The organism is Rhodanobacter sp. K2T2 (genome assembly GCF_013408815.1).
In the GTDB taxonomy this organism is placed as follows: domain Bacteria; phylum Pseudomonadota; class Gammaproteobacteria; order Xanthomonadales; family Rhodanobacteraceae; genus Rhodanobacter.
This window is the reverse complement of sequence record NZ_JACCCA010000011.1, coordinates 1-57,671: the sequence shown is the minus strand read 5'-3', so window position 1 is coordinate 57,671 and position 57,671 is coordinate 1. Positions and strand designations below refer to the sequence as shown.

Sequence of the window (57,671 nt, the reverse complement as noted above, 5' to 3'; positions counted from 1 at the left end):
TTCGGCGCCAGCTCGCGGTGTTCGCCGATCACCAGCTGGAAGCTGCCGTTGGCCAGTTCGTCCAGGCTGGAGACGGCCAGCTTGTGACGCAGCAGCGATTTGGGCGTCATCACGATCAGCGGCTTGCGCACCGGGCGCAGCATCTGGCGGCGGATCATGTGGAAATCCTGCGCCGGCGTGGTCGGCACGCAGACCTGCATGTTTTCCATCGCGCACAGCTGCAGGAAACGCTCCAGACGCGCGGAGGAATGCTCCGGGCCCTGGCCTTCATAGCCGTGCGGCAGCAGCAGCACTAGCCCGCTCAGACGATTCCACTTCGCTTCGCCGGAGCTGATGAACTGGTCGATGACGACCTGCGCGCCGTTGGCGAAATCGCCGAACTGCGCTTCCCAGATATTCAGCGTATCCGGATCGGTGGTCGAGTGGCCGTATTCAAAGGCCATGACGGCTTCTTCGCTGAGCAGCGAGTCGATCACTTCGACGTCGGCGTCTTCGCGCACGGTGGCCAGCGGCAGATAGGTATGGCCGTCTTTCTGGTCATGCAGCACGGCATGGCGATGGAAGAACGTGCCGCGGCCGGAATCCTGGCCGACCATGCGCAGGTCATGGCCGCCGTCGATCAGCGTGGCGTAGGCCAGGTTTTCGGCAAAGCCCCAGTCGGCCGCCTGCTCGCCGGCAGCCATCTTGCGGCGGTCGTCGTAGATCTTGGCGACGCGCGCCTGCAGCGTGAGATCGGCGGGCAGGGTGAGGATCTGATTGGCCAGCTCCTGCAGCTTTTTCTTCGGCACCGTGGTGTCGGCCGGCGTTGACAGTTTGCCACCGACGAAGCGTGCCCAGTCGACCGGGCGATCGCGGTTGGGTGACGGATCGAGGTCTGCCATAGGCGCGCCGGCTTCGAGACGATCGCGGTAGGCCTCGAACTGCTTCTGCGGCTCGCCTTCGGCCAGCACGCCTTCCTTCACCAGCTTCTGCGCATACAGATCGCGGGTGGTCGGACGCTTGCGGATGATCTGATACATCACCGGCTGCGTTGCCGACGGCTCATCGGCTTCGTTATGACCGTGGCGGCGGTAGCAGACCAGGTCGATGACGACGTCCTTGCGGAACGTCTTGCGGAATTCGTAGGCCAGGCGGGTGACTTCGATCACCGCTTCCGGGTCGTCGCCGTTCACGTGAAACACCGGCGCGTTGACCATCTTGGCCAGGTCGGTGCAGTACAGGGTCGAGCGGGCGTCCTGCGGATTCGAGGTGGTAAAGCCCACCTGATTGTTGATCACGATGTGAAGGCTGCCGCCGATCTTGAAGCCGCGGGCCTGCGACATGTTGAACAGCTCCATGTTCACGCCCTGGCCGGCCATGGCCGCATCGCCGTGGATGATCACGGCCATCGACTTCTCGTGCATCGTGTCGCGGCGGCGGGTCTGGCGCGAATGCACCGAGCCGGAAACCACCGGATTGACAATTTCCAGATGCGAGGGGTTGAACGCCAGCGCCACGTGCACGCCGCCCTTGGGCGTCTTGATGTCGGCCGAAAAGCCCATGTGGTACTTCACGTCGCCCGAGTGTGCCGGATCGTCCGGGTGCTCGAAGCGGCCTTCGAATTCGTCGAACAGCGTCTTCGGCGCCTTGCCCAGAATGTTGACCAGCACGTTGAGGCGGCCGCGATGGGCCATGCCGATCACGAGCTCCTTGATACCGTTGTCGCCAGCAGCGCGCACCACGTCGTCGAGCATCGGAATCAGGCTGTCGCCGCCTTCCAGTGAAAAGCGCTTCTGGCCGACGTACTTGGTGTGCAGATAGCGTTCCAGACCTTCGGCGCCGTTGAGGCAATCGAGTACGCGCTGCTTGCCGGACTTGTCCAGGCCGCTCTTGCCCGCGCGCTGCTCAAGCCGCGTATAGATCCAGTTGCGCTGCTCGTGATTGCTGATGTACATGAACTCGGCGCCGATCGTGCTGGCGTAGGTTTTCTGCAGTCGTGTCAGCAACTCGCCCAGCTTCAGGCGCTTGCCGTCGCCGGCATAGTTGCCGGTGTCGAATTCGGTATTGAGGTCGGCATCGGACAGGCCGTGAAACGCCAGGCCGAGATCGGGCGCCGGCATTTTCTCGGTCAAGCCCAGCGGATCCAGTTCGGCAGCGAGGTGGCCGCGCGAGCGGTAAGCGGTCAACAGGCGCAGTACACCGGCTTGCTTGCGCGCATGCTCGTCGTCAGCCGCCGACACTACGGTGCCGCCGTTGTGGCGCAGCTTCTGGGCGGCCTCGATGCGCGCGATGGCCGGCACGTGCGAGACGTCGCCCGATTCGCGGCCTTTGAACGTTTCGAAGTAGCGACCCCAATCGGAGGATACCGACGCGGCGTCGGCGAGCCAGGAATCGTATAGGGATTCGACGTAATCGGCGTTGCCGCCAGCGAGTTGCGAAGAGTCGAAAAACTCGCGGATCAGATTAGTACTCACGTCACCACCGGCAGGGAAGGGATGCTTGCAACCATCCGTGTGACTGTGAAGTCGCGGTTGTTCGCCGCTAATGCAAGCCTGGCGAAGCGCCCCCACGGATGGCTGGGGATAAAGCCGGGGAATTATACCCTTTGCCTGCTGCGACGCGGCAACCCAAAACGCCAGAAAGTGTCAAGTTCGTGCGCGCTGATGCGGGCCAGCCGCGGACGTTCATCGGGAAGCCGGCATTTTTCAGCGGTTTACCCCGGCTTGAACGACACGCATGTGAAAACTGCGGGCCAGCTTGTATTCAGCGGAACATCGCCACGTGGCCCCATACGGGCCGGATAGGCGAGCTAGATATTCAGCGTCTGCAGCACGCTGGCGCGTTCCGAGCGTTCCCACAGTTCGTCGAAGTGCTTCTGTAGCGGTGCGTTGGACGCGCGGTCGTGCCGTGCGGCGCGGCCGCGAGGACGATCCGCCTCGGGCAGGAAGAGATAGCCGCCGACGTCGTTGAGCAGGTAAGCCGAGATGTCGCCCAAGTCGGCTTCCTCGATCGGCACGCGAACCTGCACGGCACTGGGCAGGCGCTGCACCAGCGGGATCAAACGATGGCTGTTGCGCAGGGCTGCGGCCGGATCGTGCAGCAGCACGCGGACTTGCGCGCCCCGACCGGAAATGGCCACGCGCCGGAATTCGGCCAACTCGTCGGGGCTGGCGAACGTATCGTTATCCAGCGCGGGCCAGTGAATGCAAAGACGGTGACGCGCGTCGCCTAGCACCTGCAGGCGCGCTATCGCGGCGTCGGCCCGGCTGGCGACGGGCAGCTCGCCGATATCGCGCGGCGGTGCGGTATCGCCATCGGCTTCATCCGAAAACGTCAGCGACATCGCGCGGTGTGGCAGGCCGGCGTCGTCGAATACATTGCCGTGCGCGATGAAACCTTCGCGCTCATAGAAGCCGATCGCACTGACCTGGGCGGCAAGCGCGACCTCGCTCCAGCCCAGCGTGCGGGCACGCTGAATCAGTGTGCGCAGCAGCGCCACGCCGACGCCCTGACCGCGCCATTCGCGCAGCACCGCCATGCGACCGATCTTGTGGTCCGGCGACAGGCGCGCGCAGCCGATCGGCTGGCCGGCCTCGTCGCGCGCCAGCACGTGCCAGCATTCGGGGTCGACGCCATCGCGTTCGCGCGCTTCCGGCACGCCTTGTTCCATCACGAAAACCTGCTGGCGAATGCCGATCAGCGCCGCGCGGTCGCGTTCCTTCGACCAATCGGTGATGCCGACATGGAAGTTCTGCAGTTTCACCGGCGGCGCGACTTTTGTATCAGTAGGTGACCATCGTTGACGAGCGCGAGCAGCAGGGCTTTTTCGGCGGCGCTCAGTTTGCCGGCAAGTGCGATCTCACGCTGTTCGCACAGCTGCTGCGCGAGCGCCGGCGTGGCCGGATACGCGTGACCGCTGACGAACAGCGTGCAGCCGGATTTTGCGCGTGTCCACGCCATGCGCGACCACGGATGACGAAGCAGGGTGGGTTGAGCATCGAGTTGCTTGTCGAAGGCCGCCTCGCTCACCGGCTTGTCCAGCGCGGCGGGCACCTGTGCGTTGCGATAGCGGGTGATAAAGCGGCCGAACCAGTCGCGCAGCATGGCGTCGTCCAGCGCAGCGGCAAATGGCAGCGCGACTTTTAGGCGTTCGATCGCGGCGCGATCGATCTCGCCGGTAGCCTTGGCGGGCGTCAGGTCGGGATCGGCGTAGCGCAGCTCCTCGGGCAGTCGCTCGGCGATATGGTCGGCCAGATCGCCGGTCAGTTCGGCCTGCGAGGGGGCGCGCATGCCGATCGACAGCGTCATGCAGGGGCCGCCAAACGCGACGCCGTCGTGCGGCACGCCGGGCGGTAGATAAAGCATGTCGCCGGGATCGAGCATCCACTCGTTCGTCGATTCGAAGTGCGCCAGCTGCTTCAGCTCGACGTCGTGGCGAAAGTCCTTCGGCGCAGCCGGGTCGGTGCTGATGGCCCAATGGCGCTGACCGATGCCCTGCAGCAGGAACACGTCGTACTGATCGACATGCGCGCCGACGCCGCCGCCTTCCTCGGCGTACGAAATCATGATGTCGTCGACGCGCCAGCTCGGCAGAAAGCGGAAGTGTTCCAGAAGCGCGGCGACATCGGCGTCCCACTTGTCGACGTCCTGCACCAGCAGGGTCCAGTGATCCTTCGGCGTTTTGGCGAAATCGTCTTCGCTCAAAGGGCCGGGATGGACGTGCCAGCGATCGCGCTTTTCATCGTGCACGATAAGCCGCGCCAACACGCCGGTCTCGCAAGCCAGGCCGGCCAGATCGTCCGGCTGCAGCGGCGGCTCGAAATCGGCGAACGCGTTGCGGATCAGCAGCGGGCGCTTTTGCCAGTAATCGCGCAGGAACTGGGCGGGCGTCATGCCCAACGGATGTCTGGCGCTGCCGCGGACTTCAATCGGAAAGGGGGCTGGCTTGGTCATTGCCGCATTGTAGCGGTGCGCCGGCGGTCGGGCCGATACAAATTTTACCGTGGCCGGCGCATGATCCGGTTGCCCGGATTCCCCCGCCGCTTTTTGGAGACGCCCGTGATTTACGACAGCATTCTGGACACTATCGGCCGTACGCCTATCGTCAAATTGCACTGCCTCGCGCCCAAGCACGTGGAGATGTACGTCAAGGTGGAGGCTTTCAATCCCGGCGGCTCGGTGAAGGATCGCCTGGCCCTGGCGATCATCCTCGACGCCGAGCAGCGCGGCGCGCTCAAGCCGGGGCAGACCGTGATCGAGGCGACCTCCGGCAATACCGGCGTGGCACTGGCGATGGTCTGCGCGGCGCGCGGCTATCCGTTTGTCGCCGTGATGAGCGAGACGTTCTCGGTCGAGCGGCGCAAGCTGATTCGCGCCTATGGCGGCAAGGTCTTGCTGACGCCGGCCGCTGCGCGCGGCAGCGGCATGGTGCAAAAGGCCAACGAGTTGGCGCACAAGCACGGTTGGTTCCTCGCCAGTCAGTTCGACAACCCGGCCAATCCGGCCTACCACCGGCAGACTACCGGACCGGAAATCCTGCGCGATTTCGCCGGCCGTCGGCTGGACTACTTCGTCAGCGGCTGGGGCACCGGCGGCACACTCACCGGCGTGGGCGAAGTGCTGAAAGTGGCGCGGCCCGAGGTAAAGATCATCGCCACCGAGCCCGCCGGTGCGGCGCTGCTCTCCGGTGGCGAGTGGCAGCCGCACAAGATTCAGGGCTGGACGCCGGACTTTTTACCCAGCGTGCTCAACCGCGGGATTGCCGACGAGATCGTGCTGGTCGACGACGTGCTGGCCCGCGACACCTCACGCGCACTGGCCCAACATGAGGGGCTGTTCGTCGGCCTGTCCTGCGGTGCGACGGTGGCGGCCGCCTTGAAGGTGGCCGCCAAGGCGCCGGAGGGTTCGGTGCTGCTGGCGATGCTGCCGGATACCGGCGAACGCTATTTGTCGACTTTCCTGTTCGAGGGCGTCAACGAAGGTTCCGACGACGTCGAATGAGGTCGCTTATCCAGGCGGCACGCCGATCGACGAGCCGCCTGGACGACCTCAGATAGTTTTCGCCAGCGTTTCGGCCAGGCCGATGTAGCTGCCGGGCGTCAGCGCCAGCAAACGCTGCTTGGCGTCGGCTGGCAGATCGAGGCCGCCGATGAACGTATGCATCGATTCGCGCGTGATGCCCTGGCCGCGGGTCAGCGCCTTGAGCTGCTCGTACGGCTCGGGCAGGCCGTAGCGGCGCATCACGGTCTGCACGGCCTCAGCCAGCACTTCCCAGCTGGCGTCCAGGTCGGCGGCGAGGCGATCGGCATTGACGGTGAGCTTGCCCAGGCCTTTCTTCAAGGACTCCAGCGCGATCAGCGTATGGCCGAAGGCGGTGCCCAGCGCGCGCAGCACGGTGGAGTCGGTGAGGTCGCGCTGCCAGCGGCTGATCGGCAGCTTTTCGGCAAAGTGGCCGAGCAGGGCGTTGGCCAGACCGAAGTTGCCCTCGGCGTTTTCGAAGTCGATCGGGTTGACCTTGTGCGGCATGGTCGACGAGCCGACTTCGCCGGCCTTCAGCGTCTGCTTGAAATAGCCCAGCGAGATATAGCCCCAGATATCGCGCGCCAGATCGATCAGGATGATGTTGGCGCGGCGCACGGCGTCGCAGTATTCGGCCACGCCGTCGTGCGGCTCGATCTGGGTGGTGTAGGCGTTCACCTCGAGTCCCAGGCTTTCGATAAAGCGGCGCGAGAACGCCTGCCAGTCGATTTCGGGATAGGTGATGGCGTGTGCGTTGTAGTTGCCCACGGCACCGTTGATCTTGCCGGAGATTTCCACCGCCGCGAGCTGCTTGCGCTGACGCTGCAGGCGCGCCACCACGTTGGCGATTTCCTTGCCCAGCGTGCTGGGCGAGGCGGTCTGTCCGTGCGTGCGCGAGAGTATCGGCATAGCGGCATTGGCGTGCGAAAGATCGCGCAGTTGGCCGATCACGCCGTCGAACATCGGCAACAGCACCTGTTCGCGCGCGTCGCGCAGCATCAGCGCATAGGAAAGATTGTTGATGTCTTCGCTGGTGCAGGCGAAGTGCACGAATTCCAGTGCTTGTTTCAAGCTGACATCGGCGCTCAGCTTTTCCTTGATGAAGTATTCCACCGCTTTCACGTCGTGATTGGTGGTCGCTTCAATGGCCTTGATGCGTGCGCCATCGTCTACGCTGAAATCGGCGGCAATCGCCTTCAGCGTCTTGATCTGCTCTGGCGTAAACGCCGGCAATTCGACGATTTGCGTATCGGCCGCCAGCGCCAGCAGCCACTCGATTTCCACATGTACGCGCCGATGCATCAGGCCGAATTCGCTGAAGATCGGACGCAGCGGTTCGACCTTGCTGGCGTAGCGGCCGTCCAGCGGTGAGAGGGCGGTCAGGGCATGGGATGACATCGACGGATCCGTTGAGCGGTAAAACGCGCATTCTACAACGGGCCGCCGCGGCCTCGTTTCTCGTCTGCCAAACGCGCGCCCTTGAATTGTCGTGGATCAGGCCTATCGTGAAAGGCGGCTCCCCTTTCGAGATACAGGACGGCAAGCATGAGCAAGTTCCGGATCGAGCACGACAGCATGGGCGAACTGCAGGTGCCCGCCGAGGCCCTGTACGGCGCGCAGACGCAGCGTGCCATCGACAATTTCCCCATCTCCGGCCTGCACCTGCCGCGCGAGTTCATTCGCGCGCTCGGTCTGATCAAGGCGGCCGCGGCCGACGTCAATCTTTCCATGGGCTATCTGAAGAGGCCTCAGGCCAGCGCGATCAGCAAGGCCGCGCTAGCGGTGGCGAACGGCGAATACGACGCGCAGTTTCCCATCGACATCTTCCAGACCGGTTCCGGCACCAGCACCAATATGAATGCGAACGAGGTTATTGCGCATCTGGCGACAAAGGCTGGCACCGCGGTGCACGCCAACGATCACGTCAACTACGGTCAGAGTTCCAACGACGTAATTCCCACCGCGATCCACGTCAGCGCGACGCTTGCCACCGGCGAAAAGCTGCTGCCGGCGCTGAAACATCTGCAGCGTGTGCTCGATCGGCGCGCGCGCCAGCTCAAGCGGGTCGCCAAGACCGGCCGCACGCATCTGATGGACGCGATGCCGATCACCTTCGGTCAGGAGTTGTCCGGCTGGTCGGCGCAAATCGCCTCGGCGATCGAACGCATCGACGACAGTCTCAAACGCCTGCGCCGCCTGCCGCAGGGCGGTACCGCCGTGGGCACAGGCATCAATGCCGACCCGAAGTTCGGCCCGGCGATGGCAGCGCAGCTGAAAAAGCTCACCGGAGCGAAGTTCGTATCGGCCGACAATTACTTCGAGGGCATGGCATCGCAGGACGCTGCCGTGGAGCTGTCCGGCCAGCTGAAGACGCTGGCCGTAGCCTTGATGAAGATTGCCAACGATCTACGCTGGATGAATTCCGGTCCCTTGGCTGGCTTGGGCGAGATCGAGCTGCCCGCGCTGCAGCCGGGCTCGTCGATCATGCCGGGCAAGGTCAATCCGGTGATTCCCGAAGCCACCGCGATGGTGGCCGCGCAGGTGATCGGTAACGATGCGGCCATCACCATTGCGGGCCAGTCGGGCAATTTCCAGCTCAACGTGATGCTGCCGCTGATCGCGTACAACCTGCTGCAGTCGATCGGCCTGCTGGCCAATGTTTCGCGTCTGCTGGCAGACAAGGCGATTGCCGGTTTCACCGTCAATACCGACCGGGTCGATCAGGCGCTGGCGATGAATCCGATTCTGGTGACCGCGCTCAATCCGGTGATCGGTTACGAGAAGGGCGCTGCCACCGCCAAGCAGGCGTACAAGGAGCATCGTGCGATCATCGACGTTGCGCTGGAAACCACTGGTTTGTCGAAAGACGAGCTAAAGAAGTTGCTCGATCCGCTGACGCTGACTAAGGGCGGTATACACGAAGGCAGTTGATGCCAGCGCAGCTGGTCCGCAGGTTTATGGGTGCGGGTTGGTGATGTTGGTGTAGTCGCTGTCGGGTATCGTCACCATCTGCTTGGAACCGCTGCGGCGCAGTTGGATTTTCACGTCGGCGGGTTTGCTCGCTTGTAGTTGCTTGAACAACTCATCCACGTGCTTGACAGCATGATCATCAACCGATAGGAGAACGTCGCCTTTTTGTAATCCCCACAGATTGGCGGGACTCACTTTAGTGACTTCAACGCCTGCGCCGTTATCAGAATGTAACTCAAGGGTACGGCCATCGGAGTTGTGCCAGACAAGGCTATCGTGAGTGTTGTGAAAGCTGGTGTACCAGCCGGCGTAAACCGGCATTGCGGTGAAGGCGGCTGCTAAAAGGGTACCGCACAAGATAAGGTTCAAACGTCGCATCAGGTTTCTCCTCGTGAAAAGTTTTTTACGCATCCGACGTGATTGTTCGTAACGGCAAGTTGCTTTGATTGTCGGCAGACGAAGCTGGTTGAGGTTTCTTCCCTTCAGGAGAAAGGCAATTATTCCGCAGTGGGCGTCTGCCGTTGGCATGCGTATCAGCCTCGTTATCGGTGCAGCTGACGGTCGCCCGATCAATCGGAAAGAACCGCGAAACCTTTCTTGCCGTCCTTGTCCTTTTTATCCTTACCGCAGTCGTCGACGTCCTTCTGCTGCATGGTCGCGTAGGGGCGGAACTCGGGCATTGCGGCGGCCAGTTTCTGCTGCGTGGACAAAAGGTCGGGCATGCGCAGGCAGAGCTTGGCGGCAGAGGCTTCGATCTTGTCGGTTTGCGGCTTGATCGATGCTTCGATGTCCTTGTCGCTTTTACCGGATAGCGCGCCCCACATGGCTTGCTTGGCCGCGTTGATACCCAGATCGGCGCCCTGCGTGCCGATGTCCATGCCGGTTTCGGCGATGCCGACGATCTGCTGGCGATACTCCAGCAGCAAGGTGTGCTGCGCCGGTGTGGCAGCCACCTTGTTGCCGGCGATCAGCAGGTCGCCCTGCGGGGTGATCTCGGCTTTGGGACGCGTATCGTCGTTGCCGCGTCGTTCTCCATTGACGTGTACGCTATTGATGTCGATGTTCTTGGTGGCCAGCTCCTGCTTGGCTTCCTGCATGCCTTTCTTTACCTCCGCACCGATGAACGACGAGGTGGGCTCGCCGGCATCGCTTGTTGCGGATGCCGTGTGGTCGGTATTGCCCGACGGCGAGTCTGCTTGGCCGCAGGCGGCCAGTGGCAGCAGCAGAACAAGGGCCAGCGAGCTGAAATTGACCGGTTTCACAAGTGTTCTCCTTGAATAGTCTCGAATGCGATCGAAAGTCGGCAGAGGTCAGCTATCGTCGCGCCAGCGGCGGAGCCAGATCGCGGCGCTGATCAACACGCTGCCGGCAATCGCACCTATCCACAGGTCGGGTGAGGCGAGGGTGGCGTAGTTGTGGGCCAGGCCGATGTGATCGAGGATGACGGACGGATCGGTGGGCTCGTTGTCGATCTGGGCCGCGTCGCGCAGCCAGCCGCCGGGAACCAGGCTCAACAGCATGCGGCTGACGATGTTTTTCCAGAACCAGCCCGAGCCGAGGTTGAACAGGCCCATCAAGCCGAACCAGCTTACGATCACACCCGCGGCCAGCGGTGCCAGCAAGGCCCACAGGAACGGTTTGCTGCGTGCCCATGCCGAGCAGAACATCAGCCAACCGATGGTAGGCAGCGCCCAGATCGCATACAGCGGAATCAGCGAGATCATGTTGATGGCCACCAGTAGCGGGTGCGAATTCATCAACAGCGCCCACATGTTCAGTCCGTGCAGCGACGCCGTGAACGCGGCGATCAGGAGCAGAAGCAAGCCAGCGGCCGTACCGAACACGCAGGCAATCACTGGCGCAACGATTGATGCGCTGACGACTTTCGACAGCACGGTGTCGCGGTTCGAAATAGGCAACGACTTCCAGAAAAGAATGCTGCGGTCGCGGCGGTCGTCGTATAGCGAGCCGAGACAGTAGAAGAACACGATGATCGCCATGATCATCAGCACGATGCCGGCGACCACGTACATGGCGATATCCAGCCCGGTGCCGATCTTGCTGAGCATGTCGGCATCCATATGGCCGCTGAGGTTGAGTCCTCCGGCAATATTGAAGTGCGTGTTGCTGCGGTTGCCGAGTACCTCACCGGTAATCAGCGCCATGATGTTCAGCACCAGGAACACGCTGCCGCTGATCAACGGCGCCCAGAAAAAGCCGCCGCGATGTTCCCAGAATTCGCGTTTCACAAGCCAGTAGAAGGTTTTCATGCGTAGGTTCCCTTCATGGTGGCAACGAACAGGTCACTGACCGAGGGACGACGGACTTCGCCCATCGCCTCCAGGGTTGACCGTTCGACGCCGTCGAACAGAAAAATGCTTTTGCCGAACACCTGCCGCTCGTCGAGCGGTTTCATGGCGCGGGCTGCTTCGGCGCGATCGCCGTTGACCATCACTTCGATAAAGCGCTCGCCGATCGCGTCCATGTCGGCATCCAGCACGATCTTGCCGTCGCGGATGAACATCAGGTCGGTGAGGATGTGCTCGACTTCTTCCACCTGGTGGGTGGTGACGATGATGGTCTTGTTCTCGTCGAAGTAGTCTTCCAGCAGATTCTGGTAGAACTGCTTGCGATACAGAATGTCCAGGCCCAGCGTGGGTTCGTCGAGAATCAGCAGGCGCGCGTCGATGGCCATCACCAGGGCCAGATGCAGCTGCACGATCATGCCCTTCGACATCTGCCTCACGCGCATGCCTGGGGTGAGCTTGGTGCGGGCGAGAAAGGCCTCGCATTTGGCACGATCGAATCGCGGATGCACGTTGCCGACAAAGTCGACCGCTTCGCTGACCTTCAGCCAGCGCGGCAGTACGGCGACGTCGGCGATAAAGCAGACCTGTTCCATCAGTTTGTCGCGCTGCTTGCGCGGATCCAGGCCGAGCACGTTGAGCTGTCCGGAGAAGTCGGTCAGGCCGAGAATGGCTTTCAGTGCGGTCGTTTTGCCGGCGCCGTTGGGGCCGATGAGGCCGACGATGCGCCCGGCAGGAATCTGGAAACTCAGGTTGTCCAACGCCAGCGAGTTTTTGTAGTGCTTGCTCAGGCCGGTAGCCGTAATGACCGCGCTCATGATGTTTCCTTATCGTTGGCTGGGGCGTCGCCATGGGTATCGGCTTCGCGCAGCAGGGTCTTCAGATCCAGGCCAAGCCGCTGCAGACGTGCAAACAGCATCGGCCATTCCTCGCGCAAAAAGCGCTCGCGTTCCGATTTCAGCAGCGCGTCGCGTGCGCCTTCTATAACGAACATGCCCAAGCCCCTCCGTTTTTCGACCAGTTGTTCGTCGACCAGCTCCTGGTACGCCTTCGAAACGGTCAACGGATTGATTTGATAATCCGCGGCCACCTGGCGTACCGACGGCAGCGGGTCACCTTCGTTCAAGGCGCCGTCCAGGATCATCGCCACGACACGTTGGTGCAGTTGGCGGTAGATCGGGACGCTGTCGTTCCAGGTAATGGTCATTCACTTATTCCTTGCTGATACGGCCGAACTTGTTGCCAAACGAATAGTAGGGCATGGCCAGCTGCGACCCGAGCAGGGCGAGCTGCGCGGTTTCGTTGCCCGGGCCCAACCGCCCGAGTGCCGGCAGCGTCACCAGGGCGGCAGTGCCCATATCGGTAAGAAGGCTGGCCGAACGCAGCTCCTTGGCGCTGGGGCGGACGCTGACCGGCGCCAGGTTGGTGATCTTGATGCCGTCGATTTCGGTGGCGTTGATTTGCTCGGCGCTGGCAGCCTGCGGCGCCATGCTCAGGAGAGCCGTCGTCGCCAGGCTGGCGGAAGTCATCATTACGGCGGCGGCAGCGGCGATCAGTTTCTGATTCAGTGTTTTCATGACGAGTCTCCTTAGTGAGCTTGTTGACCGGTGTTGTAGTTAACTATAACACCAAAACAATAGCCGTCAAGAATTCAAGCGCGACTTTGCAACATGACTGATGGCCTATATGTTCATCTCATTGTTTTGTTTGAATATTTTCAGCTTGAAACGAAAAACGGCCCCGCAGGGCCGTTGGTTTTAGGGGTGATTCCGCCGACTCAGGCGGCTTTGGCGAGCTTTGCCACTAGCGAAGGAATCGCGTTTTGCGCGGATTTGACCGACTGTTCCTTGTTCTCGGGGCTGATCGCGACGCCTTCAGCGCGTACGAAGGTCAGATCGGTGACGCCGAGGAAACCCAATAGGGCAGTCAAGTAGGTCTCCTGGTGGTCAAACGCTGCGAATGGGCCGTCGACGTACATGCCGCCGCGGCTCGAAGCGATGATGACCTGCTTGCCCTTGGCCAGGCCTTCGACGCCTTGCTCGGTGTAGCGAAACGTCTTGCCGGCCACCGCGATCCGGTCTATCCAGGACTTCAGCTGGCTGGAAATACCGAAGTTGTACATCGGTGCACCGATCACCACCACATCCGAGGCCAGAAACTCCTCGACCAACGTGTTGCCTTCCCGACCTTCGGCGGTGCCGGCATCGGCAACAGCGGGCGTCCAGTGTAGCAGCGGCTGCGCGGCAAGGTCGCGATAGCTGATCTGTATGTCCGAAGCCTGTTGCTTCAGCTCGGCGACGATGTCGGCGCTGAGCTGGCGCGAAACCGAATAGTCACCCAGAGCGCTGGAATCGATATGTAGGAGTTTCATCAGGTTTGCCTCTGTGCGCCGGTACTCCGGCAATGCAATCACCATACGTTGCGGACAATCTGGCGATAAGATGGCAATAATCGGACAACTCGTCCTTTCAAGGAAACGATCATGACAGTATTGGCGGGCGCCCTGCAGGATCTCAATGATCTGTATTTTTTCGCGGCGGTCGTTGATCACGGCGGTTTTTCGGCCGCGGGCAGGGCACTTGGCGTGCCCAAGTCGCGATTGAGCAAACGTGTGGCCCAGCTGGAAGAGCGCTTGGGTGTGCGGCTGTTGCAGCGAACCACGCGCCGTTTCGTCGTGACGGAAGTGGGCGAGCGCTTTTACGGTCACTGCCGTGCCGTGTTGGAAGAAGCCCAGGCGGCTCAGGACGCCGTCGACGAGCTGCGCGCCGAGCCGCGCGGCGTAGTGCGTTTGAGTTGCCCCGTGTCGCTGGTGCAGACGGTGCTGGCGCACTTGCTACCCGACTTTCTGGCGCTGTATCCAAAAATGCAGGTTCGGGTGACCTCGAGCGATCGCCGCGTGGATGTGATCGGCGAGGGCTTCGATCTGGCCATTCGCGTTCGCACGAAGCTCGATACCGATGCCAACCTGGTGGTTCGAAGCTTTGGCCAGGGCCGCACCCTGTTGGTCGCCAGTCCATTGCTTCTTGATCGTGCGGGTCGCCCGACTCAGCCCTCGGAGCTGGCGCAACTGCCGGCGCTGTCCATGCGTGAGCACGAGGGTGCCCAGGTGTGGGAGCTGATCGGCGCCGACGGAAAGCAGGTCAGCGTGGAAATGCAGGGGCGACTGATCACCGGCGATTTCGCGCTGCTGCTGGAGGCCGCAAGACGAGGCATGGGTATCGCGCTGCTGCCGGAATTCGTCTGCGCTCCGGCGATCACTCGCGGTGAACTGGAGGTCGTGCTGCCCGAATGGAGCGTGCCGCAGGGCATCATGCACTTTGTCTACCCGAGCCGCCGCGGCATGCTGCCCGGCGTGCGGGCGCTGGTGGATTTTCTGGCCGAGCGGCTTCCGGAGACCACCTTGCTCAAACATCAGCAATGTAAGGAGCGTCCGCTGGAGGATCTTGCTGCGACATCAGCACCCGCTCCCTGACTTGCACATGGCGATCCATGCGTTAGGCTCAACCACTTACTCCCGCTATAGACATCCAGACGGCTGAATGATGATTATCGAAACCAAGCTCCCCAAGGTTGGCACCACCATTTTTACGGTCATGAGCCAGCTGGCGGTGCAACACAAGGCGGTCAATCTCGGCCAGGGTTTTCCCGACTTCGAACCGCCGCAGCCGCTGCGCGACAGTTTGAACCAGGCCATGAACGAAGGCCGCAACCAGTACGCACCGATGCACGGCATCGCTCCACTGCGCGAGCAGATCGCCTTGAAGACCGAGCAACTGTACGGGCGTAAGGTCAACGTCGATACCGACATCACGGTGACGTCCGGTGCCACTGAGGCTTTATTCTCGGCAATTGCCGCCGTGGTACGGGCCGGCGATGAAGTCATCATGTTCGATCCCGCCTACGACAGTTACGAGCCGGCGATCGAACTGCAGGGCGCGCGCGCCGTGCATATTCCGCTGACCGTGCCGACGTTTGAGATCGACTGGCAGCGCGTGCGCGACGCGATGACGCCAAAAACACGCATGATTCTGATCAATAGCCCGCACAACCCCAGCGGCGCGGTGCTGTCGTCGGCCGATCTGGAAGAGCTGGCCGCGATTGTTCGCGACACCGACATCGTGGTGCTATCGGACGAGGTCTACGAGCACATCGTTTACGACGGCGCCCAGCATGAGAGCGTGCTGCGTCATCCCGAGCTGGCCGAGCGCAGTTTCGTGATCTCCTCCTTCGGCAAAACCTACCACTGCACCGGCTGGAAGCTAGGCTACGCGATCGCGCCTGCCGCGCTCTCGGCAGAGTTTCGTAAGGTGCATCAGTACCTCACGTTCTGCACCTTCCATCCCGCACAGGTGGCGTTTGCCGAGTTCATGGCAAGCCATCCCGAACACTATGTGGAGCTGCCGGCGTTCTATCAGGCCAAGCGCGATCGTTTCCGTGCTCTGCTCAAGCCGTCGCGTTTCAAGCTGCTCGACGTGCCGGGAGGATATTTCCAGCTGGTGGACTATTCCGCGATTCGCGACGAAGACGATCTCGCCTTTAGCAAGTGGTTGCTGCTGGAGGGCGGAGTGGCGGCGATTCCGCTGACGCCGTTCTACGAAAGCGCACCGGGCACACGTTTGCTGCGCCTGTGTTTCGCCAAAAGTGACGCCACGATGGATGCCGCTGCGGAGCGCCTATGTCAGCTGTGAGTTCGCCCATACCCGGGATGCAAAGCCTGAAGGTGTCGCTGGTGCAGGGCGCCACGCGCTGGCACGACGCCCCCGCCAATCGCGACTACTACGGCGCTCTGGTGCGGCAGGCCGCGGGCAGCGATGTGATCGTTCTGCCGGAGACCTTTCTATCGGGCTTCAGCAACGACACGCGTGCGAGCGCCGAAACCATGGACGGCGAAAGCGTGGTTTGGCTGCGCGCGTTGGCGATCGAGGTCGGTGCCGTGATCTGCGGCAGCCTGGCGATTCGGGAAAACGAGACGGTCTATAACCGCCTCTTGTGGGTGACGCCCGACGGCGCCTTCGTTCAATACGATAAACGTCATCTGTTTCGCATGGCCGGCGAACACACGCGCTATGGCGGCGGCAATCAGCGTCTTATCGTCGAGTTGAAAGGGTGGCGAGTTCTGCCGCAAGTTTGTTACGACCTGCGCTTTCCCGTATGGCTGCGCAATCGACGCCTGGCGTCGGCGAACGGCGGCATGGACTACGACTTGTCGATCTTCGTCGCCAACTGGCCCGCGCCACGCCGTCAGCCGTGGCGCACACTTCTGCGCGCGCGCGCCATCGAGAATCTGAGCTACGTGATCGGCCTCAACCGGGTGGGTGTGGACGGCAACGAGCTGCCTTACGCCGGCGACAGTGCGGTGATCGATCCTGTCGGCGAGCCGCTGGTCGAACTCGGTGCCCAGGAGCAGGTTGTCACCGTTACTCTCGATCCGGCGCCTTTGCTCGCGCATCGCGAACGCTTTCCGGCTTGGATGGATGCGGATGCCTTCTCGATCGATCTGTCGTAAGCGCCAACCCGACCGCATGCACTCGATAGGGAATGCTTAAAAACAAAGGCTGCCATCGGGCAGCCTTTGTTTTTGCATTTTGGACCATGCAATTTAATCAGCGATTGCCGCCGCGGTTGCCACCGCGACCGGGTGGGCGCCCTCCGCTCGGACCGCCTTGGCCCTGCGGCCGGCCAGTGCCTTGCGGGCGATTGCCACCCTGGCCTGGCGGTCGTCCAGCACCCTGCGGACGGTTGCCGCCCTGACCTTGTGGACGGCCCGATCCCTGCGGACGCGCAGCGCCACCTTGGCTGTTCGGACGTCCATACGCCTGATTGCCATTGGCCTGGTTGCCATTGCCCTGGCCTAGCGGACGAGCGCCTTGGGCAGGACGGCCGGCGAAACTGCGGTTGCCGCTGTTGCCGCGCGGCTCGCCGCCGAATCCACTGTACGGGCTGCTGCTGTTGCCGCGATTGTCGCCACTGCCGCCGCTTGAGCGAGCGCCGAAAGGCTTGCCGCCGGCGGGACGACGATTTCCCGCTGCTGCACCGCCGGGGCCATTGCCTCGCGGACCCTGACCGCCGGGCCGACCGCCGGCACCGTCACGACTTTCGCCGGCAAACCAGGTGCGCACCGACGGCAGCTCCTGGCCTGGCGCCACGCGGCGGCCCTTGCCGCCGCGCGCGCCGCCAGCGCCACGTTCCGGACGGACGACGTTGCCGTTGACTTCCTTGCCGCTGCGATTGGGCGGCTTGCGCCCGCGCGTCGGCTCCTCGCGGATCCGGTCGTAGGCGCGCAGTTCGCGACCCTCGTCCTGGCTGGCGGTCCACGCGCTGCTGCTGCCGCGCTCGGGACGATATTCCGTCACGCTACGGTTGGCGCGGCGTTGGTGCAGCACGGGGCTGAGCGTCAGCACCGGCTGCGGCATGCTCGTGCCGGTGGTCTGGCGCAGCTGCTTTACTGCCGCCTCGTCGAGGTTTTCGCAGTCGCCGCGGCGCAGGCCGCGCGGCAATTCGATGCTGCCGTAGCGGATGCGCTTGAGGCGGCTGACCAGGAAACCCTGCGAATCCCACAACCGGCGCACTTCGCGATTGCGGCCTTCGCGGATGACCACGCGGAACCAGCTGTGGCTGCCGCCGCGGCTGATCACGGCGATATCGTCGAAACGCGCGGGGCCGTCGTCCAGCTCCACGCCGGCTTTGAGTTTTTCGATGATCTCGTCCGGCACTTCGCCGTGGACGCGGCAAAGATACTCGCGCTCCAGGCCACTCTTGGGGTGCATCAGCGCATTAGCCAATTCGCCGTCGGTGGTGAGCAGCAGCAGGCCGGTGGTATTGATATCGAGGCGACCGACGGCGACCCAGCGCGCGCCCTTCAGACGCGGCAGCTGTTCGAATACCGTCGGACGACCTTCGGGATCGTCGCGCGTGGTGAGCACGCCTTCGGGCTTGTGATAGACCAGTACTTCGGTCTCGTCGCGATTGTCGGTGGCAACGACGAACTGCTTGCCGTCGATGACGACGCGGTCGCCGGCGTGCACGCTGGTGCCAATCTCGGCCGGCTTGCCGTTCAACTCGACTTCGCCGGACTGGATGCGCAATTCGAGCATGCGACGCGAGCCAAGGCCGGCGTTGGCCAACACTTTATGCAGGCGCTCTTCCAGCGCGGCTTCAGCTTCGTTGCGCGGCTCGCGCTTCAGGGATAACACGGTTTTTTGCGGCGCAGTCATGCGCGGTACTCCTCGGTATCTTGGTCGGCGTCGTCGGATTCGACGTCCGCAGGGGTCGCTGCCTCATCGGCAGTGGAAGGGTTGCTCTTGTCGAGCGCGCTCGTTTCGGAGCGGTGTTCGTTTGATTCGGTAGAAGCATCCGACGGATCGGCGTCGGGTTGATTTGTTTCGTGGTGATCGGCTGTATCGGCGGCCGGCTCGGCGACCTCGTCGCTTTCTGTATTGTCGGATTCGGATGCCGCTGCGGATTCGGCCTGGTCGTCGCCGTCGGGATCGATCGGCAGATCGCGGGCAATGCGCACGGGTAGCGGCTCCTGCTCGAAGCGCAGCTGCGGATCTTCCATGTCGCGGATTTCCGACAGCGGCGGCAGCTGGTCCAGCGATTTCAGATTGAAGTAGTCGAGAAAGGCGCGAGTGGTGCCGAACAGCGCCGGTTTGCCGGGCACGTCGCGGTAACCGACGACGCGGATCCACTCGCGCTCTTCCATGGTCTTGATGATGTTGGACGACACCACCACGCCACGGATCTGCTCGATTTCAGGACGCGTGATCGGCTGTCGATACGCGATCAGAGCCAGCGTTTCCAACAGCGCGCGCGAGTAGCGGCTGGGCTTTTCGGTCCACATCCGCGAGATCCAGGCGTGTACATCCTGGCGCACCTGATAGCGAAAGCCTGACGCCACTTCCTTCAGTTCGACGCCGCGGCCTTCGCAGTCACCGGCCAGCGCTTCGAGCGCACGGGCAATAAGCTCGGGACTGACGTCGTCGGCTTCGTTGAACAGGTCACCGAGCTGATGAACCGTCATCGGCTGACTGGAGGCCAGCAGGGCGGCCTCGATAATGGGTTTGAGTTGCTCGATCTGCATGTGCCTTAGGTCGGATGCCGATTCAATGGTTGTTGCCTGGTCAATGACCGTGTCGTTTGGATCATGAATATTCGTAGTCGGGCGGGTCGGGAACGGTTTATTCGGAGCCCGATTCGAAGACCGACGGCTCAACCGAGGCCGAATCCCGCCGCGCATCGTCGTCTGTCTCCAACGAGACATTTCCCTCGAAGTGGCTCGCCTTGGCCTTGACGTAGATCGGCTTGAGCGGCTCCTCCTGCACGATGTCGACCAATAGTTCCTTGGCCAGTTCCAGCATGGCAAGGAAGGTCACCACGATGCCCAGTCGGCCTTCGCTGATGTCGAACAGGCTCTCGAAGCGATGAAAGCTGCAGTCGTCGAGCCGGCTCAACAACTCGCCCATGCGCTGGCGCACGCTGAGCGCTTCCCGCTTGATCGCGTGATGGCCGAACAGCTCGGCACGGTGCATCACGTCCTTCAGCGCCAGCAGCAGCTCGGTCAATTCGAGCGGCGGCGGCAGCTTGATCACGTTGCGCTCGCCGACTTCGGCATGCGCCACCGAGGTGTCGCGTTCCAGCCGGGGCAGGGCTTCGATATCCTCGGCGGCCCGCTTGAAGCGCTCGTATTCCTGCAGGCGACGAACCAGCTCCGCCCGTGGGTCCAGCTCCAGTCCTTCCTCGGCCGGCGGCCTTGGCAGGAGCAGTCGCGATTTGATCTCGGCCAGTATCGCGGCCATCAACAGATATTCGGCTGCCAGCTCCAGTCGCATCACATCGCGCATCAGCTCGATATAGGCCATGTATTGGCGGGTGATCTCGGCGACCGGAATGTCGAGAATGTCCAGGTTCTGGCGGCGTATCAGATACAGCAAAAGGTCGAGCGGCCCTTCGAAAGCTTCCAGGATCACTTCCAGAGCGTCGGGCGGGATGTACAGGTCTTGCGGCATCTGCAGCATCGGCTGGCCACGAACGATGGCCAGCGGCATCTCCTGCTGCTGCGGTATCGACGCAAAAGCGTCCGTGGGTCCGGCTACCGGGCTCTGGGGCTCGACTTGCTCAGTGGTCATCAATACATGTCGTTGGGCCGCCTACAGCGGCTGGCAGTACGTTCATCAGGGCGGAATCATTCCGGGATGGCTAAAAATCCGGGGAAGTATCCGTGCTCGATACGAGACGATAGAGGTGCGTCCCCGATTGCAGTGTTTCAAAAAAGCAGTCAACCACTTACGCGTTACGCGTCATCGTCACGACAGGCAAGATGAATACACGCAATCGTGATTCGGTCAGGCGGGCCGTGGGCGATCGTTGTGCGCCAGATCCGGGCGTAAGCCGCAGCAGGCGCGCGAGCGAGGGTGGCAACATCGACACCGCAGGCCGTTCAATCGATCGATTCAAGAGCATCGGCGGTTGCCATCGGCCATCGAATGTTATCGATGGGCCATATCCATGGAACCACGCGCAAAACGAAGAGTAGCCGCTGCTCCACGACAAGTCCAGCAATGCATGGTTGGCGTTCAGCGTGGATGATCGATGGCACCAGCGCCACCGAACCCGTCAGTGCTGGTTTTGGCCAGGCCACACCGGCATTCCATCGAAAGCCGGCGAATGGACCGGAAGTGACCTAAAACGTCTGATCGCGTTAGTTGCCACTTGTCTGCTTGAGGGACTCGTGCCGTAAACGAGGCGGGCAAAAAAATGAGGCTGCATAACGGCATGCCTGCGGCAGTCACGAGAGATCGCAAGGCCTTGGCCGTCGAATCGACATGCTTAAACACAGGGTTTTAAGGAATGGCACGCCGATTGCATTGCCTTGGGCGGCTACCGCAAACGGCTGTCTCGGTTGCGGTGACTCCGGGTGGCAGCGTCTCACTTTGGTGGCGGCGACAGATGCGAAGATCGGGAGTGAATGCGCTTGAATAAGCGTATGCCGCTTTCTGGAAGTAAAGGTTGAGCGTAGCCGAGTCAGGTATACGCGAGCGCTAAAAGGACGGTGAACGATGACGATCGATGGTAAAGACGGGAAGCAGTCGGAGCAACTGCGTCCTGCGCGTATGCAAATTGAGACCACGGTGCTGATGAGCCGCCACGATGAGTCGCATCCGACCGAACTGGTGGATATTTCGGCCACGGGCGCCTTGTTGCGCCGACCACTCGGCTGGACAGGAGAGCTCGGGCAGAGCTGGGTACTGGACATGATCTTCGGTCACAACCTGCATATTCATCTTGAAGCATCGGTGGCGCGCATCTCCGATCACCATATCGGGTTTTCCTATAGTCACATTCCCGAAGACAAGCAGGTGCCGCTTTGGAACTTGCTCGGTGGCTATGCCGACATCCTCGAATACTGGAAGGACAGATAAAAGAAAGCGCCTTGTTTTGCAGACAAGGCGCTTTCGGATCTGTCGCGGTTGATCTCAGGCCGCGGTTTTTTTCTCGTCGCGCAACTCGCGGCGGAGAATCTTGCCGACGTTGCTTTTCGGCAGCTCGTCGCGGAATTCGATCAGCTTGGGCCGCTTGTAACCGGTGAGATTTTCGCGGCAGAACTCCTTCAGCGCCTCGATCGTGAGAGTGGGATCCTTGCGAACCACGAACAGCTTCACGACTTCGCCAGAGTGCTCGTCGGGCACGCCGACGGCGGCCACTTCGGCGACGCCGGGGTTCTGCATCACCGTATCCTCGATCTCGTTCGGATACACGTTGAAGCCGGATACCAGGATCATGTCCTTCTTGCGATCCACGATGTAGACCAGGCCTTTTTCGTCGATGCGGCCCAGGTCACCCGTGCGCAGCCAGCCGTCGTTGCTGAGGACCTTGCTGGTCTCGCCAGGGTTCTGCCAATAGCCTTTCATGACCTGCGGCCCGCGGATGCAGATTTCGCCGACCTCGCCCATGGCCAGCGGCTTGCCGTCGTCGTCCTGTATGCCGATTTCGGTCGAGGGAATCGGCAGGCCGATCGAGCCGCTGAAACGCGCGCCTTCGACCAGCGGATTGATGGTGGCGACGGGCGCGCTTTCGGTCATGCCGTAGCCCTCGATCAGGGCGCAGCCCGTAATCTTTTCCCACTTTTCGGCCACCGTGCGCTGCACGGCCATACCGCCACCGAAGCTCATGCGCAGATGCGAGAAATCGATCTGGTCGAAGCCTGGCGTGTTGAGCAGGCCGTTGAACAAGGTGTTCACGCCGGTGATCGAGGTGAACTTGATACTGCCGAGTGTTTTGACGAAGGCCGGCATGTCGCGCGGGTTGGTGATCAGAATGCTCTGACCGCCGAATCGCAGAAAGATGAAGCAATTACAGGTCAGCGCAAAGATGTGATAAAGCGGCAGCGCGGTGATGATGATCTCTTCGCCCGGCTTGATCTTCGCGGCAAACCACGCGCCCGCCTGCAGCATGTTAGCCACCATGTTGCCATGGGTCAGCATGGCGCCCTTGGCGACACCGGTGGTGCCGCCGGTGTACTGCAAAAAAGCGATATCGTCGTGATTGAGCTGTACCGGCTTCAGCGGATACGCCTTGCCCTGCGTCAGCGCATCGTGGAAACGCACGGCGTGCGGAATATGGAACGCCGGAACCATCTTCTTGATGTGCTTGAGCGCAAAGTTGATCAACACACCCTTGACGCCGAGCAGATCGCCCAGCCCGGTGGTGACGACGTGCTGCACGTGAGTCTGCGCGACCACTTCCTGCAGCGTCGCGGCAAAGTTGTCCAGCACCACAATGGCCTTGGCGCCGGAATCTTCCAGCTGATGTTTCAGCTCGCGCGCGGTGTACATCGGGTTGGTGTTGACCACCACCAGACCGGCGCGCAGCGCGCCGAAAAGCGCAATCGGATACTGCAACACGTTGGGCAGCATGATGGCGATGCGATCGCCTTTACCGAGCTTGAGCACACCGGTCAGATAACCGGAAAACTGCCGGCTCGCCTCGTCGATTTCGCGATAGCTGAGCGTCTTGCCGAAATTGGTGAAGGCAGGACGATCGGCAAACTTGGCGAAAGCCTCGTCGATCACCGACGCTATCGAGGCGTAATCGTCGATATGGATCTGCTCTGGCACGCCGGCGGGGTAGTGATCCAGCCATGGACGTTCATTGCTCATGCTTGGTTTCTCAATGCTTGATCGGTGACAACTGGATCGATGATGTTCGGCATCGATAGCGACGCTAGCTCTGCCGATGGATCGACGGTAATGGGTTGCAGACTTCCATACGCTGCCGCATTGGAGCATAGCCCCCGCAGAGCGGCAAGCCGCGCTGCAGCGAGATTTTCAGATGATCCGACGGCCTCGAACGTACGCTTTTGACCGGTTTTTCGCCATCTCGATGCTCGCGTTCGCGGGCTGTCGACATGTGCCGGATGAGCAGCAGGTTCATCAGGCGATTGCCGTCCCGCTGGGCGTCTATCGAATCGAGTCGGCGTGGCGCAACGACGGCGGCCAGTGGCGATGCTGCCCGGCGAACTGGAAGCAGCCGATGCCGTAGCTTGTCTACGCTATGGCAACGACCATGGCAAAGAAGCAGCCCCGGCATGCCGGGGCTGTTTTCATGGCTGGTGGTCAACTCAACCACGGCCGACTCAGGCGGCCTTCTTACCCGCCAGCTGACGCAGCACGTACTGCAGGATGCCGCCGTGGCGGAAGAACTCGCGCTCCTTCGGCGTCAGCAGCATGACTTGCACGGTGAACTCCTTCTTGCTGCCGTCCTCGCGCGTTGCTACCACCTTGGCTTCCTTCGACTTGCCGTCGTCCAGACCGGTGATGTCGAAGGTTTCCTTGCCGGTCAGGCCGAGCGACTGCGCGTTCTCGCCGTTCTTGAAGGTGCACGGCAGCACGCCCATGCCGACCAGATTGGAGCGGTGGATGCGCTCGAAGCTTTCGGTGATCACGGCCTTGACGCCCAGCAGCAGGGTGCCCTTGGCGGCCCAGTCGCGCGAGGAGCCGGTGCCGTATTCCTTACCGGCCAGCACGATCAGCGGGGTCTTGTCGGCCTTGTACTTCATCGCCGCGTCGTAGATCGCCAGCTGTTCGCCGCTCGGTACGTACTGGGTGTAGCCGCCTTCGACGCCGTCGAGCATCAGGTTCTTGATGCGGATATTGGCGAAGGTGCCGCGCACCATCACGTCATCGTTGCCGCGACGGGAACCGTAGGAGTTGAAGTCATGTGGCTCGACGCCTTTCTCGATCAGAAAACGGCCTGCGGGACTATCTTTCTTGATCGAGCCGGCCGGCGAAATGTGATCGGTGGTGATCGAGTCGCCGAACAGGCCCAGCACGCGCGCGCCGTGAATGTCATCGATGGTCCCCACTTCCATCTTCATGCCGTCGAAGTAAGGCGGGTTCTTGATATAGGTGGAATCGTCCCAGGCGTAAGTAGCGCCATCGGGCGATTCGATCTGGTTCCAGCGGCTGTCGCCCTTGAACACGTCGGCGTAGTTCTTCTCGAACATGGCCGGGTTGATCGAGCTGGCGATGGCGTCGGAGATTTCCTGATTGGACGGCCAGATGTCCTTCAGGTACACCGGCTTGCCGTCGCTGCCTTCGCCGATCGGGTCCTTGGTCAGATCCACATGCAGCGAGCCGGCCAGCGCGTAGGCCACCACCAGCGGCGGCGAGGCCAGGTAGTTCATCTTCACTTCCGGATGCACGCGGCCTTCGAAGTTGCGGTTACCCGACAGCACGGACGCCACGGCGAGGTCGCCCTTGCTGATGCCCTTGCTGATTTCTTCCGGGAGTGGGCCGGAGTTGCCGATGCAGGTGGTGCAGCCGTAGCCGACGATGTAGAAACCGATCTTCTCCAGCTCCTCGAGCAGGCCGGTCTTCTTCAGGTAATCGGTGACCACCAGCGAGCCCGGTCCAATCGAGGTCTTCACCCACGGCTTGGCCTTGAGGCCCCGCGCGGCGGCTTTCTTCGCCAGCAGGCCGGCGCCCAGCATCACCGCCGGGTTGGAGGTGTTGGTGCACGAGGTGATGGCGGCAATCACCACCGAACCGTCGTACAGGCTGAAGGACTCGCCGTCTTTCTCCACGCGCACGCCGCCGTGGCTGACGGTGTTGGCGATATTGCCAACGGCCGTCGCGCCGCCTTCATTGGCGAAATCGGCTGTTTCTTCGGTGGACTGCTTGCGGTTGGCGGTCAGGCCGCCGACGGCGTCGAGATAGCTCTGCTTGACGTCTTCCAGCAGCACGCGGTCCTGCGGGCGCTTCGGACCGGCCAGCGAGGGGCGCACGTCGGCGAGGTTGAGCTCCATCGTTGTGGTGAACTCGGCATGCGGCGTGTTCTCGTCGTGCCACAGGCCCTGCGCCTTGGCGTACGCCTCGACCAGCTTGATCTGCGCTTCGCCACGGCCGGAGAGGTGTAGATAATTCAGCGCTTCTTGATCGATCGGAAAGATACCGCAGGTCGCACCGTATTCCGGCGCCATGTTGGCGATGGTGGCGCGGTCGGCCAGCGGCAGATTCTTGAGGCCGTCGCCGAAAAACTCGACGAACTTGCCGACCACGCCGAGCTTGCGCAGCATCTGCGTCACTGTGAGCACCAGATCGGTGGCGGTGACGCCTTCGGGCAGCTTGCCGGTCAGCTTGAAGCCGACGACCTGCGGAATCAGCATGGACGAAGGCTGACCGAGCATGGCGGCTTCCGCCTCAATGCCGCCCACGCCCCAGCCGAGCACACCGATGCCGTTGATCATGGTGGTGTGCGAGTCGGTGCCGAACACGGTATCCGGATAGGCCCAGCTCTCGCCGTCCTTGTCCGCGGTAAACACCACGCGGGCGAGGTGCTCCAGGTTCACCTGATGCACGATACCGGTGCGCGGCGGCACGACCTTGAAGTTGTTGAACGCTTTCTGGCCCCAGCGCAGGAACGAGTAACGCTCCTGATTGCGCTCGAACTCGATTTCGACGTTCTTCTCCAGCGCGGACGACGAACCGTAGGCATCCACCTGCACGGAGTGATCGATCACCAGCTCGGCCGGCGCCAGTGGGTTGATCTGGTTGGCGTCGCCGCCCAGCTTGACCACCGCATCGCGCATGGCGGCCAGATCGACCACGCACGGCACGCCGGTGAAATCCTGCAGCACGACGCGGGCGGGCATGAAGGCGATTTCGATGTCGGGCTCGGCCTTGGCATCCCACTTCGCGATCGCCTCGATCTCTTTCGAGGTGACGTTGAGGCCGTCTTCGTGACGCAGCAGGTTTTCCAGCAGGATCTTCATCGAGTACGGCAGTCGCTTCAGGTCGAAACGCTCTCCCAGCTTGGTCAGGCTGGCGAAGACATGCTTCTGGCCATTGACGTCGAGAGTGTCGCGTACGGAAAAGGTGTCTTTCATGGGTAGATTCCTGGCTGATCCTGCGGCTGGGATGACTTCAAGCGTGGCGAAGCGCGCTCGCCGGCTCGGTAAAAACGCAATTATCGCGCAAACGTCGGATCGTCGCGAACGTATTCGCGGCTGAAACCGTTCGACGTGCCAGAAAACCGGTGCGACGAGTAGACTCTGCCAACGCTTGTGGATGAACTTCACCGCCCAGCATGAACTCCACGATTCCCGTGCACAAACGCCTTTGATGACATGCAGCGTTCGATGATTTCGATGACTCTCTCGGCCGTGTCGCTGCGTGACCTTGCGCTGGTCAAGGCCGTGCACCAACACGGCAGTTTCAACAGTGCTGCGCGAGCAATGCATATCAGCCCGTCGGGGCTGTCGCATCAGGTGCAAAAAGTGGAACAGGCGCTCGGAGCGCCCCTGTTCGAACGCGGCGGGCGACGCGTAGTTCCCACGGCGGGCGGCCAACAGCTGCTGCTGCAGATCGACGCCGTACTGGCCGCGGCCGAGCATCTGCAGCAGGTCGCGCGGGCCGGTGCGGTAGCCTTCGGCGGCGAACTCCGGCTCGGCCTGCCGGCGTCGCTTGGCCCGTACCTTTTGCCGCATCTGATTGAACCGTTTCCGCAGCATTTTCCGGGCGCACGCTTGGGTATTTCCGAGGGCAAGCCGCGTGGTCTGCTGCGCCGCTTGCTTGAGGGCGAGCTCGACGCGGTGCTGGCACCACCCGGGCCGCCGGTCAGCGGCATCGCCACGCGGCCGCTGTTTTTCGAACCGTGGGAGCTCATGCTGCGCGCGGATCATCGCTTGGCAAACAAGCGCAGCCTGTCGCTCGACCAGCTCGATCCGGCCGAAGCCACGCTGATGGCCGAAGGGCACGCCGATGGTTTGAGCGGCGCCGGTATCGGCCACGAACCCGCCCAGCGCGGCCACGTGCAGGACGTCAGCCTGGAAAGCCTTGCCGCGCTGGTTAGCCTTCGCGGAGGCTATGCGCTGGTGCCCGCCTTGGCGCATGAGCGCCTCGCGTCGATGCCGAATATTGTGCTGGCCAAACTCACTGGCGAAGCGTCGGGTCGCGACATTGCGCTGCACTGGCGCGAGGCGTCGCCGTGGCACGCCGATCTGCAGGCCTTCGCCGATCTGTTGCGCCAATTGGCCCGCAAACGACCGGGTTTGCGGATCGCTCCTGAGAAATCCCGGTCGGACAAACGCTGATCCCAAGGTCGGGCAGGTCACGAAAAATAAAACACTGTCGAAGCGGCTTTATCGCTCTTCATGATATGGCGCCGCCCACCGGATGTCCGGGTATCGAATTTTTTGTCTTAATTACTATCGTCCGCGTACAAGCCCAGTGCTGACCCGCCGTCAGGCTTGGCTTAGAGCACGAGCCTCGATACTCGTGCCCGAGATTGGCGAATACCGGGTTCTGCTGTCAGCTATCGCCTGAGGTAATTGGCAAAATAACGATGGCACGCAAGCCATGCGGTTGGCGATTCTCCAGTGTGAGCTCGCCCCCGTGGTTTCGGATAATTGAGCGGGCCGAAGGCAGTCCCAGACCAAAGCCGCCGGTTGCGCGGTTGCGCGAGGCCTCGATGCGAAAAAAAGGCAGGAAAAGCTTGGGTATGAGACTGGGAGGAACGCCTGGTCCATCATCATCGATGACGATGGTGACTTGGCGATCTTGTGCGCTGAGCGCAATCCGTGCTCTGCTGCCGTACTTCACTGCATTGTCGACAAGATTGGTCAGTACACGCTTGAGTGCCAGCGGGCGGCCTAGATAAACCAGCGGCATCAGATCGGCGGATTCAACCGAGTGGCCCATGTCTCGGAAATCGTCCACGACGGTATGGATCAGCTCGGCAAGCTCGAAACGGGTCATCGGCTCTTGCTGACCATCCAGTCGAAAAAACGCCAAACTGGCTCCGACCATGGCCTGCATTTCGTCGACGTCGCGAAACAGCTTTCGCTGTTGATCGCTGTCTTCGATGAACTCGCCGCGTAAGCGCATGCGTGTGAGCGGCGCACGTAGATCGTGCGAGATTGCAGTAAGCATTTCCGTACGGCTATCCATCAGCTGCTGGATTCGATCCTGCATGGCGTTGAAAGCTGCCGCGGCCTCACGAATTTCTAGTGGACCGACCAGTTGCAGCGGCTCAGCACGCGATCCGGCGCCGAAGGTTTCAGCGGCAGCGGCAAACCGCTGAACCGGCCGCGCCAGCCGTCGGCTGGCGGCGCTGGCGATGATCCCGCTTGAAAGCAGGACAAACAAGACCGTTAGCACCATTCTTGAACTACGGTCGATTCCCCAGCTACGTTGGGCCGTGTCAAACATGATCCAGCTATGGTCGGACAGCTCGATCGCTAGTGCGTATTTGTGCAGCGTGGTCGCCGCCTCTGCAGTCAGGTCATCGGGACTGGAGGCGAGCACGCCGGCATTGGTCCTGCCCAGCATATGGGTGAGTTTGCCCCATCGGGAATCGTGTTCTCTCCCGTTGTGCTCGGCCGATATAGGAACTTGGTCGCGTTGGGGATACCACTGGACATCAAAGGCGTATGAGGTGAGTTTCCGGGCAAGTTGCGCGCGTTCAGCGGCGGGAACGTTGTCGAAGGTGAGAGCAATGCCGGCAGCTTGTTCAATCAGCTCAGCGTTCTCCACGGGCGGTTGCCCCCAGACCCCGGCGAGCTCCACAAAGGCCATGATCATAAGCAGTGTAACGAGTATGGCTGCAGCCACATTGAGCGCAAACCACCACCCGATACTGTCAAAAACGTGATGGCGTTTCATGGAGCATTTTCGACTGGCATAGTGAAGATGTAACCAGCGTTGCGAACCGTACGTATCATTTCCGGATTGCGTTTATCGGCTTCAATTTTTCGTCGAATGCGGCTGATCTGCACGTCGATGCTGCGATCGAAAGCCTCGTGGGCTGGGCCTCGTGCATAGTCGATAAGTTGCTCACGCGTGAGCAGGCGTTGCGGGTGTTCGAGAAACGCTAGCAGCAGTTCAAACTCACCGCTGGACAGCGGTACCAGAGTCATATTCTTGGAGCGTAACTCGCGCTTGGATAAGTCGAGACGCCAATTTCCGAACAGCAGGCTAGGGAGATGATTGGCCGCAGTCTGATGCTGCGTGGCGCGGCGAAGCAGCGCTCGGATGCGCGCCAACAGCTCGCGCGCGTCAAAGGGTTTGGCCAAGTAATCGTCTGCGCCTAGTTCCAGTCCGACGATACGATCGGTGGTTTCCGTCACGGCGGTCAGCATGATGATCGGCAGACTGCTTGACGCGCCTCGCACTCGTTTGCACAAGCTGAGGCCGTCTTCGCCAGGCAGCATCACGTCGAGTATGAGGGCATCAAAATTCCTGCGAGCCATCGCTGCATCCATCTGCGCGCCCGAGCCTGCGACTTCGACGTTGTAATCGTATCGTTCAAGAAATCGCTTGATGAGTAAGAGAAGCTCTTCGTCGTCATCGACGACTAGGATATTGGGCACGGTGGTCACCTTGCTTCCCCGGGATCTGATGCACGGTGTTATACGGCAACGGCAGCGGATAAGCACATATTTCAGTGGTGAAACATTGTTGCGTGAGGATGTTTTTTGGGACAAACGCGGGACATCTCTGATTGTCAGTATGCGCTAACTCCCTAGACGCCGTGGCACTCTGAATGCCTTCGACAGTTCGCAATGTGCTTCATCGACGCAGGCCTATTTTTTTCGGGGATAACGCAGCCCCTGTCGTCGTCATACAGAACGGCAGTACGACGTCACATACCCGGATCGAGTGGGAGCAAGCCGTCGTGCTTTCCGTTGCCCGAGGCATCGAGCCAGATGGGGACAAGGTCATGCACTGGTTTAGCAGTGAGGCTATCTGCGAGCTGGGCGGTAAGACGGCGCGGCAATTGGTCGAAGAGGGCTCGACCGCGCAGTTGTTGGACATGTTGGTGACGATTCGAAACGGTTATCGCGATCGCTGATATCGCGAAACATTCCGTAATTAAGAAACACCACTTATTGCGATCACTCAAGGAAAGCCGCTCGATGAAAAAAACCTATTCCTGCCTTCTTCTCATGCTTATGCCAGCAAGCGTATGGGCCCAATCAACGGCGGCGACTGACGATCAGGCCGACGTTGCGACAGCATCGTGCTGGAGGCTCGGCGTGGGAGTGGCGGTAGCGAACAATGCCTATCTTGGGAAAGGCTCGCAGGTGACGCCGTTTCCACTCATCGATTATGAGGGCGACCGCTTTTTCTTTCGGGGAATCACGGGCGGTGTCCATGTGCTGAAGTCGGATGGCTTTGCCGTCGATGCCATTATTACAACAGGCTTCAACAATATCAGCGCGTCCGATTTTGATCGGGCTGCTCTTGCCCGTCGTGGCATCAATCGTAACGATCTGGAGGATCGTGATCGAAGCATCGATGCCGGCGTTTCAGCTTCATGGACCGGCAGTCTCGGACAGCTGAAGGCGGTGGCCAAGACGGATATATCGGGTAGTAGCGAAGGGGCGGAGTATTCCCTGGAATATGGTTACCCGCTGCAGTGGGGCGGCTTTCGCATTACGCCAACGGCGGGCGCTACTTTTCTATCATCCAAGGTTGCTGACTATTACTACGGCATCCATCCGGATGAAATGCGCCGCGGCGTGCCCGGATACGAGCCGGGGAGCGCGCTGATTCCGGAAGTGGGGGTCAATTTTATTCGGCCCATCGGAGCGAAGTGGACGCTGATGATCAATGCCAGGTACAGCGTTTTGCCGAACAAGATCAGCAATAGTCCGCTGGTCGATGGCAGTCACGGCAGTGGCATGCTGGTTGGCTTCAGCCGTGCTTTTTGATTTGTTCTATCATCTCGTTTAAATGGTGGGTTGGCGGACCAAGACTGCGATAGAAAAAGCCGCCAAAAGGCGGCTTTTTCTATCGCAGATGCAAAAAGCTCAACCGCGTGACGAGCGCTTGCGGTCGTTCTCGGTGAGGTGCTTCTTGCGCATGCGGATTTCCTTGGGCGTGACTTCAACCAGCTCGTCGTCGTCGATGAAATCCAGCGCCTGCTCCAGCGTGAACTTGGTGGCCGGGGTCAGCTGAATCGCGTCGTCCTTGCCGGAGGCGCGCATATTGGTCAGCGGCTTGGGCTTGATGGCGTTGACGGTGAGGTCGTTGTCCTTGGCGTGAATACCGATCAGCTGGCCTTCGTACACCGAATCGCCCTCGGCGGCGAACAGCTTGCCGCGCTCCTGCAGCGGTCCGAGCGAATAGGCGGGGGTGTTGCCGGCGCCGTTGGAGATCATCACGCCGTTCTGGCGTTTGGCGATCGGGGCCGGCGTGTACGGACCGTAATGGTCGAACACGTGGAACAGCAGGCCCGAACCCTGGGTGAGGGTCTTGAACTGGTTCTGGAAGCCGATCAGGCCACGCGCCGGGATCATGTATTCCAGACGCACGCGACCGCGGCCGTCCGACACCATGTTCTTCAGCTCGCCCTTGCGCACGCCGAGGCGCTCCATCACGCCGCCCTGGTGGATCTCTTCGATATCCACCACCAGCTGCTCGATCGGCTCCATTTTCTGGCCGTCGATCTCCTTCAGGATGACTTCCGGACGCGACACGGCCAGCTCATAGCCTTCGCGGCGCATGTTTTCGATCAGCACCGAAAGATGCAGTTCGCCGCGGCCGGACACCAGGAACTTGTCGGCGTCGGAGCCGTCTTCCACCTTCAGTGCCACGTTGTGCACTTTTTCGCGGTCCAGGCGCTCACGCAGCTGGCGGCTGGTGAGGAACTTGCCGCCGGAAAGATCCTTGTTGCCGACGAACGGCGAGTTGTTGACCTGAAAAGTCATGCTGATCATCGGCTCGTCCACGCTCAGCGGCGGCAGCGCTTCGGGCGTATCCGGCGAGGTCAGCGTGTCGGAAATGGTCAGGTCGGGAATGCCCGAGATGGCGACGATATCGCCGGCTTCGGCGCCGTCCTGCTCGATGCGCTCGAGGCCGAGGAAGCCGAGCACCTGCGCAATCTTGCCCTGGCGCTTCTTGCCTTCGCGATCGATCACGGCAACCTGCATGCCCTTCTTCAGCGCACCGCGCTGCACGCGGCCGATGCCGATCACGCCGACGAAATTGTTGTAGTCGAGCTGGCTGATGCGCATCTGGAACGGGCCGTCCGGGTCGACATCCGGCTTCGGCGCGTGCTGCATGATCGCTTCGTACAGCGGGGTCATGTCGCCTTCGCGCGCGTTCTCGTCCAGCGACGCATAACCGTTGAGCGCCGAGGCATACACGATCGGGAACTCCATCTGCTCGTCGCTGGCGCCGAGCTTTTCAAAGAGGTCCCAGACCTGCTCGACCACCCATTCCGGACGCGAGCCCGGACGGTCGACCTTGTTGATCACCACGATGGGCTTGAAGCCCATGGCGAAGGCCTTCTGCGTCACGAAACGCGTCTGCGGCATCGGGCCGTCCATCGCGTCGACCAGGATCAGCACGGTATCGACCATCGACAGCACGCGCTCGACTTCGCCACCGAAGTCAGCATGTCCCGGCGTGTCGACGATGTTGATGCGGTTCTTGATGCCTTTCTTCTTGTCTTCCCAGGTGATGGCCGTGTTCTTGGCCAGGATCGTGATGCCACGCTCCTTTTCCTGGTCGTTCGAATCCATGACGCGCTCGGCCAGAACCGTGCGCTCGTTGAGCGTGCCGGACTGCTTCAGAAGCTGGTCGACGAGGGTGGTCTTGCCGTGGTCGACGTGGGCGACGATGGCGATATTGCGCAGGTTTTCGATAGACATAAAAGACTCGGCCGGCGCCGGAGGGGCCGCCTGATGGTTTAAACAGAGGGATTAACTCGTCGATTATACGGACTTATGTGTCAGCTTGCCTGCGATTTCGCTTATTCGTTCATTTGACAGCCTTTGTAGGGCATCCAGTCGTATTTCGGTGGCCGGCCATTGCTGTCGCAAGCGGCTGGCGACCGCCATGGCTCGGCGTTTTTGCCGGGTCTTTATGGGCCCCTTCACACGACTGCGCTATTCTTCCCGGCCCATTGCCGTGCCGGACACGGCGATGTCGTCAAGAAACCCGAGGATTTTCGATGACCATCAACGTGACTTTCAGCACCAACCGCGGCCCGATTCATCTACGTCTGCATGACGACAAGGCGCCGCTGACGGTGGCCAACTTCGTCAACCTGGCCAAGCGCGGCTATTACGACGGCCTCTCGTTTCATCGCGTGATCGCCGACTTCATGGTGCAGGGTGGTTGCCCGGAAGGCAGCGGCCGCGGCGGTCCGGGCTATAAGTTCGAAGACGAGTTCAATCCGTCGCTGCGTCACGACAAGCCGGGCGTGTTGTCGATGGCCAATGCCGGTCCGCGCACCAACGGCAGCCAGTTCTTTATCACTCACGGCGCCACGCCGTGGCTGGACGGCAAGCACAGCGTGTTTGGCGAAGTGCTCGGTGCAGAAGACCAGAAGGTGGTCGATGCCATCCAGCAGGGCGACATCGTGGAGAAAGTCACGGTGGAAGGCGATGTGGATGCCTTGCTGGCGGCCAATGCCGATCGCGTCAAGGAATGGAACGCGGTCCTCGACAAGCGCGCCTGAGTCCATCGCGCTCTGAATGATATGAAAGGCCGTCGGCTTGCAGCCGGCGGCTTTTTTGATAGACCACCATCGTATCGGTCGCTACCGCAGCGGCGGATGATCGGCGGGGCATGAGCGGTATAAGCGATGTCATTCCTGCGTGCGTCGTGAATGGTCTGGTCGCACGCGGTCGATCATCTGACGCCATATACGGGGCAGGGCGGCGGTTCCTCCCGGCATGCTCGAAGCACTGGTCGGCAAGCTGTTCAGTTCGACTCAGGCCTTACGTTTCGTTTGTACATAGCGCAAACGTATTCGTTGCCTTCCCGCGCCTCGGCACTACGGTCACCCCTTCCTAATAATGACGAGGGCATAAGTTGACCTTTTGTCGATCCGTGCGGCTGCGCAGCATCGTGATAAAATCGCGGCCTTTGCTTAAGCGCGTAGAGAGCCCATGCCCCAGCTTGCCCAGCGTGTCGGTCGTGCCAAACCCAGCGCCATCATGGTGATTGCCGAGAAGGCGAAGCAGCTCAAGGCGGCCGGTCGAGACATCATCAGCTTCTCGATCGGCGTGCCGAACTTCCTGCCGGGCGAGCACGTATACGCGGCGGCACGCGAGGCGCTTTCGCACGACTCCGGTCAATATGGCAGCAACCGTGGGCCGGAAGCGTTGCTGGATGCGTTCCTCGCCCATATCGAGGCGCTGGGTCTGACCGGTTACGGTCGTCTCAATGTTTCGATCGGCATCGGTGCGAAGCACGTGCTTTACAACCTGGCCGAAGCCTTGCTCAACGAAGGCGACGAAATCTGTTTCCCGGCGCCGTACTGGACGACTTATCACGATATCGCCGATATCGTGGGGGCGAAAGTCAATGTGCTGCCTTGTCCGTCCGTGCAGAATTACAAGCTGGCGCCGGCGCAGCTGGAAGCCGCACTGCAGCGCAAGCCGAAAGTGTTCCTGTTCAATAACCCATCCAACCCCACCGGCATGGTCTACACGCGCGACGAAATCGCGGCGCTGGCCGATGTGCTGGTGAGCTATCCGGAGACGTGGATCGTCACCGACGATATCTACAACTCGATGGTGTTCGATGGCATCGGCTATCACAACTTCGTGCACGCCCGGCCCGAGTTGCGCGAACGGCTGATTTTTGTCGATTCGGTATCCAAGACCTATGGCATGCCGGGTTGGCGCGTCGGCCTGATTGCCGGGCCGGAGTCGGTGGCCAAGGCGATGACGACGCTCAATTCGAACCACATCACCAGCTTGCCGGAAGTGATCAGTGCGGCCGCGATTGCCGCCTTCAGCGGTCCGCAGGACGTGCCGCAGGCCCGTTGCGCGGAATTTGCGGGCGAGCGCGACATCGTGGTCGAGGCCTTGCGGGGCATTCCCGGCGTGATCTGTCCGCGGCCGCAGGGCGCGTTCTACGCGTTCCCGGATATTTCGGTGGCGTTCGGCAAGAGCCACAACGGCGTAAAGATCGGCAACGATGTGGAGTTCTGCGCGGCGTTGCTCGAGGCTACCGGCGTTGCCTGCGTGCCGGGGTCGGCATTTGGCGAGCCGCGCGCCTTGCGTATCTCCTATACCTGTCCCACCGCACAGCTGGAGCCGGGCCTGCGGCGTATCCAGCAGTTTTTTGCCGAGCTCGTTTGAGCGCTTCGATTTGCAAAGCTTTAGTCGGCCTTGATCCCATCCTTTTTCCCGCATCACTCATCGCTCACTCAAGGAGCCAACCCCATGAAAGCACCCGTTCGAGTTGCCGTTACCGGCGCCGCTGGTCAGATCGGCTACGCGCTGTTGTTCCGTATTGCCGCTGGCGACATGCTGGGTCCGGATCAGCCGGTGATCCTGCACCTGCTGGAAATCACGCCGGCGCTGCCGACCCTGCAGGGCGTGGTGATGGAGCTCAACGACTGCGCGTTCCCGACGCTGGCCGGCGTGGTCGCCACCGATGACGTCAATGTCGCTTTCAAGGACGTCGATTACGCGCTGCTGGTCGGTGCGCGTCCGCGCGGACCAGGCATGGAGCGCAAGGATCTGCTGGAAGCCAACGGCGCCATTTTTAGCCCGCAGGGCAAGGCGCTGAACGATCACGCCAAGCGCGACGTGCGCGTGCTGGTGGTCGGCAACCCGGCCAACACCAACGCGCTGATCGCCCAGCAGAACGCGCCGGATCTCGATCCGAAGTGCTTCACCGCGATGGTGCGCTTGGACCACAACCGTGCGCTGAGCCAGCTGGCCGAAAAGACCGGTGCGCACACGACCGACATCAAGAAGGTCACCATCTGGGGCAACCACAGCTCTACCCAGTATCCGGATCTGCACGAGACCACCGTCAAGGGCAAGCCGGCGCTGGAGCAGATCGAGCAGTCCTGGTACGAGAGCGATTTCATTCCGACCGTGCAGCAGCGCGGCGCGGCCATCATCAAGGCTCGTGGTGCGTCGTCCGCGGCGTCGGCGGCCTCCGCTGCGATTGACCACATGCGTACCTGGGCACACGGCACCGCCGAGGGCGACTGGGTATCGATGGGCATTCCGTCGGACGGTTCGTACGGCATCGCGCCGGGTGTGATCTTCGGCTACCCGGTCACCGTGAAGGGTGGCAAGTACGACATCGTGCAGGGCCTGAAGATCAACGCGTTCTCGCAGTCGCGCATCGATGCGACCGAAAAGGAGCTGCGGGAAGAGCGCGCTGGCGTCGAGCATCTGTTCGCCAAGAAATAATTGACGACGCAGTACGCAGCGTTTCGCGAAGAGGGTCGGCCGTAAGCCGGCCCTCTTTATTTTGCAAGACGCCCAAGCCGTCGCAAGCATCGCCATTGCGCACTGACGCGCTGCGGAAGCGGGTATTTTCGCGGTGCGCTAAAATGGCGTTTTGGATAAAGCAGCCATGACGAAAATCGCATCTCCCGGCGCTCGTTTTCGAGCGGCAGTCGCGGAAGAACAGCCGCTGCAGGTGGTCGGCGCGATCACTGCCTACGCGGCCCGCATGGCCCAGCGCAGCGGCTTCAAGGCGCTTTATCTGTCCGGTGGCGGCGTGGCGGCCAATTCGCTGGGCATGCCCGATCTGGGTATCAGCACGATGGAAGACGTGCTCACCGACATCCGGCGCATCACCGACGTGTGCGAGCTGCCACTGCTGGTCGACGTGGATACCGGCTGGGGCGGGGCGTTCAATATCGCGCGCACGGTGCGTTCGCTGATCAAGGCCGGAGCGGGCGCTCTGCATATCGAGGATCAGGTCGCGGCCAAGCGCTGCGGTCATCGGCCCGGCAAGGCAATCGTCTCGAAACAGGAAATGGTCGATCGCGTCAAAGCGGCCGTCGATGCCCGCAGCGACGAGCAGTTCGTCATCATGGCGCGTACCGACTCCATTGCCGTCGAAGGCCTGGAATCGGCGATCGAGCGAGCGAAGGCCTGCGTGGACGCAGGCGCCGACATGATTTTTCCCGAAGCCATCTACACGCTTGAACAATACCGCCAGTTCAAGGCGGCGGTGAACGTGCCGATCCTCGCCAATATCACCGAGTTCGGTCAGACCCCGCTGTTTACCCGCGACGAATTGTCCAGCGCGAACGTCGACATCATTCTTTACTGCTGCGGCGCGTACCGCGCGATGAACAAGGCCGCGCTCAATTTCTACGAGACAGTACGCCGTGACGGCACGCAGAAAGCGGCCGTGCCGACCATGCAGACGCGCGAAGAGCTGTACGACTATCTCGATTATCACGCTTACGAGCGCAAGCTCGACGAACTCTTTGCCGACGGTAAATCTGCCGAGTAGCAACTGACCAAAAGTTTGTTTCCAGCGGTGCCGGCGTTCCGGCGCCACTTCATCGATCGAGGGTTTATCCATGAGCGAAACCACGCAAGCTGCGCCAAAGGCCAAGAAGTCCGTTGCGCTTTCCGGCGTGCCGGCCGGCAACACGGCGCTGTGCACCGTCGGCCGCAGCGGTAACGATCTGCATTATCGCGGTTACGACATCCACGACCTGGCGGCCAAGGGTTGCTTCGAGGAGGTGGCTTACTTGCTGGTCCACGGAGTGCTGCCGAACTGGACCGAGCTCAACCACTACCGCGCTCGTCTTAAGCGTTTGCGCGGACTGCCTGCGCCGGTGAAGAGTGCGCTTGAGCTGCTGCCGGCGGCCACGCATCCGATGGACGTGATGCGCACGGGCTGTTCGGTGCTGGGCACGGTGCTGCCGGAAAAAGACGACCACAATGTCACCGGCGCCCGCGAGATCGCCGATCGGCTGATGGCAAGCTTCGGCTCGATGCTGCTGTACTGGTACCACTTCAGCCACAACGGCAAGCGCATCGAGACGCAGACCGACGACGATTCGATCGCCGCCCACTTCCTGCACCTGCTGCACGGCAAGAAGCCCAGCGACCTGCATGCGCATGCTCTGGATAAGTCGCTGGTTCTCTACGCCGAGCACGAGTTCAACGCCTCGACCTTCGCCGCACGCGTGATCGCGGGTACGGGTTCGGACATGTACTCCGCCATCACCGGCGCTATCGGTGCATTGCGTGGTCCGAAGCACGGTGGCGCCAACGAGGTGGCGATGGAAATCATTGCGCTCTATCGCAATGCCAACGAAGCGGAGGCCGATATCCGCGCACGCGTCGAGCGCAAGGAAATCGTCATCGGCTTCGGCCATCCGGTGTATACGGTTTCCGATCCGCGTAACGAGATCATCAAGGAAGTCTCGCGCAAGCTGTGCACGGACGGCGGCAATCCGACGCTCTTCGATGTATCCGAGCGCATCGAAAAAGTGATGGGCGAGATCAAGAAGATGTTTCCCAATCTCGACTGGTTCTCGGCCAGCGCTTATCACATGATGGGCGTGCCGACAGCGATGTTTACGCCGCTGTTCGTTATCGCCCGCACCTCCGGCTGGAGCGCGCATGTGATCGAACAGCGCGAGGATGGCAAGATCATCCGTCCCAGCGCGAACTACGTCGGGCCGGAGGACCAATCTTACGTGCCGATCGACAAACGCTGAGCAGCTTCGATTCGATGAAAAAGGGAGCCCGACTGGCTCCCTTTTTCTTTGTACATCCCCAGACGCGCACACGTAGACCCGATCGGCTTAATTCGCTGAAATTCCGACGACTTCCCAGTTATTTTTCGCGCAGGCGAGGTGGCGGCGTGCTGATTTGGATTGATGAAAATGCACTAAGAAAAAGGTCGTTTTCGACGAAATTTTCACCGGGTTTTAGTTAATTTTTAGTTTCCCATACCGGAAAGTACGGAACGTAAAAATGAGTTTATTAACTGCCGCTTCATCTCGTGTTCGCTGCAGCCATCTGCTGGCTATTCCCCTTCTTCTGGCGAGTTCGGCGTCTTTTGCTGACGTATCGCCTGCGCTCGATCGCTTCGATCTTTCGCTCGGCGGTTATTACGCCAACACCGATACCAACATCGGCGCCGCCGATAAAAGCGGCCAGCTCAGTGGCAATGTCAATCTGGAGCGTGACCTTGGTCTGGAGGACCACAAGACGGTGCCGCGGGTGAAGCTCGATTTCCTGATCGGTGATCATCAGGGCTTTTCGTTCGATTATTTCAGCATCAATCGCACGGAAACCAAGACACTCAGCGATGCCATCAACTATGGCGGCGATCAGTACGACGCTTCGGCTTCCGTTCGCGGCAAACTCGATTTCGATTTCGGCAGCGCGGCTTATCGCTGGTGGTTTGGCAGCGGCAACGACGTGTTCGGGCTGGGCATTGGTGCGGCGTACTATCGCGTGCATGCGGGCATAAGCGGTATCGCCACGTTGAACGGGGAGAGCGCCGAGGCCTCAACCGGTTACAGCAAAACGGCTGGTGCGCCTCTGCTGCAAATCGGCTGGCGCCACGCGTTCAGCGATAGTGTACGCATGTATTTCGATGCGTCGGGCGTCAAGAAGAACGGTGGTGACCTTAATGGCCACATCTATAACGCCGCACTCGGGCTCGAATGGTATCCGTGGAAAAATGTCGGCGTCGGTGCCGAGTACGCGTACACCCGCATCAAGCTCAACGATGAGCAGGACAGCTATAACGCGAATCTTGATCTCAAGCTGCATGGCCCCTCGGCCTTTGTGAAATTTCGCTTCTGACGAGGCATAGCTGATCTTGCCGACGAGACGATTCGTCACGAAAAGCCGTAGCCTTGGGGCTGCGGCTTTTTTATCGATGTTTTCTTAGTGGGATGCCGTACGGCGCCCGTAACGCTGCAACAACCAGCTGCCGCCGCAGATGGCAATGACCAGCGCGGTTTGCAGGGCGTAAGCTGCCCCAGCACGGGCATCGAACCAGTCGGAAATCAGTCCGTCACTGGCGAGCATGTGTCCCGCGGTCCACGCGATGGCACCGGCGCCTATATAAACGATGACCGGAAAGCGTTCGATAAGTTTGAGAATCAGGGTCGATCCCCATACCACTAGCGGCACGCTGATCAGCAAGCCCAATGCCACCAACGGCAGATGCCCTCTGGAAGCTCCGGCGATCGCGAGTACGTTGTCCATTCCCATCAATGCATCGGCAACCAGGATAGTGCGCAGAGCGGCCCAGAAGCTGGTCGCCGCGCCGACTTCCTGCTGTGAGTCGGCGTGCTGTTGCAGCAGCTTCCAGGCGATAGGCAGCAACAACAAACCGCCGGCCAGCATTAAACCGGGTAGCTCGAGCAGATAAACCACCACGGTAGTCAGCAGCGCTCGTACGGCGATGGCGCCGAAACTGCCCCAGAACACGGCTCGTTTCCGTAAGGGCTTGGGCAAGGCACGAGCGGCCATGGCGATGACAATCGCATTGTCACCGGCAAGCACCAGATCCAGCAAAACGATGGCCAGCATGCCGGCAAGAAAGTCGTTGCCTAAAAGTTCCATGCAAATTTCCACGCGCGTTGGACAATGCGATGGGAACGAGTGCGCTCGACTCGCTTCCACCGCAAAAGTCTTGTTCGCAACGTGGCTGCCGCCGTGACCGGGGCGAGATTCGCCCGTGTTGACGATCACGGCACCGACGCAAAGAAGGCTTGCGTCGGGAACTACTCCCTTTTGGGCTTTGAGTTTTGATTGTCAGCGGCTGGGGCGGGCAGGTCAAGCGCAGCCTAGGTATTACCGTTTTGACGTACTTGCATGCCGGGTGCGGGCCTTCATAAGTCGTTACTGGATGTACCTACCAGGAGCAGTCGCTAGAAACACCGGTGTCGGTGTGCTGGATGCGCAGTATCTCGGCCTGTCTGGCAAATAAGCGCCTGAACCGGCGGGCAAGCCACTCTTTACAGGCCTTGCTCGCGCTCTTCACATTGTAAAGACGAGGTGACTGGAATATTAAGCACATGAGAACGGGGCTGACGTTCAATTCTCGTGCTTAAACGAATTGAGGCGAATTGGTTTGAGCCATGGTGTGGTGGCTGGAGATGGATTATCTCAGGGTCTATGCCTTTGATAGGCACGAGAGTTTCCTGAATGAAGTCTCACCGGGGTAGATAAGTTGCCAATGTGTTAACTCCCCAACCACTTAACGAATTTGCTACACTCTCCACCGCTTGTTGCATGAACGCCAGGCACGGGCTTAAAACCCTGAATGACGTAACCTTAGTTGTGATACGCGATTTCCGGTTTGATTTGAACGGACGCGAAAAAAAACCTAAAAATGAGGAGACACCTGATGAATCGTAAGGGCTTATATTTTCTGATCGCGCTGGCCCTGGGCGGCGTAGGTGCCGTTCATGCGCAAGACGCAGCTGCTCCGGCCGGTGACACTTCGGCTTCGACTGCTCCGGTTTCGAGCTTCGACGACCGTTGGTACATTGCTCCGACCGTTGGCGGCTACTACAACGACGACAAGCGCAACACCAACAGCCGCCAGTTCTACTACGGCCTGGGCTTTGGTAAGTTCTTCACCCCGAACCTGTCGATCGACCTGTTCGTTGACCGCACCAAGCGCAAGATCGATCGCGGTCCGGCCAACGGTGGCGGCCAGGGCGACAGCTCGTGGGCCAATAACAACGTCGGCGTAGCCGCTCGTTACTACGTTGGCGACTGGAATGCGTTCCGCCCGTACCTGCTGGCCGGCGTGCTGGGCAGCCACCACAACAACCCGTATGACAGCGGCTGGTCCCCGGCTGCCGAGCTCGGCGTCGGCGTGTCCAAGACCGTTACCGATAGCACCGACGTCCGTTTGGAAGCCGGCTACCGTTATGACTGGGACGACAAGACCAGCGAGAACCCGGCTTTTGCTTCGACCGGCAACAACAGCAACCGCAACGGTTACGGCGATGCGTTTCTGGGCCTGAGCATCGTCTCGCGCTTCGGCGCTCCGCCGGCCGCTCCGGCTCCGGCCGTTGCTCCGCCGCCGCCGGCGCCTGACTGCTCCACCATGGACAGCGACCACGACGGCGTGAACGATTGCGACGACAAGTGCCCGAACACCCCGGCCGGCACGATCGTTGGACCTGACGGTTGCCCACAGAAGGTCGTCATCGACCTGCGCGGCGTGAACTTCAAGTTCGACTTCCCGAAGAAGGGCCATGTGAAGGCGAGCGAAATCGGCAAGGCTCTTGCTATTCCGACCGCGGACTCGCTGGCTGTGCTGAACCAGGCTGTCGACACGCTGCAGCGTTACCCGCAGGTGCACGTGACCGTTGCTGGCTACACCGACAGCAAGGGTACCGATGCTTACAACCAGAGCCTGTCCGAGCGTCGTGCACAGATCGTGTATGACTACCTGACCAGCCACGGTATCGATGCAAGCCGCCTCGACGGCCCGATCGGTCACGGCAAGAACGATCCGATTGGCGACAACGCCACGGATGCCGGTCGCGCCCAGAACCGTCGTACCGAACTGCAGGTCAAGCAGTAATAGACCGCAGCAAGTGAATAAAAAAACCCGGCTTCGGCCGGGTTTTTTTATGGGCGGTCGCTTAAAGCGACTTTAGCGCGCAGCATGTTCATGGGCACCCTTCAGCAGTGCTTGTAGCAAAGCGGTAGGCGCCGATAGGCTAGAAAGATGAATCGTCTCATTTCTCGTTCAACGCGTACCGCGGTCACCGCAACATTGCCGCGATTCGGCCTCGCGCGGGTGCTGTCCAAGATGGGCATATGCTCGCGCACTCAGGCCGAACAGTGGATTCGCGAAGGTCGGGTCAGCGTTGATGGTCGCGTGCAACGCGATCCGCAGTTTCCGACCGTGATGGGCAAGTCGGCGATTGCGGTCGACGGTAATAACGTCGAGGCCACGACCCATGTGTATGTAATGTTCAACAAGCCGCGTGGATTGGTCGTCAGCGCTGCCGACGAGCGAGGGCGCGACACGGTCTATACCGCCCTTGCTGCTGCAGGTTTGCCGTGGCTCGGTCCGGTGGGCAGGCTCGACAAAGCCAGCGAAGGCTTGCTCCTGCTCAGTAACGACACCGCGTGGGCCTCTGGCATTACCGATCCGGCAACTCACTTGGACAAGACCTATCACGTCCAGGTTGCCGGGCAACCGGATCATGTGACGCTCGAGAAAATGTTGGAAGGCGTCACCGAATCGGGCGATCTGCTCAAAGCAAAGCGCGCAGTTCTGCTCCGATCGGGCGAAAAAAACGCTTGGCTCGAAGTGGTGCTGGACGAAGGCCGCAACCGGCATATTCGCCGCCTGCTTGCGGCATTGGGGTTTGACGTACTGCGCTTGATTCGCGTCAGCATCGGGCCGCTCGCTCTCGGCGAGTTGGTCAAAGGTCAGTGGCGCCAGCTCACTGCCGACGAGGTGCGTGCTCTGGCTACCCGTCGATAGCGAGAGCGAGCTGTCCGAAAAGTTTATGCGCCAATTACGCCGAGCTGTTTACCCACTTGGGTAAATGCAGCAATGGCCTTGTCCAGATGCTCGCGCGTGTGAGCGGCACTCATCTGCGTACGTATCCGCGCCTTGCCCTGCGGCACCACCGGGAAGAAGAAACCGGTGACGTAAATACCTTGCTCGAGCAGTGCCGTCGCCATGGCTTGTGCCTTGGGTGCGTCGTAGATCATCACCGGTACGATGGGATGCACGCCGGGGCGAATATCGAAGCCTGCCGCCGTCATCTGTTCGCGGAAGTACCGCGTGTTGTCCTGGACTTTTTTGCGCAGGTCGCCAGCGGCGGCCAGCATATCGAAAACCTTGATGCCCGCTGCGACGACGTGCGGCGGTAGCGAGTTGGAGAAAAGATAGGGGCGCGAACGCTGGCGCAGCATCTCGATCACCTCCTTGCGACCGGTGGTGAAACCGCCCAGCGCGCCACCGAGCGCCTTGCCCAGCGTGCCGGTGAAGATGTCGATCTTGTCCATCACGCCATGTACTTCGGCCGCACCGCGACCATGTTCGCCGAGAAACCCCGTGCAGTGGCATTCGTCGATGTGGACCAGCGCGTTGTATTTTTTAGCCAGCGCGGTGATCTGATCCAGCGGCGCGATAAAGCCGTCCATGGAAAACGCGCCGTCGCTGGTGATCAGCTTGGTGCGCGCGCCGGCGGCGTCGGCGGCCTGCAGCTGTGCTTCCAGATCGGCCATGTCGCAGTTGCCGTAGCGAAAGCGCTTGGCCTTGCACAGGCGGATGCCGTCGATGATCGAGGCGTGGTTGAGCGCATCGGAGATGATCGCGTCTTCTTCGCCGAACAGCGGCTCGAACAGGCCGCCGTTGGCATCGAAGCAGGCTGCATAGAGGATGGTGTCCTCGGTACCGAAGAATTCGGCAATCTTCGCTTCCAGCTGCTTGTGCAGGTCCTGCGTGCCGCAGATGAAACGCACCGACGCCATGCCGAAGCCGTGCGTATCCAGCGCGTCTTTCGCGGCCTGGATTACATCGGGATGATCGGCCAGTCCCAGGTAATTATTGGCACAGAAATTCAATACTTTGCGGCCGTCGGCCAGGGTGATTTCCGCCGACTGCGGCGAGGTGATGATGCGCTCGGCCTTGAACAGGCCCTGCTCGCGGATGGATTCGAGTTCGCTCTGGTAGCGCGCCTGGCCGGGGTAGCTCATGATGGGAAATTCCGACGGGAGGAAAGTGTCCATTGTGAGCCTTCAGCGCCGATCGGAAAACCTCGGGCATCATCTCGTGGCAACACACCCGCGAATCTTCAGTGCAGCCCGAAGTCGACGCGGGTGGTCGCGCCCTTGTCGTCGATACCCTTGGCATCGAGTTTCGGTGCCAGCACGAACAATCGCTTGTCCGGCACTTTGCCACGCAGCCAGCCGCGAACGGCATCCGCGCGCTGCTGGGCCAGACGGCGCATGGCATCGGTATCCGTGGACACGCTGGCCTCCAGCATGCTTTTCATTACCTCCGGCGGCTGCGATTTGGTCAGTCCTATCAGATCGCGCGGTTTCTTGAATTTGGCGTGCCTGTAGGCTTTGGTCAGATATTTATTGTAGTCGTCGGGGCTCAGCGGGGTTTCGTCGGCGAAAGCCGGTGCATCTGCTTTGTCGCCTTCGTCGTCGCGCCGCTCGGCGCGAACGAGCTGATCGACGGTGACGCTGCGCAATCCGCTCTCATCCTTGGAAGGGTCTGCGCGGCCGATGATGTCCAGGTTGAGCGAGGGCTTGTCCGTCAGTGCCTTGACGATGAGCGCGAGTTTTTTCTGGGCGTCGGCGCTGAGCTCGCTGCTGCCCGGCGCAAACGCCACATACCCAAGATCCTGGCCAGAGCCACCGCCGAACGCCGAGGCCAGCAGCCGGAACGGCGCGGTGACGGCACGGCCGATCAGGTTGACGAACGCGTGCCAGACCAGTCCGCCGATGCTGAACTTGGGATCGTCCAGCGAGCCGGAAACCGGCAGATGGACGTCGATGCGTCCCTGCGAATCCTTCAGCAGCGCAACCGCCAGTTTTACCGGCAGATGGCTGATGCCTTTACCCTCGATGCGGTCGCCGAAGGTCAGCTGGTCGATGAAGATATGGTTGTCCGCCGACAGCTTGCGCTGATCCAGTTTGTAATGGACGTCGGCATTGAGCCGGCCCTTGGTAATCGGATAGCCGGTGTATTTGCCGGAGTAGGCGCTGAGGTTGGTCAGCTCGATGCCCTCCGCTTTGCCGGTGATATCGAGAAATGCCACTGGCGCCAGCGGATTGATCGAGCCTTCGATATCCACTGGCGAGTTGTCGTCGAGTTCGCCCTGCAGGCTGAGGTCGGCCGGCGGCCCGTTGTCGGTGCCGAAGCCGCCGATCTTGCCAGTCAGCTGGGTGATATTGGCGGTGTAATTGGGCTTGATGAAGTTGTCGGTGTAATTGAGCTGGCTGTTTGTCACCGTGACGGCGCCGATATGCATCTGAGGTGTCGGCAGATTGCTCACAATCGCCGGCGCGGCGGCGCTAGCAGCCGCAGCGGGTGTAGTTTCGGCGCGGGTCACCGATACGGGGGCGCTGGCGGGATTGGTCACCACGTCCTGCGTATTCAGCCGTCCATTGGCATTGATGATCAGCCGCGCGTAAATCTGATCGATCGTCAGTGCCGCGATGGAAACTTTCGGCGCACCTTCGCCCAGCTGCACGCTCAAGCCGTTCAGCGTCAGCGCTTCCCAACGCAAGAAATCGTCGCCGCTGACCTTGTCTTGCACTCGCACGCGGCCCAGCGTGACGACACCGCGGTAATCCGTCGTCGATTGATCACCGCGCTGCGCGTAGTGGACGCGCCCGTTACTGGTCAGCAGTGCGCTGCTGACCAGGACATTCAGCGGCACGCTGCCGTAGTTCTCGAACGGTGCCAGATTGAGTCGCATCGTCTTGATCTGCAGCTGCGCGTCCAGCGGCTGTGGCGTCACCTTACCGCTGATCTGATAGCTGCCGTTCTTGCCGATAGAGCCGGAGGTGTCGATCTTCAACGGCTGATGCATGTCATCGGAAAGACCGTCCGCCTTCAGGCTGATCTTGCTGAGCTTCAAGGTCTGCGGTTTGCCAGGCGTTTTTTGATCGGTCAGCGCGAAGGCGCCGTCATCAAGCAAGAAGTGGTCGATATGCCAGTGCCAGATGCCGGTCGATGCTGTTTCTTTGGATGTTCTGGATTTTTTATGTCCTTCCGCAGCGGGTGAGTACGATGCGGATGTTGAAGCTGCGGGTGAAGACACGAGCTCCGCCAGATCGACGTTGCCATTGGCCAGTCGCTGCGCATCGACAGTCAATCCTTTAAACGTCACCGTGGCGAGCTTCGCCTCTTTTTTGGCCAGGTCGAGCTGGTCGAGACCGAGCAGCAGGCTTTTCCACTGCACGCCCGAATCCTTGCGCTTCTTCGGTAGCAGCGCCACGTCGCTCAGCGTGATCTGCGCGCTGTTGAGTTGCGCATTGAAGGGACCGTGCCACTGCGCCCGAAGTTGTCCATGGGCGGCGAGTTTGCCGCTCAGGTTTGCCGCAAGCGTGGGGTCACCGATACCTTGCAGCGGCGCCATGTCCACGCCATCCAGACTGACATGGCCGCGAAACTGGCTGGCGGCGATATCGACCGTGCCTTTCGCTTTCAGGCTGCCGCCATTGAGCTGGGCAGTCATATTGAGCGTGGCCGGCGGTGCCGACACTGTCGTCAACCCGTCGATGCTGCCGCTCAGGTCTTCCACGCTCAGCTGAGTCGGTGATGGACCGGTTTTATCGACGTAAAGCAGATGGCCGCCGCTGATATCCAGTTGCGCGATACGCACGGCAGTCTTTGCACCTTCGCCGGGTTTGCCGTCACCGAGCAGCGGATCGAAGTTGCTGTGACCTGCGGCCAAGCTGACGTACTTCAGCTCGGGATGATCCAGACGCAGCGTGCCGAGCGTGTAGCGTGCGATCAGCGGCTGTACGTCGGTCAGCTGTGCCTGGGCTTGCTGGAGGCTGAGCAGTGGCGTCGAGTCTTTGCCGGTCACCGCCAGCTGGTCCAGTTGCAGTGTGCCGGTGAGGCTGAGGCGCGGTGTTTTCGGGTCGGCGATGAAGTGCAGATCCAGCTCGCCGGAGAGCTGCCCTTTTGCTATCCCTATCGGCAGTGCCGGCACGTAGCCGAGGTAGCGGGGTAGGTCGAGATGATCGAGGTGAAAATGCATCACCGACTCGCGCGTGCTGGCGAACGGCTTGATTTGACCGGCTAGCCTGACGGCGCTGCTGTCTACCGTCATCGCCAGCAGCGGTTGCACGAAGATATCGGTATCGCTCGGCAGGTTGGCGATAAACGGGATGCCCAGCTCCAGCTGGGCTACTTCGTGATGCGCCTTCTGCACACTGTCGTCGAAAACGACATCACCCTGATGCACGCTGATGTTGTACAGCGCGAATCGCGCTGGCGATGCATTCGGCTCGGCCGAGCCGCCGGCGAACTTGTCGATCAAATCGGAAAAGTTGAAGTGCTGCGGCCCGTCGCGTGCAAGCAAAATGCGCGGTCGATCGAGCTGCAGCTGGTCGAGAATCGGCGCGAAGCGAAACAACGAACTCCACGACGCGTCGATCACCAGTTGATCGATGTCGACGAAGCGGCTGCGGCCATCGCGATCGCCGATATGCAAACCGTCCAGCGCAAGCCTCAGCGTGAACGGATTGAGGTGCACCTGCTGCACGGTGACGGGTCGCTGCAGGGTCTGGCTCAATCGACTTTGCAGCTGGCTGCGTATCAGCGGCGGCGCCGCGAAAAAGCCCAGCAGGCCAAACACCACCAATACGATAACGACGATGCGCAGCGTCTTGCGCGTGCGGTGCGATCGATAGAATTTGCCCGCCGGCTCGCGCCAGGCGGAGGGATGTGACCATGGCGGCAGTTTCCATTCCCGCATTCGACCGTTGCTCCCCTGGTTGCGAGTCATCCCGCGTGGCCGATTTGGCAGCGTGAGCGCTTCCTATGCTGCGGCTCTCTGACATTCCTGAGGCGAGTTTACGCCAGCGGCAGGTTGGCCAGTCGTTAGCCAGTCCACCTTTTCCCGTCCTCAAACGGCAACGCCCCGCAAAAGCGGGGCGTTGCGTTGAACGTTCAAGCGCGGCGCTTAGTGCCAGGAGCAAACCACCTTGCCGCAGACGCCCGCATCCATCAGGTCGAAGCCCTTCTGGAAATCGTCGATGGCGATCTGATGGGTGAGCACCTTCTGCAGCGGAAAGCCGGTCAGCACCATCTGGGTCATCTTGTACCAGGTCTCGTACATGCGGCGGCCGTAGATGCCTTGCAGGGTCAGACCCTTGAAGATCACCTTGTCCCAGTCGATGCCGGCGCCGCGCGGCATGATGCCGAGCATGGCGATCTTGCCGCCGTGGTACATGCAGTCGAGCATGTCGCCGAAGGCGCGCGGGTTGCCGCTCATCTCCATGCCGACGTCGAAGCCCTCGATATGCAGATCGGCGATGGCATCCTTGAGGGACTGCTTGGAAACGTTGACCACGCGGGTCGCGCCCATGTCGGCCGCCAGCTTGAGGCGGTAATCGTTGACGTCGGTCACCACGACATTGCGCGCGCCCACGTGCTTGGCGATACCGGCGGCAATGATGCCGATCGGGCCGGCACCGGTAATCAGCACGTCTTCGCCGATCAGGTCGAACTCCAGCGCGCAGTGCGCGGCATTGCCGTAGGGATCGAAGAATGCCGCCAGTTCGGACGGAATCTGATCGGGAATCGGCCACAGGTTGGACGCCGGCATGGCCATGTATTCGGCAAACGCGCCGTTGCGATTCACGCCGATGCCGACCGTGTTAGGGCAAAGGTGCGTGCGGCCGCCGCGGCAGTTGCGGCAGTGGCCGCAAACGATATGACCTTCGGCGGACACGCGGTCGCCAATCTTGTAGCCGGTCACGCCCGGACCCATCGCGACGATGCGGCCGACAAACTCATGGCCGATGGTCAGCCCGGGGGTGATCGTGCGCTGCGACCACTCGTCCCACTTATAGATGTGCAGGTCGGTGCCGCAGATTGCGGTCTTTTCCATCTTGATCAGCACTTCGTTCGGGCCGATCTCGGGGATCGGCACCTCTTCCATCCAGATACCCTGCTCGGGCTTGCGCTTGACCAAGGCTTTCATTGTCTGCTGCTGCATGGGATATCCGGGGACGAGTGGAGGCAATCTCCCATTATAGATCGGCTCGACCGATCGGCGCCCTGACGCACTGCGTCATTGGCGACTCGGCTCGGTGAGGTTCAGATATCCAGCCGGTCGTAGCTGCGTTTGAACACGATGGGTTGCTTTACCGTCGGCGTCGTCCATTGTTCGGTCACGGTCAAGTGATGGCCGTCGGCCGATTTCACCCAAAACTCGTCCAGGTGCGTGCCGCCATCGAACTGCATGCTGATCGATAGGCCATCGGTGTAGTTTCTTGTCTGCACCACCGCGCTGCCGTTGAGCGACTGCTGCGCGACGCCGTCGAGCCTGGCGTTGAGTTGGTCACTGTCGCTCAAGGCGACCTGCATATGTTTGGCGTCTTGTTGCACGTTGAGGATGGAATCGTTCGCAAGCAATGGAGGCGGCGTGTCGACAATCGGCGACACGCCGTCGTTGCTGCGGTCTTTGCTCTGGCTGTGATTGCCACCGCGGCCGTGGCCTCCACCACCGCCCATGCCGCCACCGCTGCGACCACCGCCGTGGCCGCCATGCGAATTGGATGCGCTGCTCACCGCTGACGTACTGCTCGTGGATGCGCTGGCCGGCAGTTGTGCAGCGGCCTCTTCGCGCTTTCGCTCGGCGCGCAGTCGTGCGGCGATTTGGTCGGGGCTATCGCTCTGCTGATCGTTCAATCGCCAGATGCCGCTGAAATCGGGCGTTGCAGGCGCGGCCGCGGCGGCTACGCCACCGAGGGCGAGCCCGCTGCCGGTGATGAACACGAAAAGGAAGCGAGGCAAGGTGGGCATGGTCAACGTCGTCGTGAGGGTGGATTGCTCAGATAAGCCGGCTGCCGTTGCCGCGCCTTTTCACTAGCTGCGAACGGGCACTTGAAGGCTCTGTCACAAGTTTCGCATCAGCGCCTGACGATGCGTGGTCGCGTAACAGACCTTTACAATGCGCCGATGCCCATTGATCAGCGCCCACTTGCCATCTTCCTTATGGGCCCCACGGCCTCGGGCAAGACCGCGCTGGCGTGCGAACTGAGCGATCAGTTTCCGTTGGACCTTGTAAGTGTCGACTCCGCGCTCGTGTATCGCGGTATGGATATCGGCACGGCGAAGCCGGACGCCCCTACATTGGCACGCTATCCACATGCGCTGATCGATATTCGCGAGCCGTCGCAGCCTTATTCGGCGGCCGACTTTGCGGCCGACGCGTTGCCGGTGATGCGGCAGATCAGCGCGCGGGGCAGGGTGCCGCTGCTGGTCGGCGGTACCGGGCTGTATTTTCGCGCGTTGCAGCAGGGCTTGTCCGATCTGCCCGACGCCCATCCCGCGCTGCGCGAGCGACTGTTCGCCGAAGCGCAACGGATCGGCTGGCCGGCCATGCATGCGCGCCTGGTCGCCCTCGATCCGGCCGCCGCCGCACGCATCGGCGCCAACGATGCGCAGCGGCTGCAGCGTGCGCTGGAAGTGATCGAGCTCACCGGTCGGCCGCTGTCCGAGCTTCAGCAGCGCGGCCATGCACGCTTTCCCTGGCGGGTGCTCAAGCTGGCACTCTTGCCCGAGGACCGACGCGCGCTGCATGCGCGCATCGCGCAGCGTTTCGACGCCATGCTCGCCGACGGATTTCTCGACGAAATGAAAACGCTGCGAGCGCGCCACGATCTGCACGCGGATCTCCCCGCCATCCGTGCCGTGGGCTATCGGCAGGCGTGGGAGCATCTGGACGGCAAAACCAATGCTGCCGAGTTCCGCGATCGCGCCATCTTCGCCACCCGCCAGTTGGCCAAGCGGCAAATCACCTGGCTGCGCAGCGATGTGGGTGCACGCGTATTCGATCCGGATCGAGGGCATCCGCTGGCCCGCGCCGTCGATGCCGTAGAGCTATTTCTCGGCCGGCTCCATTAACGGTTTCCTGCGCGTGAGTGGTGCTTCGAAAAGCATCGGCCCCGGCACTTTGCCGCGCGCCGACCCGTAGCGCAAAAATCCCCTTTCATCAGCCATTTAAAAGCGGTTAAGATCAGAACATTGTTGGGCCGAGGCGCCATTGGCGTTTTTTCTCGGACCTGGTCGCACCAAGGGGAGAATAAGAAATGTCCAAGGGACAATCGTTGCAGGATCCGTTTTTGAACGCGTTGCGTCGCGAACGCGTGCCCGTGGCCATTTATCTGGTCAACGGCATCAAGCTGCAGGGTACGGTCGAATCGTTCGACCAGTTCGTGGTGCTGCTGCGCAATCAGGTCAGCCAGATGGTCTACAAGCACGCCATCTCCACCGTGGTGCCCAGCCGCAACGTCAAGATCGGCAACGGCCACGACGGTCCGGACGGTCACGATGGCCATGGCGATGGTGCCTCGGCCGATGCCGACGCTTGATTGACGCGGCTGCAGCCCGCATGAAGTGGGTAGGTTTCCACCAGGCCCCACCCATCCGTGTTCGATAGACAGAAAAGAGGCGATCGCGCCTTGCTCGTGTTGCCGCACTCCCGTGCGGAGCACGACACCGTGCGTCGCGGCGAAGAATTTGCCGAGTTGGTCAAGTCCGCCGGTGCCGAGGTACTCGGCACCATCGCGGCGAGGGTGGAGAATCCCAATCCACGCTATTTCATCGGCACCGGCAAGGCCGACGAAGTTGCCGAGGCTGCCAGAGCGGTCGGTGCCGATCTGGTGCTGGTCGATCACGAGCTCACTCCGGTGCAGGAGCGCAACCTCGAAGAACACCTGGGCATCCGCGTGGTCGATCGTGCCGGCCTGATCCTCGACATCTTCGCCCAGCGCGCCCGTTCGCACGAGGGCAAGCTCGAAGTGGAGCTTGCCCAGCTCAAGCACATCGCGACCCGGCTGGTGCGCGGCTGGACCCATCTGGACGCCCAGCGTGGCGGCGCCATCGGCAACCGCGGTCCGGGTGAAACCCAGCTCGAGCTCGATCGCCGGCTGCTCGCCGAGCGTGTCAAGATGCTGACCAAGCGGCTGGAAAAAGTGCAGACCCAGCGCACCCAGCAGCGTCGCGCGCGTCTGCGCAACACCGTGCCGCGTGTGGCCCTGGTCGGTTACACCAATGCGGGCAAGTCCACCTTGTTCAATGCGCTGACCACCGGCGAGGTCTACGCGGCCGATCAGTTGTTCGCCACGCTCGATCCCACCGTACGCAAGCTCGAAGGCTTGGCCTGCGGGCCGGCAGTGCTGGCCGATACGGTCGGTTTTATCCGCGAGCTACCGCATGACCTGGTCGCCGCCTTCCGCGCCACGTTGGCCGAGGCGCGCGATGCCGATTTGCTGCTGCACGTCTGCGACGCCTCGGACGACGAGCGCGACCGGCTGCATCATGTCGTCGACACCGTGCTCGAAGAAATCGACGCCGGCGATCTGCCGCAGCTGCAGGTGATGAACAAGATCGATCTGGTACAAGGCGAGGGCGATGCGCCGGCTGGCGAAAGTCAGCCCGCCGCCACGCTCACTCGCTCGAGCATCACGCCCCGCATCGATCGCGATGCAGCCGGCAAGCCCACCCGCGTATGGCTGTCCGCCGCCACGGGCGAGGGCCTGGAGCTGCTGCGCCAAGCGCTGGGCGAACTGCTCGGCGGCGAGCGCATCCAGTCCGGCCTGCAGCTGCCGCTGACCGCCGGCCGGCTGCATGCCCGGCTCAAGGCAGCTGGTGCGATCACCGGTGAGACGGTGGACGAGCACGGCTGGCAGCTGCGCATCGACGCGCCGCGCAGTGTCATTGCGCCGCTGAGCGGCGGCGATGCCATCGAAACCCAGCTCCTGCGCGAATTGCTGGCCGAGGCGCCGCTACCCTGAAAGCCGTATGCAGAACCGCGGACGATCGCGGCACTCTCTGTTAGAATCGGCGGTGTTTGTGCGGCCAAAAGCCTTCCGGGCAGCACGCCGTTTCGATCGTATTGGCTACCTCGCATGCGCTATTCCCCTCAACGTGTGTTCCGGCCGTGGTTGCCGGCCTCCCGACTCCAAGGAGACTGACAGTGGCATGGAATGAACCCGGCGACGGGCAGAAGCGTGATCCGTGGGGCAAGAACAACCGCAAGCCGGACGGCGGCAACGGCAAGTCGCCGTTCGACGACCTGTTCAAGCAAGCCAAGAAACTGCTGGGCTCGCCCAAGCAGATGTCGCGCAACATCATCACTGGCGTGATCGTTCTGATCGTCGTCGGTCTGCTGCTGAGCAGCTACACCGTGATCGAGGCGCGTCAGGTCGGCGTGGTGCTACGGTTTGGTGGATACGCGCGCACGCTCGGTCCCGGCTTCCATCTCAAGCTGCCGCAGCCGTTCGAGTCGGTCGAAAAAGTCGACGCGGCGCGCGTGCGTTCGGTCAACGACAAAGTCACTCTGCTGACACGCGACGAGAACATCATCGCGGTCGACCTCACCGTGCAATACCAGGTGACCGATGCGCAGAAATACCTGTTCTCGCTCAACGATCCCGACGGCACCGTGCAAGCGGCCGCGGAGTCGGCCGTGCGCAGCGTGATCGGTGCCAGCACGATGGACCAGATTCTTTCCGGCGGCGGCACGCCGCTGGCTGGGCAGGCCAAGCTGGCCGTGCAGAAAACGCTAGATGGCTACAGCGCCGGCATGCAGGTCAACGACATCAGCTTCCAGAACGTGGCGCCGCCGAAAGAAGTGAAAGACGCTTTCGACGACGTCAACAACGCGCGCGAAGACAAGCAGAGCAGCGAAAACGCCGCCCAGGCCTACGCCAGCAAGGTATTGCCTATCGCACGCGGCGATGCCTCGCGTATCGCGGCCGCCGCCGAGGGCTACAAGGCCGAACGCATTGCCCGCGCCGAGGGCGACACCGCCCGCTTCAACCTGATCCTGAAGGAATACAAGGGCGCGCCCGAAGTCACTCGTCGTCGCCTGTATCTGGAAACCATGGAGCAGGTGATGGCCAACACCACCAAGGTCATCGACGGCTCGGGTGGACGCAACGTCATCAACCTTCCAGCCGCCGGCAGCGAAGCCACCGGCGCCGCGCCAGCCAGCTCGGCGACCGTCAACGCCGTGGTGCCCGCCACCATCGATGCGCCGCCCGCAGACGACAAAGGCAAGCAGCCATGAACAAGGTCATTATCGCTGCCGTGGTTGCGGCACTGATCATCCTCGGGCTCAACAGCCTGTTCGTGGTCAATGAAGGGCACAGTGCGCTGCTCTTGCAGTTTGGCCGTATCGTCCGCGCAGACGAGCCGCCCGGCCTACATGCCAAGATTCCGCTGCTGCAGCAGGTGGTCGCCATCGACAACCGCATCCTGTCGCTCGACGCGCAGCCGCAGCAGTACATCACCGCGGAAAAGAAAAGCGTCGACGTCAACTTCTACGTGAAGTGGCGCATCGCCAATGCCACCGCCTATTACGGTGCCACCGGCGGCGATTCGCTGCAGGCCGCGCAGCGACTGATGCCGTTGATCAACGACGCGTTGCGCGCGCAGTTCAGCACGCACAAGCTGGACGACATCATCGCCGGCGGCACGCAGCAGATCACCGACCACTCCCGCACGGTGGCCGATGCGGCCGCCCGCAAGAGCCTCGGCATGGAAGTGGTCGACGTGCGCATCAAGGGCATCGACCTGCCGGCCGAAGTCGATGCTGCCGTGTACAAGCGCATGCGCGCCGAACAAGTGCAGATAGCCAACCAGCTGCGTTCGGCCGGGCAGGAGGCCAAGACCCGGATTCAGGCCGACGCCGATCGTCAGGTCGTGGTGCTGAAAGCCGACGCCGAACGCGATGCTGAAAAAGTGCGTGGTGACGGCGATGCCCAGGCGGCTGCCATTTATGCACAGTCCTATGGTCAGGATCCGGAGTTCTACAACTTCTACCGCAGCCTTATTGCGTATGGCACCGCGTTCAAGAACGGCAAGGGCGTGTTGATCCTCAAGCCCGATTCGGAATTCCTGCGTTACTTCGACGACCCGTCGCCGAAGCACTGAACACGAGTTTTTGCCAGCGTACGCGCTGGCCGGATAATTCATTCCATCACCGATGTTGCCCATCCGCGGGCATGCAAACATGAGCGAGAACATCATGGGTAAGTCAGTAGTCATTCTTGGTGCCCAGTGGGGCGACGAAGGCAAGGGCAAGATCGTCGACCTGCTGACCGAGCGCGTCAGCGCCGTCGCCCGTTTCCAGGGCGGCCACAACGCCGGCCACACGCTGGTGATCAAGGGCAAAAAGACCGTGCTGCACCTCATTCCCTCGGGCATCCTGCGCGACGACGCGCTGTGCCTGATCGGCAACGGCGTGGTGCTGTCGCCCGCCGCGCTGATGGAAGAGATTGCCGAGCTCGAAGGCAACGGCGTCGAAGTGCGCTCACGCCTCAAGATAAGCCCGGCCACGCCGCTGATCATGCCTTACCACATCGCCGTGGATAAGGCCCGCGAGATCGCCGCCGGCGGCAAGGCCATCGGCACCACCGGTCGCGGCATCGGCCCGGCGTACGAGGACAAGGTTGCCCGCCGCAGCGTGCGCGTGGCCGATCTGATGTACCCGCACGAGCTGCCGGCGCTGCTGAAAACCGCCGTCGACTATCACAACTTCATTCTCACCCAGTGGCTGAAAGCCGAGCCGGTCGACTACGACACCGTGCTCAAGGACGCGCTCGCCTGGGGCGAATACATCCGCCCGATGGTCGACGACGTCGCCACCATCCTGCACGACGTGCGCAAGAGCGGCGGCAACATCCTGTTTGAAGGTGCGCAGGGCGCGCTACTCGATATCGATCACGGCACCTATCCCTACGTCACCTCCAGCAACACCACCATCGGTGGCGCGCTGGCCGGCACCGGCGTGGGCGCCAGCGACATCGACTACGTGCTGGGTATCTGCAAGGCCTACGCCACGCGTGTCGGCAGCGGTCCGTTCCCGACCGAGTTGAACGACGACATGGGCGAGCGCCTGCGCAAGGTCGGCAACGAGTTCGGCGCCAGCACCGGCCGGCCGCGCCGCTGCGGCTGGATCGATCTGGTCGCGCTCAAGCGCGCTACCCAGATCAACGGCATCAACGGTCTGGCGATCACCAAGCTCGACGTGCTCGACGGCCTGGAAACCATCAAGGTCTGCATCGCGTACGAGTACCGCGGCAAGCGCCGCGAGCTGGCCCCGCTCGACGCGGACGGCTGGGACGAGTGCAAGCCGGTCTACCTGGAATTCCCGGGCTGGGAAGAATCCACCGCCGGCATCCGCGACTGGAATCAGCTGCCGCCCGCCGCCCGCGCCTATCTGCGCGCGGTGGAAGAACTCTCCGGCTGCAAACTCGCCCTCGTCGCCACCGGCGCCGACCGCGAAGACACCATCGTGCTGGATGATCCGTTCGCGTGATCGCTCAGCATTGAAGTGATGAAAAAGCCCCGCCATGCGTTAATGCTGTTCACTTAAGCGGAGCAGCCTTTCGATTCACGGGGTAGCGCGTCTTGGATATTTTGACGGACCTCGGCGTGGAAGGCCGAGGTCGTC

General features: G+C 61.5%; 48 protein-coding genes (1 of these 48 running past the window's edge). 23 read left to right on the top strand and 25 right to left on the bottom strand.

What is annotated here, in order from left to right; all coding sequences use genetic code 11:
- From HDE78_RS16700 to HDE78_RS16690, 3 genes are all read right to left on the bottom strand, one after another.
- Positions 1-2,453: the 5' portion of a 2-oxoglutarate dehydrogenase E1 component gene (locus HDE78_RS16700; protein WP_179481570.1), read on the bottom strand. Its footprint begins 391 nt before the window's first position; 2,453 of the gene's 2,844 nt are visible here — the first part of the coding sequence; the start codon lies at positions 2,451-2,453; its stop codon lies beyond the left edge, outside the window.
- A gap of 335 nt (positions 2,454-2,788) precedes the next feature.
- On the bottom strand, positions 2,789-3,742 hold the full coding sequence (locus tag HDE78_RS16695) for a GNAT family N-acetyltransferase (RefSeq protein WP_179481568.1): 954 nt from the start codon (positions 3,740-3,742) through the stop codon (positions 2,789-2,791).
- The gene (locus HDE78_RS16690; RefSeq protein ID WP_179481566.1) at positions 3,739-4,932 is read right to left on the bottom strand and encodes a cupin domain-containing protein; all 1,194 of its coding nucleotides are present in this window, start codon (positions 4,930-4,932) and stop codon (positions 3,739-3,741) included. Before HDE78_RS16690 ends, HDE78_RS16695 begins: the two co-directional genes overlap by 4 nt.
- Before the next feature lie 105 nt (positions 4,933-5,037).
- On the opposite strand from HDE78_RS16690, the gene cysK reads away from it, so the two are divergent.
- Positions 5,038-5,979 (top strand): cysteine synthase A, encoded by a 942-nt coding sequence (gene cysK / locus HDE78_RS16685; RefSeq protein ID WP_345776081.1) that lies wholly within the window; start codon positions 5,038-5,040, stop codon positions 5,977-5,979.
- A gap of 48 nt (positions 5,980-6,027) precedes the next feature.
- On the opposite strand, the gene purB is transcribed toward cysK, so the two are convergent.
- Positions 6,028-7,395, bottom strand: a complete 1,368-nt coding sequence (gene purB, locus HDE78_RS16680; protein WP_179481562.1) for an adenylosuccinate lyase — start codon at positions 7,393-7,395, stop codon at positions 6,028-6,030.
- 147 nt (positions 7,396-7,542) lie between these two features.
- Between purB and HDE78_RS16675 the strand changes: the two genes are divergently transcribed.
- Positions 7,543-8,928, top strand: coding sequence for a class II fumarate hydratase (locus HDE78_RS16675; RefSeq protein WP_179481560.1), 1,386 nt, complete (start codon positions 7,543-7,545; stop codon positions 8,926-8,928).
- A 24-nt stretch (positions 8,929-8,952) separates the two neighbouring features.
- Here the strand turns inward: HDE78_RS16675 and HDE78_RS16670 are convergent, their stop codons facing one another.
- The 7 genes from HDE78_RS16670 to HDE78_RS16640 form a co-directional block, all read right to left on the bottom strand.
- Positions 8,953-9,495, bottom strand: coding sequence for a PDZ domain-containing protein (locus tag HDE78_RS16670; protein WP_179481558.1), 543 nt, complete (start codon positions 9,493-9,495; stop codon positions 8,953-8,955).
- 41 nt (positions 9,496-9,536) lie between these two features.
- Entirely contained in the window at positions 9,537-10,229 is a 693-nt protein-coding gene (locus HDE78_RS16665; RefSeq protein ID WP_179481556.1) for a hypothetical protein, read from the bottom strand.
- A 48-nt stretch (positions 10,230-10,277) separates the two neighbouring features.
- Complete coding sequence (locus HDE78_RS16660) at positions 10,278-11,237, bottom strand: ABC-2 transporter permease (protein ID WP_179481554.1); 960 nt, start codon at positions 11,235-11,237, stop codon at positions 10,278-10,280.
- Positions 11,234-12,091 carry an ABC transporter ATP-binding protein gene (locus HDE78_RS16655; RefSeq protein WP_179481552.1) on the bottom strand — a complete coding sequence of 286 codons (858 nt, stop codon included), beginning with the start codon at positions 12,089-12,091 and terminating at the stop codon, positions 11,234-11,236. Before HDE78_RS16655 ends, HDE78_RS16660 begins: the two co-directional genes overlap by 4 nt.
- Positions 12,088-12,480, bottom strand: coding sequence for a GntR family transcriptional regulator (locus HDE78_RS16650; RefSeq protein ID WP_179481550.1), 393 nt, complete (start codon positions 12,478-12,480; stop codon positions 12,088-12,090). Before HDE78_RS16650 ends, HDE78_RS16655 begins: the two co-directional genes overlap by 4 nt.
- Before the next feature lie 4 nt (positions 12,481-12,484).
- Entirely contained in the window at positions 12,485-12,850 is a 366-nt protein-coding gene (locus HDE78_RS16645) for a hypothetical protein (RefSeq protein ID WP_179481548.1), read from the bottom strand.
- A 200-nt stretch (positions 12,851-13,050) separates the two neighbouring features.
- Complete coding sequence (locus HDE78_RS16640; protein WP_179481546.1) at positions 13,051-13,644, bottom strand: FMN-dependent NADH-azoreductase; 594 nt, start codon at positions 13,642-13,644, stop codon at positions 13,051-13,053.
- Positions 13,645-13,755: 111 nt separating this feature from the next.
- On the opposite strand from HDE78_RS16640, the gene HDE78_RS16635 reads away from it, so the two are divergent.
- The 3 genes from HDE78_RS16635 to HDE78_RS16625 all read left to right on the top strand — a co-directional run bounded on the left by HDE78_RS16635 (position 13,756) and on the right by HDE78_RS16625 (position 16,779).
- Positions 13,756-14,745 (top strand): LysR substrate-binding domain-containing protein, encoded by a 990-nt coding sequence (locus HDE78_RS16635; protein WP_179481544.1) that lies wholly within the window; start codon positions 13,756-13,758, stop codon positions 14,743-14,745.
- 70 nt (positions 14,746-14,815) lie between these two features.
- Positions 14,816-15,961 (top strand): pyridoxal phosphate-dependent aminotransferase, encoded by a 1,146-nt coding sequence (locus HDE78_RS16630; RefSeq protein WP_179481542.1) that lies wholly within the window; start codon positions 14,816-14,818, stop codon positions 15,959-15,961.
- A 17-nt stretch (positions 15,962-15,978) separates the two neighbouring features.
- Positions 15,979-16,779, top strand: a complete 801-nt coding sequence (locus tag HDE78_RS16625; protein ID WP_179481763.1) for an amidohydrolase — start codon at positions 15,979-15,981, stop codon at positions 16,777-16,779.
- A gap of 97 nt (positions 16,780-16,876) precedes the next feature.
- Here the strand turns inward: HDE78_RS16625 and HDE78_RS16620 are convergent, their stop codons facing one another.
- The 3 genes from HDE78_RS16620 to HDE78_RS16610 all read right to left on the bottom strand — a co-directional run bounded on the left by HDE78_RS16620 (position 16,877) and on the right by HDE78_RS16610 (position 20,398).
- Positions 16,877-18,487, bottom strand: coding sequence for a pseudouridine synthase (locus HDE78_RS16620; RefSeq protein ID WP_179481540.1), 1,611 nt, complete (start codon positions 18,485-18,487; stop codon positions 16,877-16,879).
- Entirely contained in the window at positions 18,484-19,353 is an 870-nt protein-coding gene (scpB, locus tag HDE78_RS16615; protein WP_179481538.1) for an SMC-Scp complex subunit ScpB, read from the bottom strand. The genes HDE78_RS16620 and scpB overlap by 4 nt, the downstream gene beginning before the upstream one ends.
- A 97-nt stretch (positions 19,354-19,450) precedes the next feature.
- On the bottom strand, positions 19,451-20,398 hold the full coding sequence (locus tag HDE78_RS16610; RefSeq protein WP_179481536.1) for a ScpA family protein: 948 nt from the start codon (positions 20,396-20,398) through the stop codon (positions 19,451-19,453).
- A gap of 930 nt (positions 20,399-21,328) precedes the next feature.
- Here HDE78_RS16610 and HDE78_RS16605 point away from each other — a divergent pair.
- A complete protein-coding gene (locus HDE78_RS16605) occupies positions 21,329-21,691 on the top strand; it encodes a PilZ domain-containing protein (protein WP_179481534.1) in 363 nt (120 codons plus the stop codon).
- A gap of 54 nt (positions 21,692-21,745) precedes the next feature.
- Here HDE78_RS16605 and HDE78_RS16600 read toward each other — a convergent pair whose 3' ends face one another.
- The 3 genes from HDE78_RS16600 to acnA form a co-directional block, all read right to left on the bottom strand.
- Entirely contained in the window at positions 21,746-23,428 is a 1,683-nt protein-coding gene (locus HDE78_RS16600) for an AMP-binding protein (RefSeq protein WP_179481532.1), read from the bottom strand.
- 64 nt (positions 23,429-23,492) lie between these two features.
- Positions 23,493-23,897, bottom strand: a complete 405-nt coding sequence (locus HDE78_RS16595) for a hypothetical protein (RefSeq protein ID WP_179481530.1) — start codon at positions 23,895-23,897, stop codon at positions 23,493-23,495.
- A 7-nt stretch (positions 23,898-23,904) separates the two neighbouring features.
- Positions 23,905-26,655, bottom strand: a complete 2,751-nt coding sequence (acnA, locus tag HDE78_RS16590) for an aconitate hydratase AcnA (protein WP_179481528.1) — start codon at positions 26,653-26,655, stop codon at positions 23,905-23,907.
- A gap of 240 nt (positions 26,656-26,895) precedes the next feature.
- Here acnA and HDE78_RS16585 point away from each other — a divergent pair, with 240 nt between their 5' ends.
- Entirely contained in the window at positions 26,896-27,861 is a 966-nt protein-coding gene (locus HDE78_RS16585) for a LysR family transcriptional regulator (RefSeq protein ID WP_179481526.1), read from the top strand.
- Positions 27,862-28,078: 217 nt separating this feature from the next.
- Here the strand turns inward: HDE78_RS16585 and HDE78_RS16580 are convergent, their stop codons facing one another.
- Positions 28,079-29,431: an ATP-binding protein gene (locus HDE78_RS16580; protein WP_179481524.1), complete on the bottom strand. Its 1,353-nt coding sequence runs from the start codon at positions 29,429-29,431 to the stop codon at positions 28,079-28,081.
- Complete coding sequence (locus tag HDE78_RS16575; RefSeq protein ID WP_345776080.1) at positions 29,428-30,147, bottom strand: response regulator; 720 nt, start codon at positions 30,145-30,147, stop codon at positions 29,428-29,430. Before HDE78_RS16575 ends, HDE78_RS16580 begins: the two co-directional genes overlap by 4 nt.
- Before the next feature lie 296 nt (positions 30,148-30,443).
- Between HDE78_RS16575 and HDE78_RS16570 the strand changes: the two genes are divergently transcribed.
- Complete coding sequence (locus HDE78_RS16570) at positions 30,444-30,620, top strand: hypothetical protein (protein WP_179481522.1); 177 nt, start codon at positions 30,444-30,446, stop codon at positions 30,618-30,620.
- A gap of 64 nt (positions 30,621-30,684) precedes the next feature.
- Positions 30,685-31,482 (top strand): MipA/OmpV family protein, encoded by a 798-nt coding sequence (locus HDE78_RS16565; RefSeq protein WP_179481520.1) that lies wholly within the window; start codon positions 30,685-30,687, stop codon positions 31,480-31,482.
- A gap of 99 nt (positions 31,483-31,581) precedes the next feature.
- Here the strand turns inward: HDE78_RS16565 and typA are convergent, their stop codons facing one another.
- Complete coding sequence (typA, locus tag HDE78_RS16560; RefSeq protein WP_179481518.1) at positions 31,582-33,426, bottom strand: translational GTPase TypA; 1,845 nt, start codon at positions 33,424-33,426, stop codon at positions 31,582-31,584.
- Between the two features lie 302 nt (positions 33,427-33,728).
- Between typA and HDE78_RS16555 the strand changes: the two genes are divergently transcribed.
- The 6 genes from HDE78_RS16555 (at position 33,729) to HDE78_RS16530 (ending at position 40,323) form a co-directional block, all read left to right on the top strand.
- Positions 33,729-34,238, top strand: a complete 510-nt coding sequence (locus tag HDE78_RS16555; protein ID WP_179481516.1) for a peptidylprolyl isomerase — start codon at positions 33,729-33,731, stop codon at positions 34,236-34,238.
- Positions 34,239-34,671: 433 nt separating this feature from the next.
- The gene (locus HDE78_RS16550; protein ID WP_179481514.1) at positions 34,672-35,871 is read left to right on the top strand and encodes a pyridoxal phosphate-dependent aminotransferase; all 1,200 of its coding nucleotides are present in this window, start codon (positions 34,672-34,674) and stop codon (positions 35,869-35,871) included.
- 84 nt (positions 35,872-35,955) lie between these two features.
- Entirely contained in the window at positions 35,956-36,942 is a 987-nt protein-coding gene (locus HDE78_RS16545) for a malate dehydrogenase (protein ID WP_179481512.1), read from the top strand.
- A gap of 166 nt (positions 36,943-37,108) precedes the next feature.
- Positions 37,109-38,002, top strand: coding sequence for a methylisocitrate lyase (prpB, locus tag HDE78_RS16540; RefSeq protein WP_179481510.1), 894 nt, complete (start codon positions 37,109-37,111; stop codon positions 38,000-38,002).
- Between the two features lie 70 nt (positions 38,003-38,072).
- Positions 38,073-39,224, top strand: a complete 1,152-nt coding sequence (gene prpC, locus HDE78_RS16535) for a 2-methylcitrate synthase (RefSeq protein ID WP_179481508.1) — start codon at positions 38,073-38,075, stop codon at positions 39,222-39,224.
- A gap of 259 nt (positions 39,225-39,483) precedes the next feature.
- Positions 39,484-40,323 (top strand): hypothetical protein, encoded by an 840-nt coding sequence (locus tag HDE78_RS16530; protein WP_179481506.1) that lies wholly within the window; start codon positions 39,484-39,486, stop codon positions 40,321-40,323.
- 84 nt (positions 40,324-40,407) lie between these two features.
- Here HDE78_RS16530 and HDE78_RS16525 read toward each other — a convergent pair whose 3' ends face one another.
- Positions 40,408-41,091 (bottom strand): TerC family protein, encoded by a 684-nt coding sequence (locus HDE78_RS16525; protein WP_179481504.1) that lies wholly within the window; start codon positions 41,089-41,091, stop codon positions 40,408-40,410.
- 787 nt (positions 41,092-41,878) lie between these two features.
- Here HDE78_RS16525 and HDE78_RS16520 point away from each other — a divergent pair.
- Together HDE78_RS16520 and HDE78_RS16515 are read left to right on the top strand one after the other, a co-directional pair.
- Positions 41,879-43,072, top strand: a complete 1,194-nt coding sequence (locus tag HDE78_RS16520; RefSeq protein WP_179481502.1) for an OmpA family protein — start codon at positions 41,879-41,881, stop codon at positions 43,070-43,072.
- Positions 43,073-43,219: 147 nt separating this feature from the next.
- The gene (locus tag HDE78_RS16515; RefSeq protein WP_179481500.1) at positions 43,220-43,987 is read left to right on the top strand and encodes a pseudouridine synthase; all 768 of its coding nucleotides are present in this window, start codon (positions 43,220-43,222) and stop codon (positions 43,985-43,987) included.
- A 23-nt stretch (positions 43,988-44,010) separates the two neighbouring features.
- Here HDE78_RS16515 and kbl read toward each other — a convergent pair whose 3' ends face one another.
- From kbl to HDE78_RS16495, 4 genes are all read right to left on the bottom strand, one after another.
- Positions 44,011-45,210 (bottom strand): glycine C-acetyltransferase, encoded by a 1,200-nt coding sequence (gene kbl, locus HDE78_RS16510; RefSeq protein ID WP_179481498.1) that lies wholly within the window; start codon positions 45,208-45,210, stop codon positions 44,011-44,013.
- Positions 45,211-45,308: 98 nt separating this feature from the next.
- Positions 45,309-48,956 carry a DUF748 domain-containing protein gene (locus HDE78_RS16505; RefSeq protein WP_179481496.1) on the bottom strand — a complete coding sequence of 1,216 codons (3,648 nt, stop codon included), beginning with the start codon at positions 48,954-48,956 and terminating at the stop codon, positions 45,309-45,311.
- A gap of 207 nt (positions 48,957-49,163) precedes the next feature.
- Positions 49,164-50,186 carry an L-threonine 3-dehydrogenase gene (gene tdh / locus HDE78_RS16500; RefSeq protein ID WP_179481759.1) on the bottom strand — a complete coding sequence of 341 codons (1,023 nt, stop codon included), beginning with the start codon at positions 50,184-50,186 and terminating at the stop codon, positions 49,164-49,166.
- A 116-nt stretch (positions 50,187-50,302) separates the two neighbouring features.
- Positions 50,303-51,010, bottom strand: coding sequence for a hypothetical protein (locus HDE78_RS16495; protein WP_179481494.1), 708 nt, complete (start codon positions 51,008-51,010; stop codon positions 50,303-50,305).
- Positions 51,011-51,166: 156 nt separating this feature from the next.
- Here HDE78_RS16495 and miaA point away from each other — a divergent pair, with 156 nt between their 5' ends.
- From miaA to HDE78_RS16465, 6 genes are all read left to right on the top strand, one after another.
- Positions 51,167-52,114: a tRNA (adenosine(37)-N6)-dimethylallyltransferase MiaA gene (gene miaA / locus HDE78_RS16490; RefSeq protein ID WP_179481492.1), complete on the top strand. Its 948-nt coding sequence runs from the start codon at positions 51,167-51,169 to the stop codon at positions 52,112-52,114.
- Positions 52,115-52,299: 185 nt separating this feature from the next.
- Complete coding sequence (gene hfq / locus HDE78_RS16485; RefSeq protein WP_179481490.1) at positions 52,300-52,581, top strand: RNA chaperone Hfq; 282 nt, start codon at positions 52,300-52,302, stop codon at positions 52,579-52,581.
- A gap of 57 nt (positions 52,582-52,638) precedes the next feature.
- Positions 52,639-54,006, top strand: a complete 1,368-nt coding sequence (gene hflX, locus HDE78_RS16480; RefSeq protein ID WP_179481488.1) for a ribosome rescue GTPase HflX — start codon at positions 52,639-52,641, stop codon at positions 54,004-54,006.
- 182 nt (positions 54,007-54,188) lie between these two features.
- Positions 54,189-55,283 carry an FtsH protease activity modulator HflK gene (gene hflK / locus HDE78_RS16475; RefSeq protein WP_179481480.1) on the top strand — a complete coding sequence of 365 codons (1,095 nt, stop codon included), beginning with the start codon at positions 54,189-54,191 and terminating at the stop codon, positions 55,281-55,283.
- Entirely contained in the window at positions 55,280-56,149 is an 870-nt protein-coding gene (hflC, locus tag HDE78_RS16470) for a protease modulator HflC (RefSeq protein WP_179481478.1), read from the top strand. Before hflK ends, hflC begins: the two co-directional genes overlap by 4 nt.
- A 94-nt stretch (positions 56,150-56,243) precedes the next feature.
- Positions 56,244-57,536, top strand: a complete 1,293-nt coding sequence (locus tag HDE78_RS16465; protein WP_179481757.1) for an adenylosuccinate synthase — start codon at positions 56,244-56,246, stop codon at positions 57,534-57,536.
- Positions 57,537-57,671 lie beyond the last annotated feature (135 nt).

Bases quoted from the DNA above. Each gene is read 5' to 3' on its own strand.
- HDE78_RS16655 (WP_179481552.1), bottom strand. From the start codon at position 12,091: ATGAGCGCGGTCATTACGGCTACCGGCCTGAGCAAGCACTACAAAAAC.
- HDE78_RS16645 (WP_179481548.1), bottom strand. From the start codon at position 12,850: ATGAAAACACTGAATCAGAAACTGATCGCCGCTGCCGCCGCCGTAATG.
- typA (WP_179481518.1), bottom strand. From the start codon at position 33,426: ATGTCTATCGAAAACCTGCGCAATATCGCCATCGTCGCCCACGTCGAC.
- HDE78_RS16505 (WP_179481496.1), bottom strand. From the start codon at position 48,956: ATGCGGGAATGGAAACTGCCGCCATGGTCACATCCCTCCGCCTGGCGC.
- HDE78_RS16580 (WP_179481524.1), bottom strand. From the start codon at position 29,431: ATGAAACGCCATCACGTTTTTGACAGTATCGGGTGGTGGTTTGCGCTC.
- HDE78_RS16690 (WP_179481566.1), bottom strand. From the start codon at position 4,932: ATGACCAAGCCAGCCCCCTTTCCGATTGAAGTCCGCGGCAGCGCCAGA.
- kbl (WP_179481498.1), bottom strand. From the start codon at position 45,210: ATGAGCTACCCCGGCCAGGCGCGCTACCAGAGCGAACTCGAATCCATC.
- HDE78_RS16650 (WP_179481550.1), bottom strand. From the start codon at position 12,480: ATGACCATTACCTGGAACGACAGCGTCCCGATCTACCGCCAACTGCAC.
- purB (WP_179481562.1), bottom strand. From the start codon at position 7,395: ATGTCATCCCATGCCCTGACCGCCCTCTCACCGCTGGACGGCCGCTAC.
- tdh (WP_179481759.1), bottom strand. From the start codon at position 50,186: ATGAAAGCCTTGGTCAAGCGCAAGCCCGAGCAGGGTATCTGGATGGAA.
- HDE78_RS16515 (WP_179481500.1), top strand. From the start codon at position 43,220: ATGAATCGTCTCATTTCTCGTTCAACGCGTACCGCGGTCACCGCAACA.
- HDE78_RS16555 (WP_179481516.1), top strand. From the start codon at position 33,729: ATGACCATCAACGTGACTTTCAGCACCAACCGCGGCCCGATTCATCTA.
- prpC (WP_179481508.1), top strand. From the start codon at position 38,073: ATGAGCGAAACCACGCAAGCTGCGCCAAAGGCCAAGAAGTCCGTTGCG.
- HDE78_RS16520 (WP_179481502.1), top strand. From the start codon at position 41,879: ATGAATCGTAAGGGCTTATATTTTCTGATCGCGCTGGCCCTGGGCGGC.
- miaA (WP_179481492.1), top strand. From the start codon at position 51,167: ATGCCCATTGATCAGCGCCCACTTGCCATCTTCCTTATGGGCCCCACG.
- HDE78_RS16610 (WP_179481536.1), bottom strand. From the start codon at position 20,398: ATGACCACTGAGCAAGTCGAGCCCCAGAGCCCGGTAGCCGGACCCACG.
- hfq (WP_179481490.1), top strand. From the start codon at position 52,300: ATGTCCAAGGGACAATCGTTGCAGGATCCGTTTTTGAACGCGTTGCGT.
- HDE78_RS16635 (WP_179481544.1), top strand. From the start codon at position 13,756: ATGACAGTATTGGCGGGCGCCCTGCAGGATCTCAATGATCTGTATTTT.
- HDE78_RS16565 (WP_179481520.1), top strand. From the start codon at position 30,685: ATGAAAAAAACCTATTCCTGCCTTCTTCTCATGCTTATGCCAGCAAGC.
- HDE78_RS16670 (WP_179481558.1), bottom strand. From the start codon at position 9,495: ATGCCAACGGCAGACGCCCACTGCGGAATAATTGCCTTTCTCCTGAAG.
- HDE78_RS16640 (WP_179481546.1), bottom strand. From the start codon at position 13,644: ATGAAACTCCTACATATCGATTCCAGCGCTCTGGGTGACTATTCGGTT.
- HDE78_RS16525 (WP_179481504.1), bottom strand. From the start codon at position 41,091: ATGGAACTTTTAGGCAACGACTTTCTTGCCGGCATGCTGGCCATCGTT.
- acnA (WP_179481528.1), bottom strand. From the start codon at position 26,655: ATGAAAGACACCTTTTCCGTACGCGACACTCTCGACGTCAATGGCCAG.
- hflC (WP_179481478.1), top strand. From the start codon at position 55,280: ATGAACAAGGTCATTATCGCTGCCGTGGTTGCGGCACTGATCATCCTC.
- HDE78_RS16495 (WP_179481494.1), bottom strand. From the start codon at position 51,010: ATGCCCACCTTGCCTCGCTTCCTTTTCGTGTTCATCACCGGCAGCGGG.
- HDE78_RS16545 (WP_179481512.1), top strand. From the start codon at position 35,956: ATGAAAGCACCCGTTCGAGTTGCCGTTACCGGCGCCGCTGGTCAGATC.
- HDE78_RS16550 (WP_179481514.1), top strand. From the start codon at position 34,672: ATGCCCCAGCTTGCCCAGCGTGTCGGTCGTGCCAAACCCAGCGCCATC.
- HDE78_RS16620 (WP_179481540.1), bottom strand. From the start codon at position 18,487: ATGACTGCGCCGCAAAAAACCGTGTTATCCCTGAAGCGCGAGCCGCGC.
- HDE78_RS16585 (WP_179481526.1), top strand. From the start codon at position 26,896: ATGCAGCGTTCGATGATTTCGATGACTCTCTCGGCCGTGTCGCTGCGT.
- HDE78_RS16625 (WP_179481763.1), top strand. From the start codon at position 15,979: ATGCAAAGCCTGAAGGTGTCGCTGGTGCAGGGCGCCACGCGCTGGCAC.
- HDE78_RS16630 (WP_179481542.1), top strand. From the start codon at position 14,816: ATGATTATCGAAACCAAGCTCCCCAAGGTTGGCACCACCATTTTTACG.
- scpB (WP_179481538.1), bottom strand. From the start codon at position 19,353: ATGCAGATCGAGCAACTCAAACCCATTATCGAGGCCGCCCTGCTGGCC.
- HDE78_RS16600 (WP_179481532.1), bottom strand. From the start codon at position 23,428: ATGAGCAATGAACGTCCATGGCTGGATCACTACCCCGCCGGCGTGCCA.
- HDE78_RS16660 (WP_179481554.1), bottom strand. From the start codon at position 11,237: ATGAAAACCTTCTACTGGCTTGTGAAACGCGAATTCTGGGAACATCGC.
- HDE78_RS16530 (WP_179481506.1), top strand. From the start codon at position 39,484: ATGAGTTTATTAACTGCCGCTTCATCTCGTGTTCGCTGCAGCCATCTG.
- HDE78_RS16465 (WP_179481757.1), top strand. From the start codon at position 56,244: ATGGGTAAGTCAGTAGTCATTCTTGGTGCCCAGTGGGGCGACGAAGGC.
- prpB (WP_179481510.1), top strand. From the start codon at position 37,109: ATGACGAAAATCGCATCTCCCGGCGCTCGTTTTCGAGCGGCAGTCGCG.
- HDE78_RS16675 (WP_179481560.1), top strand. From the start codon at position 7,543: ATGAGCAAGTTCCGGATCGAGCACGACAGCATGGGCGAACTGCAGGTG.
- HDE78_RS16605 (WP_179481534.1), top strand. From the start codon at position 21,329: ATGACGATCGATGGTAAAGACGGGAAGCAGTCGGAGCAACTGCGTCCT.